Annotated in this window: 39 protein-coding genes (1 of these 39 only partly in view); 26 read left to right on the plus strand and 13 right to left on the minus strand. The window is 61.7% G+C overall.

The features are described 5' to 3' along the window. Together AC3YUO_RS10900 and AC3YUO_RS10905 are read right to left on the minus strand one after the other, a co-directional pair. Positions 1-273, minus strand: the beginning of a protein-coding gene (locus tag AC3YUO_RS10900; protein WP_489963061.1) for an FtsX-like permease family protein. Its footprint begins 3,837 nt before the window's first position; only the first 273 of its 4,110 coding nucleotides appear in the window; its start codon is at positions 271-273; its stop codon lies off the left edge, out of view. A 450-nt stretch (positions 274-723) separates the two neighbouring features. Further along, on the minus strand, positions 724-1,425 hold the full coding sequence (locus AC3YUO_RS10905) for an ABC transporter ATP-binding protein (protein ID WP_489963062.1): 702 nt from the start codon (positions 1,423-1,425) through the stop codon (positions 724-726). Positions 1,426-1,611: 186 nt separating this feature from the next. Here AC3YUO_RS10905 and AC3YUO_RS10910 point away from each other — a divergent pair, with 186 nt between their 5' ends. Further along, entirely contained in the window at positions 1,612-2,214 is a 603-nt protein-coding gene (locus tag AC3YUO_RS10910; RefSeq protein WP_489963063.1) for a TetR/AcrR family transcriptional regulator, read from the plus strand. Positions 2,215-2,445: 231 nt separating this feature from the next. Here the strand turns inward: AC3YUO_RS10910 and AC3YUO_RS10915 are convergent, their stop codons facing one another. Further along, positions 2,446-3,702 carry a dicarboxylate/amino acid:cation symporter gene (locus AC3YUO_RS10915; protein ID WP_489963064.1) on the minus strand — a complete coding sequence of 419 codons (1,257 nt, stop codon included), beginning with the start codon at positions 3,700-3,702 and terminating at the stop codon, positions 2,446-2,448. Between the two features lie 321 nt (positions 3,703-4,023). Between AC3YUO_RS10915 and AC3YUO_RS10920 the strand changes: the two genes are divergently transcribed. The 14 genes from AC3YUO_RS10920 (at position 4,024) to AC3YUO_RS10985 (ending at position 19,091) form a co-directional block, all read left to right on the plus strand. Next, the gene (locus AC3YUO_RS10920; RefSeq protein WP_489963065.1) at positions 4,024-4,830 is read left to right on the plus strand and encodes a ParB/RepB/Spo0J family partition protein; all 807 of its coding nucleotides are present in this window, start codon (positions 4,024-4,026) and stop codon (positions 4,828-4,830) included. Positions 4,831-5,745: 915 nt separating this feature from the next. Then, positions 5,746-6,510 carry a ParA family protein gene (locus tag AC3YUO_RS10925; RefSeq protein ID WP_489963066.1) on the plus strand — a complete coding sequence of 255 codons (765 nt, stop codon included), beginning with the start codon at positions 5,746-5,748 and terminating at the stop codon, positions 6,508-6,510. 220 nt (positions 6,511-6,730) lie between these two features. Beyond that, positions 6,731-7,621: a ParB/RepB/Spo0J family partition protein gene (locus AC3YUO_RS10930; RefSeq protein ID WP_489963067.1), complete on the plus strand. Its 891-nt coding sequence runs from the start codon at positions 6,731-6,733 to the stop codon at positions 7,619-7,621. Beyond that, positions 7,618-8,229 (plus strand): hypothetical protein, encoded by a 612-nt coding sequence (locus AC3YUO_RS10935; RefSeq protein WP_489963068.1) that lies wholly within the window; start codon positions 7,618-7,620, stop codon positions 8,227-8,229. Before AC3YUO_RS10930 ends, AC3YUO_RS10935 begins: the two co-directional genes overlap by 4 nt. A gap of 56 nt (positions 8,230-8,285) precedes the next feature. Continuing rightward, complete coding sequence (gene serS, locus AC3YUO_RS10940; protein WP_489963069.1) at positions 8,286-9,587, plus strand: serine--tRNA ligase; 1,302 nt, start codon at positions 8,286-8,288, stop codon at positions 9,585-9,587. Between the two features lie 253 nt (positions 9,588-9,840). After that, positions 9,841-10,227 (plus strand): large-conductance mechanosensitive channel protein MscL, encoded by a 387-nt coding sequence (gene mscL / locus AC3YUO_RS10945; protein ID WP_489963070.1) that lies wholly within the window; start codon positions 9,841-9,843, stop codon positions 10,225-10,227. Between the two features lie 49 nt (positions 10,228-10,276). Further along, positions 10,277-10,621 (plus strand): hypothetical protein, encoded by a 345-nt coding sequence (locus AC3YUO_RS10950; RefSeq protein ID WP_489963071.1) that lies wholly within the window; start codon positions 10,277-10,279, stop codon positions 10,619-10,621. A 3-nt stretch (positions 10,622-10,624) separates the two neighbouring features. After that, a complete protein-coding gene (gene rsmG / locus AC3YUO_RS10955) occupies positions 10,625-11,338 on the plus strand; it encodes a 16S rRNA (guanine(527)-N(7))-methyltransferase RsmG (RefSeq protein WP_489963072.1) in 714 nt (237 codons plus the stop codon). 236 nt (positions 11,339-11,574) lie between these two features. Beyond that, complete coding sequence (locus AC3YUO_RS10960) at positions 11,575-12,309, plus strand: nucleotide-binding protein (RefSeq protein ID WP_489963073.1); 735 nt, start codon at positions 11,575-11,577, stop codon at positions 12,307-12,309. A 52-nt stretch (positions 12,310-12,361) separates the two neighbouring features. Continuing rightward, positions 12,362-12,778: a methylglyoxal synthase gene (locus AC3YUO_RS10965; protein ID WP_489963074.1), complete on the plus strand. Its 417-nt coding sequence runs from the start codon at positions 12,362-12,364 to the stop codon at positions 12,776-12,778. 836 nt (positions 12,779-13,614) lie between these two features. Then, positions 13,615-14,991, plus strand: a complete 1,377-nt coding sequence (hisS, locus tag AC3YUO_RS10970; RefSeq protein ID WP_489963075.1) for a histidine--tRNA ligase — start codon at positions 13,615-13,617, stop codon at positions 14,989-14,991. 141 nt (positions 14,992-15,132) lie between these two features. After that, the gene (gene aspS / locus AC3YUO_RS10975; RefSeq protein ID WP_489963076.1) at positions 15,133-16,932 is read left to right on the plus strand and encodes an aspartate--tRNA ligase; all 1,800 of its coding nucleotides are present in this window, start codon (positions 15,133-15,135) and stop codon (positions 16,930-16,932) included. 487 nt (positions 16,933-17,419) lie between these two features. Then, positions 17,420-18,196, plus strand: coding sequence for a sulfite exporter TauE/SafE family protein (locus AC3YUO_RS10980; RefSeq protein WP_489963077.1), 777 nt, complete (start codon positions 17,420-17,422; stop codon positions 18,194-18,196). 37 nt (positions 18,197-18,233) lie between these two features. Further along, a complete protein-coding gene (locus tag AC3YUO_RS10985) occupies positions 18,234-19,091 on the plus strand; it encodes a fumarylacetoacetate hydrolase family protein (RefSeq protein WP_489963078.1) in 858 nt (285 codons plus the stop codon). 71 nt (positions 19,092-19,162) lie between these two features. Here AC3YUO_RS10985 and AC3YUO_RS10990 read toward each other — a convergent pair whose 3' ends face one another. From AC3YUO_RS10990 to rpmH, 9 genes are all read right to left on the minus strand, one after another. Beyond that, on the minus strand, positions 19,163-20,134 hold the full coding sequence (locus AC3YUO_RS10990) for an AEC family transporter (RefSeq protein ID WP_489963079.1): 972 nt from the start codon (positions 20,132-20,134) through the stop codon (positions 19,163-19,165). Positions 20,135-20,217: 83 nt separating this feature from the next. Beyond that, entirely contained in the window at positions 20,218-21,525 is a 1,308-nt protein-coding gene (locus tag AC3YUO_RS10995) for a PSP1 domain-containing protein (RefSeq protein WP_489963080.1), read from the minus strand. Positions 21,526-21,564: 39 nt separating this feature from the next. Then, a complete protein-coding gene (locus AC3YUO_RS11000) occupies positions 21,565-22,491 on the minus strand; it encodes a DNA polymerase III subunit (protein ID WP_489963081.1) in 927 nt (308 codons plus the stop codon). Positions 22,492-22,572: 81 nt separating this feature from the next. Then, positions 22,573-23,889 (minus strand): aminotransferase class I/II-fold pyridoxal phosphate-dependent enzyme, encoded by a 1,317-nt coding sequence (locus AC3YUO_RS11005; protein ID WP_489963082.1) that lies wholly within the window; start codon positions 23,887-23,889, stop codon positions 22,573-22,575. A 1,024-nt stretch (positions 23,890-24,913) separates the two neighbouring features. Continuing rightward, entirely contained in the window at positions 24,914-25,921 is a 1,008-nt protein-coding gene (jag, locus tag AC3YUO_RS11010) for an RNA-binding cell elongation regulator Jag/EloR (protein WP_489963083.1), read from the minus strand. Positions 25,922-25,923: 2 nt separating this feature from the next. Beyond that, positions 25,924-27,357 (minus strand): membrane protein insertase YidC, encoded by a 1,434-nt coding sequence (gene yidC / locus AC3YUO_RS11015; protein ID WP_489963084.1) that lies wholly within the window; start codon positions 27,355-27,357, stop codon positions 25,924-25,926. 38 nt (positions 27,358-27,395) lie between these two features. Beyond that, positions 27,396-27,614: a membrane protein insertion efficiency factor YidD gene (yidD, locus tag AC3YUO_RS11020; protein WP_489963085.1), complete on the minus strand. Its 219-nt coding sequence runs from the start codon at positions 27,612-27,614 to the stop codon at positions 27,396-27,398. Continuing rightward, positions 27,611-27,967 carry a ribonuclease P protein component gene (rnpA, locus tag AC3YUO_RS11025; protein ID WP_489963086.1) on the minus strand — a complete coding sequence of 119 codons (357 nt, stop codon included), beginning with the start codon at positions 27,965-27,967 and terminating at the stop codon, positions 27,611-27,613. The genes yidD and rnpA overlap by 4 nt, the downstream gene beginning before the upstream one ends. 187 nt (positions 27,968-28,154) lie before the next feature. Beyond that, the gene (rpmH, locus tag AC3YUO_RS11030) at positions 28,155-28,289 is read right to left on the minus strand and encodes a 50S ribosomal protein L34 (RefSeq protein ID WP_023346672.1); all 135 of its coding nucleotides are present in this window, start codon (positions 28,287-28,289) and stop codon (positions 28,155-28,157) included. Between the two features lie 423 nt (positions 28,290-28,712). On the opposite strand from rpmH, the gene dnaA reads away from it, so the two are divergent. The 4 genes from dnaA (at position 28,713) to recF (ending at position 33,362) form a co-directional block, all read left to right on the plus strand. Further along, the gene (gene dnaA, locus AC3YUO_RS11035) at positions 28,713-30,026 is read left to right on the plus strand and encodes a chromosomal replication initiator protein DnaA (RefSeq protein ID WP_489963087.1); all 1,314 of its coding nucleotides are present in this window, start codon (positions 28,713-28,715) and stop codon (positions 30,024-30,026) included. Between the two features lie 842 nt (positions 30,027-30,868). Beyond that, a complete protein-coding gene (gene dnaN / locus AC3YUO_RS11040; RefSeq protein ID WP_489963088.1) occupies positions 30,869-31,975 on the plus strand; it encodes a DNA polymerase III subunit beta in 1,107 nt (368 codons plus the stop codon). Between the two features lie 71 nt (positions 31,976-32,046). Further along, entirely contained in the window at positions 32,047-32,262 is a 216-nt protein-coding gene (locus tag AC3YUO_RS11045) for an RNA-binding S4 domain-containing protein (RefSeq protein ID WP_118641949.1), read from the plus strand. Beyond that, positions 32,259-33,362: a DNA replication/repair protein RecF gene (recF, locus tag AC3YUO_RS11050; protein WP_489963089.1), complete on the plus strand. Its 1,104-nt coding sequence runs from the start codon at positions 32,259-32,261 to the stop codon at positions 33,360-33,362. Before AC3YUO_RS11045 ends, recF begins: the two co-directional genes overlap by 4 nt. A 1-nt stretch (position 33,363) precedes the next feature. On the opposite strand, the gene AC3YUO_RS11055 is transcribed toward recF, so the two are convergent. After that, positions 33,364-33,621 (minus strand): hypothetical protein, encoded by a 258-nt coding sequence (locus tag AC3YUO_RS11055; RefSeq protein WP_489963090.1) that lies wholly within the window; start codon positions 33,619-33,621, stop codon positions 33,364-33,366. A gap of 86 nt (positions 33,622-33,707) precedes the next feature. Between AC3YUO_RS11055 and AC3YUO_RS11060 the strand changes: the two genes are divergently transcribed. The 7 genes from AC3YUO_RS11060 to AC3YUO_RS11090 all read left to right on the plus strand — a co-directional run bounded on the left by AC3YUO_RS11060 (position 33,708) and on the right by AC3YUO_RS11090 (position 42,182). Continuing rightward, entirely contained in the window at positions 33,708-33,944 is a 237-nt protein-coding gene (locus AC3YUO_RS11060; RefSeq protein ID WP_489963091.1) for a helix-turn-helix domain-containing protein, read from the plus strand. Positions 33,945-34,792: 848 nt separating this feature from the next. Further along, the gene (locus AC3YUO_RS11065; RefSeq protein ID WP_489963092.1) at positions 34,793-35,095 is read left to right on the plus strand and encodes a Tat pathway signal protein; all 303 of its coding nucleotides are present in this window, start codon (positions 34,793-34,795) and stop codon (positions 35,093-35,095) included. A gap of 18 nt (positions 35,096-35,113) precedes the next feature. Further along, entirely contained in the window at positions 35,114-35,377 is a 264-nt protein-coding gene (remB, locus tag AC3YUO_RS11070) for an extracellular matrix regulator RemB (RefSeq protein WP_489963093.1), read from the plus strand. 116 nt (positions 35,378-35,493) lie between these two features. Further along, a complete protein-coding gene (gene gyrB, locus AC3YUO_RS11075; RefSeq protein WP_489963094.1) occupies positions 35,494-37,440 on the plus strand; it encodes a DNA topoisomerase (ATP-hydrolyzing) subunit B in 1,947 nt (648 codons plus the stop codon). Positions 37,441-37,656: 216 nt separating this feature from the next. Then, entirely contained in the window at positions 37,657-40,221 is a 2,565-nt protein-coding gene (gene gyrA, locus AC3YUO_RS11080) for a DNA gyrase subunit A (protein ID WP_489963095.1), read from the plus strand. 57 nt (positions 40,222-40,278) lie between these two features. Continuing rightward, entirely contained in the window at positions 40,279-40,749 is a 471-nt protein-coding gene (locus AC3YUO_RS11085; protein WP_489963096.1) for an SHOCT domain-containing protein, read from the plus strand. Positions 40,750-41,852: 1,103 nt separating this feature from the next. Continuing rightward, positions 41,853-42,182 carry a hypothetical protein gene (locus tag AC3YUO_RS11090; RefSeq protein WP_489963097.1) on the plus strand — a complete coding sequence of 110 codons (330 nt, stop codon included), beginning with the start codon at positions 41,853-41,855 and terminating at the stop codon, positions 42,180-42,182. Positions 42,183-42,227 lie beyond the last annotated feature (45 nt).

Here is a 42,227-nt window from a genome sequence, read left to right on the forward strand (position 1 = left end):
GGTCACCACCCCCGGCTCCTCCGCCAACGCCTCGATGTCCTCCTCGGTGAGACCCAGGGTGGACACGATGCGCAGGTCCATCAGCTTCTGTTGGTCAAAGTACCGGTCCGCCGACAGCTTCATGTCCGGCGCGGTGGCCCGCAGACCCGCCAGGAAACACACCGCCAGCGCGGAGAGGACCATCAGTGAAAGGAAGCGGCTGCGGGTGCGGATAATCTCCCGCACGGCGTCGGTGAGCAGTCGGTTGGGCGCCCGTTTTCCCGTTCGTTTCATCTGCAAATCCCCTCCTTTCCCGGAATTTTTGATTGCTGTTCGTTTTAAAGATAAATTATATTGTTGTTTGTATTCTAATGTGGGGCAGGATTTTCCCGCTTTATCAGGTTGCGTAACCGTATAGTAAGGATTTCGCCTGCGGGCGACCTACTTTGCCCTCGTCGGCAAAGTAGGCAAAACGCCGCCGGGGGAATGCGTCTGGAAAAACACTTCGTGTTTTTATGCCGCATCCGCCCCGGACCCCCCACGTCTTTTACGGGAGAGCCACCAAGAGGCTTTGTATCTCCATCCGGCGCGGGCAAAGGACAGGATACCGCTCTTTACGCCGCCCGCTGCCGCTCTATGTTAATTGAACAAACTTACTCTCCTACAAGAGCTGTCGCGCCTAACGTTCAGCCCTCGCGGGGCGGTTCGGTAGTCGTTCCCCCTCCGGGGTTGGTATCGGATGCGTTACCACTCAATCTGTTCCACAGGGATGGGCGTCTCATTTCGGTCAATTCGGTCCACCCGGCCGTTCTTTACATGGATGACCTTATCAGCCATGGGGGCGATGGCGCTGTTGTGGGTGATGACCACCACCGTCATCCCCTCCTGGCGACAGGTATCCTGGAGCAGCTTCAGAATGGACTTGCCCGTCACATAGTCCAGAGCGCCGGTGGGCTCGTCGCACAGCAGCAGCTTGGGGTTCTTGGCCAGGGCCCGGGCGATGGCCACCCGCTGCTGCTCGCCGCCGGAGAGCTGGGCCGGAAAGTTGTTGAGCCGGTCCCCCAGTCCCACCTTCTCCAGCACCTGCTGGGCAGGCAGCGGATGCTTACAAATCTGGGCGGCCAGCTCCACATTCTCCAGGGCGGTGAGGTTCTGCACTAGGTTATAGAACTGGAACACAAAGCCGATATCATAGCGGCGGTAGGTGGTGAGCTGCCGGCTGTTATAGCCGCTGACCAGCTGGCCGTCCACGGTGATGGTCCCCTCGTCGCAGGAGTCCATCCCCCCCAGGATGTTCAGCACCGTGGTCTTGCCCGCGCCGGAGGGACCCACGATGACCGCAAACTCCCCCTTCTCGATGGTGAAGGTGATGTCGTTTACCGCCGTGATGGTCACCTCGCCCATCTGATAGCGCTTGACCACATGCTCCAGCCCAATGTATGCCATATCCATCCTCCTGTCTGTTACAAAACAGGTGTTGATTATTTCGCCTTTCTTTTATATTATAGTGGGGAACAGGCCAGACTCAAGGGGCAAATTTCCCCGGGTATGTCTGAAATCCAACAACTCGACCGTTTTTGTCCGATATCTCCGGTTAAGTTTCTGTGAATTTTTTGAAGGGAGGTCTCCGCCATGGCACCGTCCCGTCCCCAGTCCGCCCCCGCCGCCCAGGACCGGGACCGCCGGGTCCGCCGCACCAAGGCGCAGCTGCGCCAGGCCCTCACCGAGCTGCTGCGGGAAAAGGACCTGCGCTCCATCACCGTCCGGGAGCTTACCGAACGGGCCGACGTGAACCGGGGCACCTTTTACGCCCACTACAAGGACATCTACGACATGCTGGAGCAGTGCGAGGCCCAGCTCTTTGACTCTTTGGGAGAGCTCCTCTCCGGCTACACCGCCCAGCAGCTCCAGGGGGACCTCTCCCCCGTGCTGGAGGAGGTCTTCCTCTTTGTGGAGGACAACCGGGACCTCATCCCCATCCTCCTCACCGGTCAGGCCAAGGACCCCTTCTTCCAGCGGCTGTACGCCGTCATCCGGGAAAAGTGCGCCGGGGACTGGCGGGGCGCTTACCCCGTGGGCACGGAGGAGGCGGGCTTTGCCTACGCCCTGGAGTTTGTGGTCTCCGGAACGGTGGGCCTCATCCAGACCTGGATGCACAACGGCCTCCAGCCCCCCGCCAGGGAGATGGCCGTCTTTACCGGGCGGCTCATTCAGCAGGGCCTTACCTCCCTGTGATTCCCTTGTTTCCCGCTTTCTTGAAAGAAAGCGGGGCAAAGAACTTCCTGCGAAGCTGCCGCTTCGCCTTGCTCCCCTTTTCCCGGTTGGTTGTTGGGGATATATATAGGGGGCGGCCTCAAGGGCCGCCCCCTGTTTTCAGATTTTGCCGCAGATGGAAGGGACAGTTTCCTCCCTGCAGAGAAAAGCCGGGCGGAGCGCGTTGCGCTCCGCCCGGCTTCTACATACGGATTATTTCAGCACGGCTCTGGACCGGGCTTCCTTCTTGTCCTCCAGCTTGGAGACAATGATGGCACAGGCGGCGTCGCCGGTGATGTTCACCGTGGTACGGCCCATGTCGAAGATGCGGTCGATACCGGCCACCAGGGCGATGCCCTCCACGGGGACGTTGACGCTCTGGAGCACCATGGCCAGCATAACCATGCCCGCGCCGGGCACACCGGCGGTGCCGATGGAGGCCAGGGTGGCGGTGAGCACGATGGTGACCATCTGGCCCACGGTCAGGTCGATGCCGTAGGCGGTGGCGATGAACACGGCGCACACGCCCTGATAGATGGCGGTGCCGTCCATGTTGATGGTGGCGCCCAGAGGCAGCACGAAGGAGGTAATCTCACGCCGGGCGCCCAGCCGCTCGGAGCACTCCATGTTGAAGGGCAGCGTGCCCACGGAGGAGGCCGAGGAGAAGGCCATCATCATGGCCGGAGCCATTCCCTTGAAGAAGGCCAGAGGGGACAGCCCCGCCATGGTCCTTACCGTTGTGGAATAGACAATTACTGCGTGGAGGAAGTAACCCACATAGGCAACCACCAGCACAGCTACCAGGTCCCGCAGGATCTTGGGGCCGTTCTCCGCCACCACCGGGCAGATGAGGCAGGCCACGCCCACAGGGGAGAGCTTGATGATGAGGTCCATAATCTTCATAAAGACCTCGTTGAAGCTGTCGATGACCTGAGCGGCCACCAGGCCCTTGTCCCCGGCCAGCATCACGCCGAAGCCCAGCAGCAGGGAGATGACAATCACCTGCAGCATCACGGCGTCCGCCAGAGGAGTAATGGCGTTGGAGGGGAAGATATTCACAATGGTGGTCATGATGCTCTGGCCCTCGGGAGGGGTGTACTCCAGGCCGCTGGTTTTCAGCGCCGCGAACAGGCCGATGCCCTTGGCCACCGAGGCCAGAATCAGAGCCAGCACCACGGCGAAGGCGGTGGTAGACATGTAGTAGACCACGGTCTTTCCGCCCACCGCACTGACCTTACTGATATCCTGCATGGAGATAACGCCCGACGCGATGGAGAACAGAACGATGGGCACCACCACAAACTTCAGAAGGTTTAGGAAGATGTCGCCCCACGGCTTGATGTAACCCAACGCAAAGTCCTTGCCTGCCATGCCGCCAATATTGGCGTTCATCAGCAGCAGGCCTGCCACGATGCCCACGACCAGACCCACAAAGATCCACAGAGCCAGCGGCAGCTTTTTCTTATTCATAAAATCTCTCCTTCCTCAGCTCCGGACCCCCTCGGGTCCGTGTCACTAGGACGGCGTCCGGCCATCCTCCCCTCCGGGCACCCCCGGGGTTTTTCTCCATTCCATCTCTGCCGCTATTATACTATGCCGCCCCCTCCTTTTACAAGCCAATTTGCAACTTTCTTTTTTTCATCATTCAAAATCCGCCTCCGCTTCCCTTTTTTCAGCCCCCTCCCACTTCCCGGGAAATATTTTTCAGTTCTCCCGCATTTCGACCGTTTATTTTCCATAATATGGTAAACTATGGTTGTCATTACACTGCGGGATAAGGGGGCCGGGACCATGCTGGGTTTGTCCAGAAAGGGTATTTATGAGACGGGAAAGGTGCTGTTTCTGCCGGTGGACGCCATTGTGCCCAACCCGGACCAGCCCCGGAAGCGCTTCTCCCAGGCGGAGCTGGAGGAGCTGGCGGGCTCCATCCAGGCTCTGGGGGTGCTGCAGCCTTTGACGGTGCGCCGCCGCAGCGGCGGCTGGGAGCTGGTGGCCGGGGAGCGGCGGCTGCGGGCCGCCCGGCTGGCGGGACTTTCCCAGGTGCCCTGCCTGTCCATCCAGACCGACAGCCAGTCCTCCTCCCTGCTGGCTCTGGTGGAGAACCTCCAGCGGAAGGATTTGGACTTCTGGGAGGAGGCCAAAGCTCTCCGCCGCCTCATCGACACCTATTCCCTCTCCCAGGAGGAGGTGGCCCGGCGCATCGGCAAGAGCCAGTCCGCCGTGGCCAACAAGCTGCGGCTTCTCAAGCTGCCCGAGGCGGTTCTGGAACAAATGTGCCAGTCCGGCTGCACTGAGCGCCACGCCCGGGCCCTCCTGCGGCTGGAGAATCCCCAGGACCAAACCCAGGCCGCCGCTCAGGTGGTGGAACGACACCTGACCGTGGCACAGACGGAGGCGCTGGTGGAGTCTATGCTGGCCCAGCGGCAGACCGCCCGCAAGAAGCCCACCTTTCTGATTCGGGACGTGCGACTCTTTCTCAACACCATTACCAGGAGCCTGGATTTGATGCGGTCGGCGGGGGTGGATGCCCAGTGCCGCCGCACCGACACCGACCAGGAGATCCTGTTGACCATTCATATTCCCCGACATCCCAGTTGAGCTTACCTCCCCTTCCTGTTCCCCGTCTGCGCTTCGGCGCGGGCGGGGGCTTTTTATGTTTCACGTGAAACGTCGGCGGCGCAGACGTTGGCGGCTTAAACTCTGCCTGCGGGTGGGAAAGGATAATTTCGCCCTGGGGGGCGACCTACTTTGCCCGCGTCGGCAAAGTAGGCAAAACGCCGCCGGGGGTCGACGTCTCGAAAAACACTCCGTGTTTTTATGCCGCCTCCCCCGGACCCCCGTTTATTTACGGGGGAGCCACCAAGGAGCGAGGTTGTATCCATCCGGCGCGGGCAAAGGACAGGATACCGTTCCTCGCGCCGCCCGCTGCCGCTCCGTGTTGGTTGAACAGGTCTATGCTCCTACAAGAGCCATCGCGCCTGGCTTTCCTCCATCGCGCGGTGGTTCGGTGTTTGCTCCGCCTCCGGGGCGGGTAGTTGATATATGAGGGTAGTTGCGGCACTTCAAGCTTCTTGGTTTGCAGCGGCCCTTTGGTCCGTTGACCTCCGCACCTATTCCGGCGCGGAAGTTTTCAGGTCACCACCATCCCTCGGGGGGTACATCCAATAGGGGGGCCGAAGCCCCCCTGATTGGTCGTTTCAAGAGGATGGGGTATCTAGGGGAAGGGGGAAATCGAAATCCCCCTTCCCCTAGACGGTTCTTTGGTGACTTTCTGTCCGCACAGAAAGTTACTCGCCCGGGGGCGAAACATCCCTTTCCCCGTCCCACCCGCAGGTGAAACCACCTTCAAAGGGCCAACCATACCTTATATAAAATAGAATCTTTCCTTTGCCCATGTTAAAAACGTAAAAACCAGGGCAAAACAGTTGAAAAGCCCTCCTGCGATTGTTATAATGAAATTCTGCAAACAGCCCGCGTCAGCGGGCAAACCCCAATTTCCCACAGGAGGCGCCTATGGCCAGAATCATTGCTGTTGTCAACCAAAAAGGCGGCGTTGGTAAAACCACCACCACCGTGAACCTCTCCGCGGCCCTCCATGACGCGGGCAAACGCGTACTGCTGTGTGACTTTGACCCTCAGGCCAACGCCACCTCCGGCATGGGTGTGGACAAAAACACCGCCTCCCCCAACGTCTACGACGTCCTGATCAACGGCGCTGAGCCTGAGCGGGCGGTGCAGCACACCAAATACGGCGATGTGCTCCCCTCCAACAAGGCCCTGGCCGGTGCGGGCATCGAGATGATTGGCATTGACCACCGGGAGATGCTGCTGAAGCAGGCCCTGGGCGCGCTGTCCGACCAGTACGACTACATCTTCATCGACTGCCCCCCCTCCCTGGAGCTGCTCACCGTCAACGCCCTGTGCGCGGCGGATTCCCTGCTGGTGCCCGTCCAGTGTGAGTACTACGCTCTGGAGGGTCTCAGCGACCTGCTGGCCACGGTACGGCTGGTAAAGCGGGGACTTAACCCCCGGCTGGCCCTGGAGGGCGTGCTGCTGACCATGTTTGACAGCCGCACCAACCTGTCCTTACAGGTGGCAGAAGAGGTCAAGCGCCACTTCCCCGGCCAGGTGTACGCCACCGTCATTCCCCGCAACGTCCGCCTCTCTGAGGCGCCCAGCCATGGCAAGCCCATTACCGCCTACGACCCCTACTCCAGGGGCTGCGAGGCCTACACCGCCCTGGCACAGGAGATGATCGCCATCCACGGGAAGGGATAAACGGCTCCGCCGCCGCTCCCATCCCCCGTCCCGCCCGCAGGCGGTACCAAAGTGCAGCCCAGCGCAGCGGGTGCACTTTGGAGAGGAGGCGCAAGGGAGCGGGTGAGGAATGCCCACGCCTGGGCGTTCCGAACAAAGCGGACTTTGCGCCGACGACGTTTCACGTGAAACACCCACCGTTATGCACCCATTGGCATACATTTAAAATAGGAGTACTGCAATGGCAAAACGAAACATGGAACTGGGTCTGGGCCGTGGGCTCAACGCCCTGCTGGGCGACCCGGACCTCCAGCCTCAGGGGGAAGGCTCCGTCCTCCTCCCCATTTCCCAGGTTGAACCGGGGCTGAACCAGCCCCGGAAGCGCTTTGACCCCGAGGCGCTGGCCGATTTGGCCGAGTCCATCCGGGTTCACGGCATCATTCAGCCCCTCACCGTCCGGCGGCTGTCCTCCGGCTACTACCAGATCATCGCCGGGGAGCGGCGCTGGCGGGCCGCCAAGGAGGCCGGACTGGCGGAAGTTCCCGCCGTCATCATCGAGGCGGACGACCGGAAGGTCATGGAGCTGGGCCTCATTGAGAACCTCCAGCGGGAGGACCTGAATCCCGCCGAAGAGGCCCGGGGCTACCAGGTGCTCATGGAGGAGTACGGCCTCACCCAAGAGCAGGTGGCCCAGCAGATGGGCAAGTCCCGCCCCGCCATCGCCAACACCCTCCGTCTTCTGGCCCTGCCCGAGGACATTCTGAAGCTGCTGGAGGAGGAGGTCCTGTCCGCCGGACATGCCCGGGCCATCCTGGCCCTGCCCTCCCCTGCCCTCCAGCGCCAGGCAGCCAAGAAGGTCATCGAGGGCCAGCTGTCCGTGCGGCAGACCGAGGCCCTGGTCAAGGCCCTCCAGAAGCAGAAGGCGGACAAGCCCAAGACCGACGGTCCCGACCTGTCCCTCTATCTGGGCGAACTGGAGAAAGACCTGTCCGGCCGTCTGGGCCGGAAGGTGAAGATTGCCCACCGGGGCAAAAAAGGCAAGATTGAGCTGGAATACTACAACGACCAGGACCTGGAGGCGCTGCTGGCGCTGCTCCAGACCCTGCATGGGGAAGGAGGTGTCCAGTCGTGAGCGAGGAACAGAAGAATCCCTCTCCCCAGGAGAGCCCCTCCCCCACCCAGGACAAGGCGCCCGCCGCCGAGGGTAAAAAGGCGGACAAGCCCCTCACCCCCGGCCAGCAGAAACGGCGGCAGAAGTCGGTGTTTCAGTATATCGCCATCCTCTTCGGCGCCGCCTTTGTGCTGCTGCTGTTCACCTTTGTGATGGAGCGGCGGCAGTACCAGCTGCTCCAGGAGCAGAACGAGGCCCAGATTGACGATTTGCAGCAGTCGGTAAACGCCGTGCAGTCCCTCAACAGCCTCTATGAGGAGAACGCCGCCCTGAAGGAGAAGACCCAGGATCTGGAGGAGGAAAACCAGGACCTGCAGAAGCAGGTGGACCAGCTGGAGCAGCAGGTCTCCGACCTGTCGGTGCAGGCGGAGAAGACCAGCCAGGCCATGGACTGGTTCTGGCAGATTGACGAGGCCTATGTGCGGGGACGTTACTCCCTGTGCCGCCAGCTCATCCAGAGCCTGGAGGAGGCCAACCTGAAGGAGTGGCTGCCCAAGGAGAGCATTACCGATAACGGCCGCTTCTCCCCCTACGACCGCTACCAGGAGATTTACGACGCCCTGTATTGATTGTCCGGGCCAAAGGCCCTGTGATAGAAACCAATAAAAATTAAGGAGATAGTACCATGCTGGATATAAAGTTTATCCGGGAGAATCCCGAGGCCGTTAAGGAGAACATCAAGAAGAAGTTCCAGGACCAGAAGCTGCCCCTGGTGGACCAGGTCATCGCTCTGGACGAGGAGAACCGGGCCGCCATGACCGAGGCCAATGAGCTGCGCGCCAGCCGCAACAGCCTCTCCAAGCAGATCGGCATGCTCATGGGCCAGGCCAAGAAGGACCCCTCCAAGCTGGAGGAGGCTGAGGCCGTCAAGGCCCAGGTGAAGGCCAACGCCGACCGTCTCCAGGAGCTGGAGGAGAAGGAGGCCAAGCTGGCCGAGGAGATCCGCCACATCATGCTCCAGATCCCCAACATCATCGACCCCTCCGTGCCCATCGGCCCCGACGACTCCTGCAACGTGGAGGTCCAGCGCTTCGGCGAGCCCGTCACCCCTGACTTTGAGATTCCCTACCACACCCAGATCATGGAGTCCTTCGACGGCATCGACATGGACTCCGCCGGCCGCGTCTCCGGCAACGGCTTCTACTACCTCATGGGCGACATCGCCCGGCTCCACGAGGCCGTGCTGGCCTACGCCCGTGACTTCATGATCGGCAAGGGCTTCACCTTCTGCGTGCCCCCCTTCATGATCCACGGCAACGTGGTGGAGGGCGTTATGTCCCAGACCGAGATGGACGCCATGATGTATAAGATTGAGGGCGAGGACCTGTACCTCATCGGCACCTCCGAGCACTCCATGATCGGCAAGTTCATCGACCAGATCATCCCCGAGGACAAGCTGCCCCAGACCCTCACCTCCTACTCCCCCTGCTTCCGCAAGGAGAAGGGCGCCCACGGCATCGAGGAGCGCGGCGTCTACCGCATCCACCAGTTCGAGAAGCAGGAGATGGTGGTGGTCTGCAAGCCCGAGGACTCCATGAAGTGGTATGAGCAGATGTGGCGCTACTCCGTGGAGCTGTTCCGCTCCCTGGACATCCCCGTCCGCCAGCTGGAGTGCTGCTCCGGCGACCTGGCCGACCTGAAGGTCAAGTCCTGCGACATCGAGGCCTGGTCCCCCCGCCAGCAGAAGTACTTCGAGGTGTGCTCCTGCTCCAACCTGGGCGACGCTCAGGCCCGCCGCCTGAAGATGCGCGTCAAGGGCGAGAAGGGCATGTACCTGCCCCACACCCTGAACAACACCGTGGTGGCTCCTCCCCGTATGCTCATCGCCTTCCTGGAGAACAACCTCCAGGCCGACGGCACCGTGAACATCCCTGCCGTCCTCCGTCCCTACATGGGCGGCCAGGAGAAGCTGGTGCCCAAGCACTAAGTTTTCCACAGGATGTCCACTTCGGACCATGTGATAACAAATCGTAATATTTTACCAAAATAATACTCCCGTCTCCAGCCGTTTCCGGTCCTCCGGATCGGTCAAAGGGTCATTTTGGCCCCTGAAAACCGCTCCAGAACGGAATTTGCCCGAAACCCTTGGGCCCCAAGGGTTTCGGGACACGGGTTTTCCCTGAAGGAGACGGGAGCCCCTCCGGCGGCCAAAAAACCGCTGCAGGAACAAGGAGAACAACATGCACGCCTTCCTTTCCGAATTCAAGACCTTCATCGCCCGGGGCAACGTGCTGGACATGGCGGTGGGCGTCATCATCGGCGGCGCCTTCAAGGCCATCGCCGACTCCCTCACCAACGACATCCTCATGCCCCTGCTGGGCATTCTGGTGGGACGGGTGTCCTTTGCCGATCTGGCCCTCACCCTGGGCGAGGCCCAGATCGCCTACGGCAATTTTATTGAGGCGGTCCTGAACTTCCTCATTATGGCCTTCGCGGTGTTCTGCATCGTCAAGGCGGTCAACCGCTTCCACCGGAAAAAGGCGGAGGCCCCCAAGGCGCCCCCCGCCCCCTCCAACGAGGAGAAGCTGCTCATGGAGATCCGGGACCTGCTGAAGGAGAAGTCCTGACCTCCCCCCTCCCCTGCCCCACAGGGGAACCACACAAAAAGGAGCGACTATGTCACACCACACCAATCCGCCGGAACATCCGGAGAAGGACAAGGGCTACACCCCTGCCTCCCCCGTCAAACGCACCCTGGCCTGGATCGCCCTGGCCTACGTGCTCATCTTCCTGGCCCTCACCACCTACTACTTCTATAACGGCACCATGCTGGGCAACCTGGGGCCCCTTCTCACCGTACCCGGCCTCATTGGCATGGGGGCGGTGGCCCTGGTGAGCTGGCGCTCCAACGGAACTCCGGGAAAGCTGCCCGCCATCCTGCTGGCCCTGCTGTGCTGGCTGCTGGCCGCCGCCACCCTGCCGGTGGGGCTCGCCGGTCTTATGTCCAATTTCGGAGGCTGAGCCATGGAAGCATTGATTGCCCAGGGGCTGGAGGAGCTGGGCCTCACCGCCCAGGTGCCTGACCAGGCCCCCGCGCAGCTGGCGGAGTACGGCCGGCTGCTGCTGGAAAAAAATCAGGTGATGAACCTCACCGCCATCCGGGAGGAGGACGGAGTAGCACGGCTCCACATGCTGGACTGCGCCGCCCTGCTCCGCTATGCGGATTTTCAGGGGAAAACCCTCATCGACGTGGGCACCGGGGCGGGCTTCCCCGGCCTGGCCCTGAAAATCCTGGTGCCCTCCTTAAAGGTCACTCTGCTGGACTCCCTGGGAAAGCGGGTGGACTGGCTCAATGAGGTGGCCGCCCGGCTGGGCCTCAGCGGCGTGGAGGCCATCCACGCCCGGGCCGAGGAACAGGCCCAGGTGAAGGGCTTCCGGGACAGCTTTGACTTTGTCACCGCCCGGGCGGTGGCCGACCTGCGGCTTTTAAGCGAGCTGTGCCTCCCCTACGCCAAGGTGGGCGGCGTGTTTCTGTCCATGAAGTCGGTGGAGTCCGGCCCCGAGCTGGAGGGCGCTGCCCACGCCATCAAGTTTATGGGCGGCCGGGTGCGGGAGACGGTGGACTACACCATCCCCGGCACCGACGTCACCCACCGGGTCATTCTGGTGGACAAGGTGGCCCCCACTTTAAAGGGCTACCCCCGCCGATGGGCAAAAATCCAAAAAGATCCCCTGTAATCCGGGGACAGCGCTCCGGGCCTTTGCCCTATCTCCCTTTTCCTGCTCTTCCAGTTTTCAACCAGAGCAGGAAAGTCATTCCAGTTACCTGTTTTGGCCGGTTTCTGGTCAAAAAAACGAAACTGTGTTTGATTTTCTACGCACATTTGTTACTTTTTTGGGATTTTTTACAAAAAAACCATTGACGCATATTAAATTTGTGGTACACTTTTAATTGGTAAGTTAGGAGGCTTTTCATGGGTGTCGTAATCACAGTTACCTCCGGAAAGGGAGGCACGGGAAAAACCTCCATTACCGGCGGCGTTGCCGCCTCCCTGGCCCTTATGGGGCGCAGGGTTCTGTGCATCGATATGGACATTGGCCTTCGTAATCTGGACATCTCTCTGGGCCTGAGCGACCGGGCGCTGATGGACTTTACGGACGTGGCCATGGGCTACTGCCCCCTGGCCCGCGCCGCAGTGAACCATCCCGCGCTGCCCGGTCTTTCTCTGCTCACCGCGCCCATGTCCCTGCCCAGCGGGCTCACCGCAAGCAAAATCCGCGCCCTGCTGGACACCGCCCGTTCCCTCTACGACGCCATTCTCATTGACTCCCCCGCCGGTCTGGGTGTGGGGTTCCGCATGGCCGCCTGCGGCGCCGACCGGGCGCTGGTCGTGGCCACCAGCGACACCTCCTCCCTGCGGGACGCACAGCGCACCGTGCTGGCTCTGGCCCACCTGAACCAGGTCCATCTGGTGATGAACCGGATTCAGCCCAAGCTTCTGCACAAGCTGCGCACCACCATTGACGACGCCATGGACACCGCGGGGCTCCCCCTCATGGGCGTGGTCCCCGAGGACCCGCGGGTAATGCTGGCCGCCAACCGGGGCGTGCCTCTGGCCACCCTGGAGCGGAAGGGCGCCACCCTGGCCTGCTGGAACATTGCCCAGCGTCTGGAGGGCCGCCAGGTCCCCATTATGCGCATCCGATGAATTTTCTTGGCCCAACGGCCATAGGTACTTACATGAAGGAGGTAATGCCACCGTGAACATCGCACTGATGAGCCATACCAAAAAGCAGGACCTTATGGTTCAGTTCTGCACCGCCTACTGCGGCGTATTGTCCAAGCATACCGTCTGCGCCACCAACGCCACCGGCCGTATGGTTGCCGAGGCCACCGGGCTGCCCGTCAGCCTGTTTTTGTCCCATGAGCACGGCGGCATTGAGCAGATTGGCCAGCGCATCGTCTACAACGAAATCGACATGGTCCTGTTCTTCAACTCCCCCCTGGATAACGAGATGGACAAGGATATCCTCTACATCTCCCGCCTGTGCGACCAGCACTCCGTCCCCATGGCCACCAACGTGGCTACCGCCGAGCTTCTCATCCACGGCCTGGCGCGGGGCGACCTGGACTGGCGCGAGGTTATGAACCCTAACCGGGTCCCCTTTGCCCTGTAAGACTTGACTTTTTCCCCATTTTGGGGTAGCATTAAGTCCATCCACCGCCGTGACGGCGCATGAGTAGCCCGGTTACCGCCCAACAGAGAGAAACCCCCTCGGCTGAAAGGGTTTTGGGGAAATGGCCCGGAGGAAGACAGCGTCAGCAGCGGGCCCGGAGACGGGTGCGGTCTCCTTCCCGCAACAGAAGGCGAAAGGGGCGCTTTGCAGCGCCTGAAATTGGGTGGCACCACGAAGCGTGTTCGCGCTCTCGTCCCAATTATGGGATGAGAGCGCTCTTTTTTTCCCCAGGATTGGGTACTCTACTCTCGTATGAACCAAACCCAACCCCGCACCCCTGCACAACACAAAGCCGGGTGCAGCCCCGGGCGGGCGGATGAGGACATCCACCCCTACCCCAGATGGCATCACCAAACCCTAACGGGCGGATGATATCCGCCCCTACGGAAAAGCGGAAAGCCGCCCTCTGCGGGCGTATGGGGACATCCCCCCTACCCCAGATGGCATTACCAGACCCTGCCGGGCGGATGATATCCGCCCCTACGAACCTGCGGAACACCCAAAGGCGAGGGGAAGAGCCGTGTCTGCCCACCCCCCTCCTTACGGGCGCAGAGGCGAAGCGAAGCTTCGCATAAAGTTCTTTGCCAAGCTTTCTTTCAAGAAAGCGGGGCGGGGAGAAAGGAGTTTTTCTGATGTTGGTCATTCCTGTGTGTTTCCACAAGCACCACCTTCCCCAAGGGGAAGGATAATGAAAGGAAGCGGCCCTATGCCGCCGCGGAGGTGTTGTGTCCTCCGCCGCACTTCAAAAAACCAATTCAGAAAGGATTGCTTTTCTTATGAGTATTGTTCAGCCTCGTACCCTGTCCGGTTTCATGGAGCTTCTCCCCGCCCGGCAGATTCAGTTTGACCGCATGGCCGCCATCATCCGGGAGTCCTTCTCCCTCTACGGCTTCACTCCCCTGGACACCCCCCTCATCGAGGCCAGCGAGGTGCTGCTGGCCAAGGGCGGCGGCGAGACCGAGAAGCAGATCTACCGCTTCACCAAGGGCGACAGCGACCTGTCCCTCCGCTTTGACCTGACCGTCCCCCTGGCCAAGTACGTGGCCCTCAACTACGCCAACCTGGCCTTTCCCTTCCGCCGCTTCCAGATCGGCAAGGTCTACCGGGGCGAGCGCGCCCAGCGCGGCCGCTTCCGCGAGTTCTACCAGGCCGACATTGACATCATCGGCGACGGCAAGCTGGACATCTCCAACGACGCCGAGATTCCCGCCATCATCTACCGCACCTTCACCTCCCTGGGCCTGAAGCGCTTCCAGATCCGGGTGAACAACCGCAAGGTGCTCAACGGCTTCTACGCCATGCTGGATCTGACCCACAAGTCCGGCCTCATCATGCGCACCGTGGACAAGCTGGAGAAGATCGGCGCCCCCCAGGTGCGGGAGCTCCTCATGGGCGAGGAAATCGGCCTCACCACCCAGCAGGCCGCCGAAATCATGAACTTCATCGCCATCACCGGCTCCAACCAGGAGGTCCTGAAGGCCCTGGAGGCCTACCGCGGCCGTCACCCCCTCTTTGACGAGGGCCTGGACGAGCTGAACACCGTCACCCGCAACCTGGCCGCCTTCGGTGTGCCCGAGGCCAACTTCGCCGTGGACCTGACCATCGCCCGGGGACTGGATTACTACACCGGCACCGTCTATGAGACCACCATGCTGGATCACCCCGAAATCGGCTCCATCTGCTCCGGCGGCCGGTACGACAACCTGGCCGAGTACTACACCGAGAAGCAGCTGCCCGGCGTGGGCATCTCCATCGGCCTCACCCGCCTGTTCTTCGTGCTGGAGGACCAGGGCTACCTGAACGACCAGCTGAACACCGCCCCCGCCGACGCCCTCATCCTGCCCATGACCGACGACATGGCTCCCGCCATCTCCCTGGCCACCACCCTGCGCAACCAGGGCGTCCGGGTGCAGATCTACGGCGAGCAGAAGAAGTTCAAGCAGAAGATGTCCTACGCCGACAAGCTGGGCGTGCCCTACGTCATCTTCCTGGGCGAGGAGGAGATTGCCGCCGGTGTGTGTGCCGTGAAGAACATGCGCTCCGGCGAGCAGGTGAAGCTGTCCCCCGCCGACGCTCTGGCCCACATCCAGGCCGGCCTGGTGGAGCTCAACCAGGGCACCCCCATCCTGGACAAGGGCGACCAGCTTTCTTGAAAGAAAGCTGGGCAAAGAACTTTTTGCGAAGCTGCCGCTTCGCCTCTGCGTCCACCTGATGGTATTGGGGAAAATATTTGAGATAATTCCATTTCTATTTGGAATATTTTAATTCAATAATACAAACTGGAGTTGATTTTTGTGGATAATCTTCAGGGTTTCCACCGCAGCCATTACTGCGGAGACCTTCGACTGAGCGACGCGGGCAAGACCGTGTCCCTGTGCGGCTGGGTGCAGCGGCAGCGGGACCTGGGCGGCCTCATCTTTGTGGACCTGCGGGACCGCACCGGCCTCATCCAGCTGTCCTTCGACGACAGCACCGACAAGGCCATCTTTGAGAAGGCGGCCTCCCTGCGCGCCGAGTTCGTGGTGGCCGCGGTGGGCACCGTCCGGGAGCGCGAGAGCAAGACCAACAAGATCGCCACCGGCGATGTGGAGGTGTACGTGACCGAGCTGCGCCTGCTGGCTAAGTCCGACACCCCGCCCTTTGAGATTGTGGAGCACTCCAAGGCCAACGACATGCTGCGCCTGAAGTACCGCTATCTGGACCTGCGCCGCCCCGAGATGCAGCAGGCCATCGCCACCCGCCACAAGATCACCAAGATTGCCCGGGACTACTTCGACGAGCAGGGCTTCCTGGAGATTGAGACCCCCATCCTCACCAAGTCCACCCCCGAGGGCGCCCGGGACTATCTGGTGCCCTCCCGGGTCCATCCGGGCAAGTTCTATGCCCTGCCCCAGTCCCCCCAGCAGTACAAGCAGCTGCTGATGCTCTCCGGCTTTGACCGCTACTTCCAGATCGCCCGCTGCTTCCGGGACGAGGATCTGCGTGCCGACCGTCAGCCGGAATTCACCCAGATCGACCTGGAGATGTCCTTCGTCAACGAGGACGATATCATGTCCATCCAGGAGGGCTTCCTGAAGCGGGTCTTCAAGGAGGTCCTGGATGTGGACGTGCAGACCCCCTTCCAGCGTATGCCCTGGCAGGAGGCCATGGATCGCTTCGGCTCCGACAAGCCCGACCTGCGCTTCGGCTTTGAGCTGAAGGACATCAGCGACATCGTGAAGGACTGCGGCTTCGGCGTGTTCTCCGGCCCCGTCCAGGCGGGCGGCTCCGTGCGCCTCATCAACGTCAACGGCCACGCCGGTGACTTCCCCCGGAAGAAGATTGACAAGCTGGTGGACTTCGTCAAGACCTACAAGGCCAAGGGTCTGGCCTGGGCCCGCCTGGTGGACGGCCAGATGACCTCCTCCTACGCCAAGTTCCTCACCGAGGAGGAGAACAAAGCCATTCTGGGCCGGGCCGGCGCCAAGGACGGCGACCTGGTGCTCATTGTGGGCGACGAGAAGAACACCGTGGTGTGGGCCGCCCTGGGCGCCCTGCGCTGCGAGGTGGCCCGTCAGCTGGGCATCCTGGACCCCAAGGACTTCAAGTTCCTGTGGGTCACCGAGTTCCCCATGTTCGAGTGGAGCGAGGAGGAGGGCCGCTATCAGGCCATGCACCACCCCTTCACCGCCCCCATGGTGGAGGACGAGGACAAGATTCTCTCCGACAAGGCCAACTGCCGCGCCCGTGCCTACGACATCGTCCTGAACGGCACCGAGCTGGGCGGCGGCTCCATCCGCATTAACACCCCCGAGATGCAGGAGAAGGCCTTCCAGGCCCTGGGCATCTCCGAGGAGGACATTCAGGAGCGCTTCGGCCACCTGGTGGGCGCCTTCAAGTTCGGTGCGCCTCCCCACGGCGGCCTGGCCTACGGCCTGGACCGTCTGTGCATGCTCATGGCCGGCGCCAGCTCCATCCGGGACGTCATCGCCTTCCCCAAGGTGCAGAATGCTTCCGATTTGATGATGGCCTGCCCCGACTTTGTGGATGACAAGCAGCTGGATGATCTGTCCATCGCTGTCACCCGCAAGGAGCAGGATGAACCCGAAGCCTGATTCTTCCCTCTTGTCATCCACAAAGGGGCCCCACGGCACGTGGGGCGCGCCCTTTGGCGCGTAAAATCGAAGCCGAAGGCGGAGATTTGCGCAGGGCGAACAAGGTGAATTGCCCCAAAATGGGGCAAGAGAAGGTGGCCTGGGCCATTCACTTCGCCCGAGCATTTGAAATCCCGAGGGGTCCCCGCAAAATAGAATTTTGCGGGGAGGGATGATAAGCAGCTGGATGATTTGAGCATCGCTGTCACCCGCAAGGAGCAGGACGATCCCCAGGAGTAACCTACTTTTTTCGAGAAAAAAGTAGGCAAAAAAGCTTTGTGCAAAACTTCGTTTTGCCTCTGTCGTTGAAACAGGCAGGAGGAGAACCGCCAAAACGGGGTTCTCCTCCTGTTTTTTTGAACGGAACACCTAGATTCCACCCTCCCCTTTTTCATCAGGGCCCGCCTGTGATGTGGCCGGGGAGATTTTAATTTCGGAGGTAACTGCCATGCCGCCCCAACAGCTGTTGGAAACGTTACTCATTGTCTGTCCCCTGGTCTTTCTCGGCGGCATCGTGGATGCGGTGGCCGGAGGGGGAGGCCTCATCACCCTGCCCGCCTATCTGCTGGCCGGTCTGCCCGCCCACGCGGCCTCCGCCACCAACAAGTGCGGCAACACCTTCGGCACCCTGCTGTCCACCTACCGCTTTTTCAAACAGGGGCGGATTCACCTCCCCAGCGCCCTGTTCGGCGGGGCTGGCGCTCTGGCCGGGGCCTGGCTGGGGGTGCAGCTGAATCTGATTATGCCCGAGCGCTATCTCTACTACCTGATGCTCATTGTGGTCCCCATCATGGCCCTGTTCCTGCTGTTTAAGGGTGAATTCGGCACGGAGAACGGCTCCCACCGGTTTTCCACCCGGCAGCTCATTGTCATGGTGCTGGCCATTGGAATTGCCCTGGGCACCTACGATGGATTTTTTGGCCCCGGCACCGGCACCTTTCTGATGCTGGCCTTCACCGGTATTTGCAAGTTTGACCTGCTCACCGCCTCGGGCAACACCAAGGTGGCCAATGCGGCCTCCAATGTGGCCTCCCTCATCACCTTTGCCCTGGCGGGGGAGGTGGTTTGGGCGGTGGGCATCCCCGCCGCCCTGTGCGGCATTGCGGGCAATTACATCGGCTCCAGCCTGGCCCTGAAAAATGGCGCCCGGGTCATCCGACCCATGTTTTTTGTCGTTCTCACCCTGCTGGTCATCCGCCTGGTCTTTGACCTGGTGACCGGCTGAAGGCATCCCCATTCTATTTTGTCAGGAGGAACACACCATGAAGCTGGTACAATTCTGGAAGGACAACGCCCCGGCCCTGGGGCTTATGACGGAGGGCGGCATTGTGGATGTGGCCGCCGAGGGAGCCCGCCGTGGGCTCGCCGTCCCCACCACCATGGAGGAGGCCATCGCCCAGGGCGCGGAGGGCCTGGAAGCCCTGAACACCCTGTGTGAGGGCGCCCAGTGCTTCACCACCGCCCCCCTGGCCCCGGTGGTCACCAACAGCTCCAAGATCCTGTGCATCGGCCTCAACTACCGCCAGCACGCCAAGGAATGCAACCTCCCCCTCCCCCCTGCCCCGGTGCTGTTCAACAAGTTTTCCACCGCCCTGGCCGCCCACGGGGACTGCATCAAGCTGCCTGATGAATACAAAGAGTATGATTATGAGGCAGAATTGGTAGCTGTAATGGGAAAACCTGCCCGGAACGTCTCCCCGGAGGAGGCGCTAAGCTATGTTTACGGCTATACCTGCGGCAACGACCTGTCCACCCGGGACCTTCAGTTTGCCCGGGGCAACCAGTGGGTGCTGTCCAAGTCCCTGGACGGCTTCGGCCCGGTGGGACCCTGTCTGGTCCCTGCCGGCGAGCTGGACCCCCAGAATCTGGACATCTCCTCCACCGTCAACGGGGAGCTGCGCCAGAATTCCAACACCAGCGACATGATCTTCTCCCTGGCGGAGATCATCGCCGACCTGTCCCGCCACTTCACCCTCCTGCCCGGGGATATTATCTTCACCGGCACTCCCTCCGGGGTGATGCAGGGCTACCCGGCGGACCAGAAACAGTGGCTCCGCCCAGGGGACAAGGTGTCCGTCACCATTGAGGGCATCGGCACCTTGGAAAACACCTTCTGCTGAACCAATAAAACCAAAAAAGCGGTCGGACCGTTCTGTTGAGGACGGTCCGACCGTTTTATGTAACCTTATATTTAACCAATAATGAGCATGAGAACGGGAATGGTGATAAAGCTGGCCAGGGTGGACAGGGTGGATCCCACGGCGGCATAGCGCTCGTCGGCGCCGAAGGCTCCGGCCATCACCGTTACCTGGCTGGGCACCGGCAGGGCGGACTCCACCAGGAACACGCTAAGAGGCAGGCCGGTCATGCCGAACAGGCGGCAGAACCCCAGACAGATCACCGGGGCGACGGCCAGGCGCATCACCAGCATGGTGGGCAGTCCCTTCATAAGCCGTAGGTTCTTTAGCCCCACCTCATAGACAATAAAGCCGCAGTAAATAAGGGCCAGCGGGGAGACGGAATCGGAGATGTACCCGGCAAACTTCATAATCGGCTGGGGCAGGCGCAGGTCCAGCAGCAGGAGCAGGATGGTAAACAGCACCGCCACAATGGGGGGCTTGGAGAAGAGGTCCTTGAGGAAGCCGCCCACCGTGGTTTTGCCTCCCGGCTTGGTGCCTGCGTGCTCCACCAGCATGAAGCCGGCGGACTGGAGGAAGGTGGTGTTGGCCAGGTAGTAGAGCATCAGGTAGGGCATGCAGGCGTCCCCAAAGAGCTGGGTGGACACGGGGATACCGATGAACAGGGTATTGGAAAAGCCCGCCATCACCACAAAGACGCCCCGGCGTTCCCGGGGCAGCCGCAGCAGCCAGCCCAGCACCGCAGAGAGGAGCAGGGTGGTCCCCACCCCCAGCAGGCCGCAGGCCACCATCAGCGCCGCCTGAGCCAGACTGTCGTGGTCCAGGTTGTTCAAAAGCCCCGCCACACAGTTGCAGGGGACGGCAATGTTCACCACATACTTACTGATAAAATTCTTCTCCCGCTGGGTCATCCAGCCCAGCCTGCCCATGAAATAGCCCACCGACATAATCATGAGCAGCACCAGCGAGGCGGACAGGGCGTTGAAAAACCCCTCCATGGCCACACTTCCTCTCTCCCGGAACACTCCCCTTCCTCCCGCCAGAGGGAGGGGGCAAAAGGGGCTCCGGGGCATGCTATGCTGCCGGAGCCCGCAGTTGGTATTTGAATTTATTCCGCCGTGGGCGCTTCGGGCTTGGCCCCTCCTCCACGGGAGCGGCGGCGACGGCGGCGGGGCCGCTTCTCACCGCTGGGCGCACCCTCTCCGCTGCGTTCACCCTGGGGCGCGGGAGCCTTGGGGGCCGCCTGGGCGGGCCGGGAACGGCGGCTCTGGCCGTTTCCCTCCTCCCGGGCGGGACGCACCTCGCTTCCGCCCTCGGCGGGAGCAGCGCCCTCCCCTCTGGGACGGCGGCTGCGGCGACGGCGGCGGCGGGCAGGCTTTTCCTCCTCCCCGGCCTCCTCCTCCCCGGAAACAGGGGCGGGGGCAGGCACAGGCGCGGGCGCAGGGGCGGCGCTGGTCTGAGCACTGCGCTGGAACACCGCCTCCAGAGCGGCGGCCAGGCTGCCCTCCTGGGGCTGAATCACCGGGGTTTCCTCCTCGGTGGGACGGCGCAGCTTGGCCAGCTCCTCCAGGGGGGGCTGCACATAGCCCTCCGGCCGCTTGCCCTTGCCGTTGCGGATGACGCACAGCTCGCAGTTGTGGTAGCACTTGGGGCTCTCCGGATCGGATTCCAGCCGCACCTGCACCGTCTGGCGCAGCAGGTTCACGCTGGACACCGTACCCGCCCCGTCAGGGGTCTCTACAAAGGACTCCTGCTTGGGGGCGCTCTTTACCAGATCCTCATAGGCCTCCTGCTCATACTTCAGGCAGCACATCAGCCGCCCGCAGGTGCCGGAAATCTTGGTGGGGTTCAGGGACAGATTCTGGGTCTTGGCCATCTTGATGGACACGGGCTGGAACTCGTCCAAAAACTGGCTGCAGCAGAAGGGACGGCCGCAGATACCCAGGCCGCCCAGCATTTTGGCCTCGTCCCGCACGCCGATCTGCCGCAGCTCGATGCGGGCGTGAATGGCCCCCGCCAGGTCCTTCACCAGGGCCCGGAAGTCCACACGGCCCTCCGAGGTGAAGAAGAAGAGCACCTTGTTGCCCTCAAAGCTATATTCCACATCCACCAGCTTCATGTCCAGGCCGTGCTGGGCAATCTTCTCCTGGCAGATCTGGAAGGCCTTGGCCTCCTTCTCCTTGTTCTTCTCCAGGGTCTTGTGGTCCTCCTCGGTGGCCGCCCGGATCACCGGGCGGAGAGGAGCGGTGAGCTCCATCTCGTCAATGAGGGTGTTGCCCTGGCTGCAGGTGCCCAGCTCCACTCCCCGGGAGGTCTCCACAATGACCCCGTCCCCCTCCTGGAACTGCCGTCCGTCGGGGTTAAAATAGTATTGCTTGCCGCCGCTTTTAAAGCGGACGCTGATAATCTCAATCATGCGTTCCTTCGCTCCTTACTTCCGGGTCATCCCCGGCCTTCAATCGGGACAGAACATGCCCGCACACAGCCAGCCCGCCAGCTGGCCCGGATTGGCGTTGAGCCGGGCCGCGCCCCGCAGGGTACGCACCAGCTCCACACCCCGGAGCAGCCGCTTCCGGTCGCCGCCCTGGGCGGCACGGGCCCCCAGCTGGGCCTCCAGCTCGTCCAGGAAGCGGGGCAGCTCCTCCTTCCCCAGCTTGTCCAGCACCATGGAGGCCTCAAAGAGAGCCGCCTCGTCCGTCCCCGCCAGGGCGTCGCACAGCCGCGCCGCCAGGGCGCTCCGCTCCCGGCTGGCCTCGCCGCCCCCCTCCAGGGCCTCCACCGCCCGGCCCAGCAGGCCCTGGCAGTCCAGAGCTGCCTTTTGAAGCTCCTCCCGGCTCTTTTCCGGGAAGCGCCCCTCCAGCCAGGCCAGCGCCTCTTTGGGGTTCACGGGGGTGAGGGACAGCTCCTCACACCGGGAGCGCACCGTCTGCAGCACGGCCCCGGCATTTTCCGCCAGCAGCAGGAAGGCGGCGTACTCCGGGCCCTCCTCCAGCAGCTTGAGCATGGCGTTCTGGGCGGCGGCGTTCATCCGGTCCGCCCCCTCCAGCAGATAAATTTTCCGCTCCCCCTCGTTGGGCCGCACGTAGGCGTCCGCCCGCAGGGAACGTACCTGGTCCACACTGATGGGCTTGTCCCCATCCCCGGAGGCCACAATGACATCGGGGTGGATGCCGGCGGCCACCTTTTTGCAGGGCCCGCACTGTCCACAGGGCTTGTGGGCCCCCTGGCACAGCATGGCCTGGGCCAGCAGCCGGGCCAGGGTGTGCCGCCCCGACCCCGCAGGGCCGGAGATGAGATAGGCGTGGGACAGGCCACGCCCTTCCTCCCGCTGGGAGAGCAGCTCCTTCAGGCGGGGGTTGCCCGCCAGGGCTGAAACATCCATGGTTGTATCCTCGCTTTTTGCCCCTGGGGCAGGTGTATCAAAGGGGGCATGTTTTCCACAATCCGCCCCTTGGGTGATGGCTCAGTCCTTCAGGACGGCCACTCTGGAATTATTATAGCCGATCCGGGCCAAATAAGAAAGTTCTTTTTTCCCAATGCGCTCCCCGGGGGCCACCACCGGCACGCCGGGGGGATAGGGCGCCAGGGGGGCGGCGGCGATGCGGCCCTCACAGGCCTCCAGAGGCAGGGTCTCCGTGGGAGCAAAGAGGGCCTCCCGGGGGGTGCGGACCTGCTCCGGCAGGGGCGGGGCGGGCAGGGGCGAACAGTCCCCCAGACCGTCCTTCAGCTCCTCCAAAGCCGCTTGCAGGCGGTGGAAGTTCTCCTCCCGGTGGCAGGCGGTGCAGATGAACACCACATGGCCCCCGTCCTCCATCTCCGGGTAAATCCCCCGTTCCTCCAGGGCCCGGGCAAAGGCGGGGCCGTCCTGCACCTTCAGGGTGAAACGGCAGGGGTCCAGGGCAAAGCCGGGGCCAGGGCGCAGGCTGGGGAATTTCTCCCGCAGCTGGGTTACCCTCTGAGCCGTACGGAGATAGGCCTCTCTCCCCTCCCCTTCCAGCCAATCCCGGGCCAGATCCAGGGAAGCCATCATGGGATAGGAGGGGCTGGAGGTGCCGTACACCGCCGCCATCCGCCGCACCCGGTCGGGGTCCAATCCCTGGGTAAAAAGCAGGGCGGTCTGGCCCATGGCGGGGAGGGTCTTATGGGCGGAGACCACCACGCAGTCTGCCTCCCCAAAGGCGTCCACACCCAGGAAAGGCAGGTGGGCGCCGTGAGCGCCGTCCACCAGCAGCCGCCCGCCGTGGGCGTGGATTTCCCGGGCAATGGCGGGGATATCCGACAACACACCGGAATATGTGGGAGAGGTAATACAGACCGTTTTGATTTCCGGGTGGTTCTCCAGGGCCGTTGCCACCTGCTCCGGGGTAAAGGGACCGGTGAGGTTCTCCCCGGAACGCCAGGGGCGCTCCAGGTACACCGGGTGGAGATCCAGCAGAGCCATGGCGTGGAACACCGAGCGGTGGCAGCCCCGGTCCACCAGCACCGTGGAGCCGGGCTGGGCCAGCAGGGCAAGGCCGGTATGCAGACCCATGGTGGATCCGCCGGTGAGGAACTGGCAGTGGTCAAAGCCAGCGGCCTGGGCCCACAGGGCCTGGGCGGAGTCAAAGGGCTCCCCCGCCTCGTAGAGGTTGCCCGTGCCGGGCACCTCGGTCACGTCCAGAGGGACAAGGGGCTGAAGCTCCGGGGCGGGGAGAAAATTCCCGCTGTGGCCTGGCATGTGGAACCGGGCGTGGGCTTTGGAGACGTAGACCTTCAATGCGTCGTATAGCGGTGTGGGCATGGCGGGGCTCCCTTCGTAAAATTTTTAAATAACTATCTCACCATTTGTGAATTGATAGGAGATATTTCGCCTGCGGGTGAGACGGGGGATTAGGATGTTTCGCCTCCGGGCAAGTAACTTTCTGTGCAGACAGAAAGTTACCAAAGAGCTGCCTAGGGGAAGGGGGATTTCGATTTCCCCCTTCCCCTAGGTACCCCATCCCCTTGAAACGACCAACCTCGTCCTCGCGGACTTCATATCCTTCGCCTCGCCCTAAAGGGCAAGGCTCACTCATTCCGTCGCTCGTCCTCTCCCAATGGAACCCGCTGCGCTGGGCTTCCATTGGGTTCCCACTTCGGCCCCCTATTGGATGTACCCCCTGGGGTTGGCAGTAACCTGGAAACTTCTGCGCCGGAATAGGCCTGCGGTCGCTGAAAACGTCGGCGGGTGTGGACCTAGAACCAGTACATGTTCACGGCAGTCTTGCATATCTGGCACCCGCCACGGAGGCGGAGCGAGCACCGAACCGCCCCGCGAGGGCAGAAGAACAGGCGCGACAACTCTTGTAGGAGTAGGCACCTGTTCAAGGAACATGGAGCGGCAGCGGGCGGCATAAGGAACGGTGTCCTGTCTTTTTCCCGCGCCGGATGGAGATACAAAGTCCCTTGGTGGCTCCCCCGTAAACAAACGGGGGTCCGGGGGAGGCGGCATAAAAACACGGAGTGTTTTTCGAGACGCCATCCCCCGGTGGCGTTTTGCCTACTTTGCCGACACGGGCAAAGTAGGTCGCCCGCAGGCGAAATCTCCACGTCCCTTTCTGAAACCTGCCAAAGCAGGCGGATGATATCCGCCCCTACGAAAATGCGGAAAACCCGAAGGCGAGGGGAAATGCCGTGTCTGCCCCAGTTTTTCCTTACGGGCTCAGAAGCGAAACGAAGTTTCGCATAACGTTCTTTGCCAAGCTTTCTTTCAAGAAAGCGGGAGCGCCTGCCGGGCCGGGACACGGCAACAGCAGGCGCTCACATAAAATCATGGAAAAACAGCCTCAGCGCTTATCGGGGGCGTAGGCCACCACGGTGCGGCGGTTGGGCTCCACACCGGTGGAATAGGTGGTAACACCGGGATAATCCTGGAGGGCGGAGTGAATCACATGGCGCTCATAGGCGTTCATGGGCTCCAGGGTCATGTTCTTGCGGTACTTGACCACCTTGCCCGCCACCTTCACCGCCAGGCGCTGGAGGGACTCCTCCCGCTTGGCCCGGTAGCCCTCGGCGTCCACATGGATGCGGACCCGCTTGGACTGGCCGTGGTTGACGGCGTAGTTGGTCAGCTGCTGGATGGCATCCAGGGTCTCGCCCCGGCGACCGATGATGGCGCCCAGGCCGGTACCCTGGAGAATCACCTTATACCCCGTCTCGGGGCCGCCCAGCACCTGGGGCACAGCCTCCACCTCCAGCCGCTCCAGCAGGCCGGTGAGGAAGGTCACAATCTGCTGGGCCTTCTGGTCGTCCGGGCTGGCCGGGTCCAGAATGGGGGCGGGAGCCGGACGGGGCTCCTGAGCGCCGATGATAACCTCATCCCCCTCCTGCAGCTCGTTCTTGGGGGCGCGGGGCTTCTCCTGCCGCTCCCGGCGGGGCCGGGCCTCACGGCGGGGCTTGGGGGGCTCCCAGCCGGGCTTGGCAGCCAGGATGGTCTCCTCCTCCACAGGGGCCTCCTCCTTCGCCTCCTCCTGGACAGGAGCGGCGGCAATCACCGTCTCCTCCACAGGGGCGGGGGCGGGCTTCTTCTCCACTGCGGGAGCAGGCTTGGCCTCCTCCTTCACGGCGGCGAACAGGTCCTCCTCCAGGGGGTCCTTGATGGGCTTGGGTACCCCGTTCTCCTCCTCATAGCTCACCCGGACCTTGGCCGGGTTGCTGCCGAAGCCCAGAAATCCGGACTTGGCACGCTCCATTACCTCCACCGACACGTCGTCCCGTTCCAGACCCAGCTGGAACAGAGCCGCCGCAATGGCGTCCTCCTCAGAACGCCCGGTGGTCTCAATCCACTTTCTCATGGTCAGACACCCTCCTTGTGGTCATCCTGGTCGTCCACTTCTACCTCGACCTGTTCCACCTCAACCTCGACCTCTTCCATCTCCACAGGAGCGGCAGATTCGGTCTCAGGGGCGGCAGGGGTCTGGGCAGCGGTCTCCTCCACCGGGGCAGCTTCCTCGGCGGGGGCGCTCTCCAGAGCCTGGGTCTCAGCGGTCTCGGGGGCGGTCTGCTCCTGGACCTGCTCGGGGGCGGGGGCGGGAGTCTCCTCCTTGGCCTCCCCCTTCTTCTTCTTCCGCTTCTCCTCAGCGGCCTGAAGCTGGGCCCACATGAGCTCATCGGGGTCCTTGTAGGGGGTCACGCCGCCAAAGCGGTCGGGAATATAGGCACGGCCGCGGGCATAGGCACGGATGCCCTCCCGGCTGTCGTTCTTATTCACGCCCTCCTGCTCGGGCTCGTCGTTCTTCTTCTGACCGGACTTCTTCTTGCCGCGGTTCTTCTTCTCTTCCTCAAGGCGGCGGGCACGCTCCAGACGAGCCTCCTCCTTGCGGCGCTTCTCGTCTTCCTTCTCCTGACGCTCACGCTCCTCGGCAGCCTTACGGGCGGCCTCGTAGTCCTTCTTGAGCATCTTGGAGCAGATAATTTCCTGAACAATGGTAACGAAGTACTGGGCAATCCAGTAGATGGACAGGCCGGCGGGAACAGTGTAGCCGATCCACAGAGAGACCAGAGGCATGGTATACATCATGGTCTTGTTGGTGCGGTCCATCTGGCTGTTCTGGGTCTGCTGGTTGATCTTGTTGGTCTCCATGGACACCTTCATGGACAGGAAGGAGACAGCGGTGGACACCAGGGGCAGCAGGAACAGACCCACGGACGCCCAGCTCAGGCCGCCCTCCCAGAACTTCCAGCTGGGGGTGTTGGCCAGGTTGATGCCCAGGAAGGAGAAATCCATGGCAAAGAGATTGCTTCCAGCCTCGCCCAGGGCAGCCTGAACCTTGGAGAGAACCTCAGGAACACCAAGGGCGCTGGCCATGGCGATCTGGGGGTAGGCACCCTCGTTGGCGATGCCGGTGACCTCCGCCACGGTCTTCACCTGGTCGGCGGTGAGGCCCATGAAGTAGGTCAGAGGCTCACGGATGATGAAGTACAGCACCATCAGCAGAACGATGGGGATGAGGGACCACAGGCAGCCGCCCATGGGGTTGACCTTCTCCCGCTCATAGAGCTTCTGTACCTCCATGTTGTAGCGCTCCCGGTCCTTGCCGTACTGCTTTTGCAGCTGCTGCATCTTGCCGGAGAGCATAGTGGTCTTGATCATGCTCTTCTTGCCCTGCAGAGTGACGGGGAAGAGGATGGTCTTGACGATGATTGCGAAGAGAATCAGGGCCAGGCCGTAGCCGCAGAAGTCGTATAAGCGCAGCAGCAGCCAGGCAAAGGGCGTCAGGATAATACCCACAATGTAACCTCCATAAATTTGATGGCCGGCAGAGGGGGTCAGGGTACGGGGTCGTACTCAATGGATTTCTGCCGGTGGAAGGGCTGACACCGGAGCACCCGGCGCAGCGCCAGCCAGCCCCCCTTCAGGGCGCCGTACTTCTCCACCGCCTCCAGGGCATACTGGGAGCAGGTGGGAATAAACCGGCAGCACGGGGGGCGCAGGGGGGAGATTTGCCGCTGATAGAACCGGATCAGGGCCAGGAGGACCGCTTTCACGCTCCTCCCTCCTTCTTTTGCTGCAGCAGCCCCAGCTTTTTCATCAGCTGGAGAAAGCTGCGCTGGGCCTCGGCATATTGGCCGGTGAGGATACGGTACCGGGCCACCACCACCACGTCATAGCCGGGCAGGAGCTTGTCCTCATTGGTGCGGTAAAGCTCCCGGATGCGGCGGCGGGCGTAGTTGCGCTTCACCGCCTTGCCCAGCTTCACCCCCGTGGTAATTCCCAGGCGGCTGTATGGGCGGCGGGTCTGCCGGCAGTAGATGGCAAAGTAAGGGCTGACCGCGCTTTTCCCCTTGGCGTACAGGCGGCGGAACTCATGATTCTGTTTCAGCGCAACGGTGTGCTTCATTTCGCTCCTCCGGTCTTTGGGACAAAATGGGGCACAAGGCCCCATTTTTCTCCGTATGCAGGTATGGGGCGGGGGAAAACCTCCCACGCCCCTGCGCGATGTATGCCAATTGTGTCCTCACGTCCCATTCCGTGGCCAATCCGGTCCTGTCGGAACTCACCTGCTCAGGGCCTCAGGGCCCCGGGCATCAGTGGGTCAGACGGACGCGGCCCTTGGCGCGGCGGCGGGCCAGAACCTTGCGGCCATTGCGGGTGGCCATGCGCTTACGGAAGCCGTGCTCCTTGGAACGCTGGCGCTTCTTGGGCTGATAGGTACGAAGCATGGGGGACACCTCCTCATCTGAATTAAACCGGCTCTCCCGGTCCAACAACAGCTCCGGAAGGGAGCTGCGGTCTGTGTGGTCTGCTGCGTCTCCGGGTAGGACAAATTCCGCCCCCCAAAAGGACGCGCCACTTATTATAGATGATCCAAGGACCCGCTGTCAACCACCTTTTTTGTTCCTTTTCCCGAAATTTTCTCCCATCTCCCCACCTCTTTCAACATCTTGTGCCCCTTTCCAACGCCCGGCACAACCTGTCACAAAAAGGGGGATACCTTATTATAAAAAAATAGGGCGAAATCCTTGCGATTAGAGCGGGTTTTTGGTATAATAAATTGGATCAATTCTACTCACTTTTTCATGGAGAATTAAGCCGCCTTCTCTCATCAGGGAAGGCGCTTTCCAAGTTTTTAAGGAGGACTGGGCATGAACCCTGCCGCAGACGTGTGGGACAAGGTCTTGGAGCTGATGAAGCCCGACATGACCTCCACCACCATCAACACCTGGTTTGACGACACCAGTGCCGTGGCGCTGGAGGAGGACCGCTTTATTCTCTACTCCCCCACCCGGTTCAAGCGGGACATCATCGCGTCCCGGTATGTCAGCTACATTCAGAAGGCCCTGCATGAGCTCTTTTCCGCCGACTTTGACGTGATTGTGCTCACCGAGGGAGAGCTGGACACCTATCAGAAGCCCCAGAAGGAGGACTTCTTCCCCGGCACCGAGGACTACACCTTTGAGCGCTTCGTGGTGGGCTCCTCCAACAAGTTCGCCCACGCCGCCGCACGGGCCGTGGCCGACGCCCCCGGGCGCAGCTATAACCCCCTCTTCATCTACGGCGAGTCTGGCCTGGGCAAGACCCACCTTCTGTACGCCATCGCCCACACCATCCACGACAACCACCCGGACTACAAGGTGGTCTACATCAAGGGCGACACCTTCACCAACGAGCTCATTCAGGCCATCCGGGAGGGCCGCAACCAGGAGTTCCGTGAGAAGTACCGGGGCGCCGACGTGTTCCTCATGGACGACGTGCAGTTCATCGCCGGCCGTGACTCCACTCAGGAGGAGATGTTCCACACCTTCAACACCCTCTATGAGCTGAAAAAGCAGATTGTCTTTACCTCCGACCGTCCCCCCAAGGAGATGCTCCGGCTGGAGGACCGACTGAAAACCCGTTTCGAATGGGGTCTGCTGGCCGACATTCAGCCCCCGGACTATGAGACCCGTATGGCCATCATCAAGAACAAGGCCATCCGCATGGGGGTGGAGCTGCCGGAGTTCCTGCTCCAGCTCATCGCCGAGAACATCACCGCCAACGTGCGGCAGATTGAGGGCACCGTCAACAAGATTATGGCCTATCAGGACCTGATGGGCGACGCCGTAGACAAGGAGACCGTGGTCCGGGCCGTGAAGGACATGTTCAAGGACAAGTCGGACATCGTGCCCACCGCCGAGGTCATCATTGACGAGGTCTGCAAGTTCTACAACATCGAGCCCGGCGTTCTGAAAGGACAGGGACGTGCCAAGGACATCTCCCTGGCCCGGCAGATCGCCATGTACCTCATCCGCCGAATGACCAACCTGTCTCTGAAGGAGATCGGCAAGGAGTTTGAGGGCCGTGACCATACCACTGTGCTTCACTCTCTGGAGCGTGTGGAGGAGCTGGTCAAGACTGACCCGGAGAAGGCCGAGATCATCAAGGATATTACCGCAAATATCAATATCCGGTACGAATAAGAGCCTATTCCGCTCACGAGTTCTCCGTAGATGCGCACGCTTTCTTGAAAGAAAGCTTGGCAAAGAACTTTATGCGAAGCTGCGCTTCGCCTCTGCGCCCATAAAAAAGGCTGGGACAAACGAAGCCTTTCCCCTCGCCTTCAGGTTTTCCGCATTTCCGTAGGGGCGGATAGCATCCGCCCGCTTTGGTTACAGAAGAGGATGGTTTCGCCCTGTGGGGCGATCACCGAACCACCGCGCGAGATCTGAAAACCAGGCGCGATCGCTCTTGTAGGAGCAAGCACCTATTCAACCAACACGGAGCGGCAGCACCCGCAAGGGGTACGCCGCATCCGTAAGGCGGCAAAGCCGCCGACGGCTGCGCAGCGGGCGGCGTAAGGAGCGGTATCCTGTCTTTTGCCCGCGCCGGATGGACATAACCTTGCCCCTTGGTGGCTCCCCCGTAAAACAAATGGGGGGTCCGGGGGAGGCGGCATAAAAACACGGAGTGTTTTTCCAGACGCCGTCCCCCGGCGGCGCTTTGCCTACTTTGCCGACACGGGCAAAGTAGGTCGCCCGCAGGCGAAACCATCCCCCACCCCCTCAATTTTTCATCCCCATCCTTGTCCAAGTTCTCCACAGTAAAATGTGGAATGTTTGTGGACAAAAGTGGAAAACTCCCTTTCATTTTCTTGCGTGTGGAAAGTGACAAAATTCCTCCACAATGCCTGTGGACGCTCTTTCCCTTGCGGCTCTAAGGCTGGAGACACTTTTCCACATCTTTTTCGCCTACTAAGACTGTTACTAAAAAAGATCCTAATCCTCTCCCCGGAGAGAGAGAAAACCAGACTGGAGGAAGTACCATGAAATTTTCCTGCGAGAAGGCCCTGCTGTCGGCCGCCGTGGCGGCGGCCTCCCGGGCGGTGGCGGCCAAGAGCTCCATCCCCGCCATGGAGGGCATCCTCATCGAGGCCGGCGATCGCCTCCGGCTCACCGGCTATAACCTGGAAACCGGAATTCAGGCCACCGTTCCGGCTGAAATTCTGGAGAAAGGCTCCCTGGTGCTGTCCGCCCGCCTCTTCGGCGAGATCGTCCGGAAGATGCCCGACGACATGGTGGTATTTTCTTCCAGCGGCTATACCGTCAACATCAAGTGCGGTTTGAGTGAATTCAACATTCTGGGTACCGACCCGGAGGAGTTCCCCGAGCTCCCCTCCGTGGATCAGCAGAACGCTCTGGTCCTCTCCCAGCCCACCATGCGCTCCATGATTTCCCAAACCCTCTTCGCCGTCAGCGACAACGAGAGCCGTCCCATCCACACCGGCTCCCTCTTTGATGTGGATGAAAGCGGCCTGACGGTGGTGTCGGTGGACGGCTACCGCCTGGCCCTCCGCCACGAGCCCATTGAGGAGCGTCAGAGCAACGCCTGCTTCTCCTTCGTGGTGCCCGGCTCCGCCCTCAGCGAGGTGGAGAAGATCTGCTCCGGCGAGGGCACCGTCACCATCACCCAGGGCGCCCGCCACGTCATGTTCCGGGCCGGAGACATGGTGCTGGTGGCCCGGCGTCTGGAGGGCGAGTTCCTGCCCTACAAAAACGCCATCCCCCGCAACAACCCCATCCACGTGGAGGTGGACACCCGTTCCCTGCTCCAGTCCATCGACCGCGTGTCCCTTATTATCAGCGAGAAGCTGAAAAGCCCCCTGCGCTGCATCTTTGGAGACGGCATGGTGTCCATCACCACCCGCACCTCCATCGGCGACGCCGCCGACCAGTGCCCGGTCACCGGTGACGGCCAGGGTCTGGAGATTGGCTTCAACAACAAGTACCTGATGGACGCGCTGAAAAACGCCCCCGCCGACCGGCTGCGGCTGGAGTTTACCTCCGGGGTGGCTCCCTGCGTCATCCTGCCCGCCGAGGGGGAGGAGAACTTCATCTATATGGTGCTGCCGGTACGGCTGAAGGCCAACTAAAAAAGCGCCCGGCTCAGCCGGACGCGTGAGAAGTCCGGAGGAACTGTCCCGGACGGAAACGTGGTGTTTGTATGCAGAGAGAAGAAATTAAGATTCACACCGAGTTTATCAAGCTTCAGGACCTTCTGAAGTTTGCCGGCGCGGTGGAGACGGGCGGAGACGCCAAGCTGATCATCCAGGAGGGCCGGGTGTCCGTCAACGGCGAGGTCTGTACCATGCGGGGCAAGAAGATGCGTCCCGGGGACACGGCCGCCATTGACGGGGAGCTGGAGCTGGTGGTCACATGAGGCTCAAGGGCCTGGAGCTGGACTTTTTCCGCAACTACGCCCATCTGGAGGCCTCCTTTGACCCAAGGGTGAACCTCATCTACGGGGACAACGCCCAGGGCAAGACCAACCTGCTGGAGGCCATTGCCTACCTGTCTTCCGCCCGGTCCCACCGGGCCCGGTACGACCGGGAGCTCATCATGATGGGCGTGGACTCCGCCTTTCTCAAGGGGGAGATTGAGAGCCGGGACCGGGACTTTACCCTGGAGGCCAAGCTCTTCCGGGGCAAGGGGCGGCAGCTCCACTCCAACGGAGTGCGGCTCAAGACCGCCGGGGAGCTCAGCGGGATTCTCAATACCGTCCTCTTCTGCCCCGAGGATCTCTACCTCATTCGGGAGGGGGGCGCGGCCAGGCGGAAATTTTTGGACAGCGCCATCTGCCAGCTGCGGCCCAGGTATGCCGCCGCGTTGGCGGAATATAACCGCCTCTACGAGCACAAGACCCGGATTCTGCGGGACTGGCCGGAAAATCCATCCCTGCTCCAGACTTTGGACGACTTTAACCTGCGCATGGCTCAGACCGGGGCCATCCTCATCCACTACCGGGCCCACTTTGTGAAGCGGCTGCGGGAGCACGCCCCCGCCATCCACGCCGACTTCTCCGGTGGGCGGGAGGAGCTGGGGCTGAGCTATCAGACGGTGTCCACGGTGGACGACCCGCTGAAGGCCCCCCGGGAGCTGCTGCCCATGCTGCTGGACCATCAGGAGCGCCACCGACAGGCGGAGCTGGATGCCCGGCAGTGTCTGTCCGGGCCCCACAAGGACGATGTGGTGGTGGACATTGGCGGGCTGTCCGCCAAGACCTACGGCTCCCAGGGGCAGACCCGGACGGCGGCACTGTCTCTGAAACTGGCCCAGCGGGAGATTTTTCAGGAGGAGACCGGCCAGTGGCCGGTGCTGCTGCTGGATGATGTGCTCAGTGAGCTGGATACCCGGCGGCAGGCCTTTGTTTTGAACCGTATCCGAGGCGGTCAGGTGTTTATCACCTGCTGTGAAGAGGAAAAATTAGAGGGGCTGGAGGGTGGAAGAGCCTTCCATATCCAGGGCGGGAAGCTGATATAAGTCAAATGCGAGCCAGCTCCTGCCCTAGAGAGAGACCAGCCAAAAAGGCTGCCTCCTTCTCAATGGCCTCCGCTACTGCCAGGCCATATTCTACCCGCTGAGCCAAGTCGGACCAGGGGTCCCCCGCCTGTTCCAACTGGTCTAGGGCACGCTGGGCCATGGCCAGATTTTCCTCGTATTCTTTTTGGTTTTCTGCGAGGTATTGGTCTGCCCGCTGCTGAAGGCAGAAATTATAGAGGGTCTGTTGAAGCGGCGTCATAGAAAGACCTCCGAATAGAGCACAAATGTGCTTATGATAATATTATAATAGCAGCACAAACGTGCTCTGTCAAGGGGTGCTGTACCATGTCGCTCTTTTCTCAGCGGCTTTGTGAATTGCGTAAGAAACAAGGAATATCTCAGGCGGCATTGGCCCAAGAATTGGGAATTGCCCTTCGGGCGTACCAGTACTATGAACGAGGTCAACGAGACCCACAGTTATCTGTGGCAGTCAGTATTGCCGACTTTTATGGGATTTCGCTGGATTATTTGGTGGGACGAAGTGATCTGCCCGATCTGGTATCTGAGAGGAATGCTCCGTAGGGCGGCCTGTGGCCGCCCGTCGGATCCTGTTGCTAAACTGAACGTAAAAAGGATATTTCGCCCCCGGGCGAGTAACTTTCTGTGCAGACAGAAAGTTACCAAAGAGCTGCCTAGGGGAAGAGGGATTTCGATTTCCCCCTTCCCCTAGGTACCCCATCCCCTTGAAACGACCAATCAGGGGGGACTGCGGTCCCCCCTATTGGATGTACCCCCCGGGGGAACGGTAACCTGGAAGGTCCAGCGGCGGAATGGGTCCGTGGTCTACGAAACCGCTGGCGGGTGCGGGCCTGGAGCAGGTGCGTGTTCACGGCAGTCTTGCGTATCTGGCACCAGCCACGGAGGCGGAGCAATCACTGAACCGCCACGCGATGGATGGAAACTAGGCGCGACTGTTCTTGTAGGAGTAAGTACCTATTCAAGCAACACGGAGCGGCAGCGGGCGGCGCAGTAGGACGGTGTCCTGTCCTTTGCCCGCGCCGGATGGATATAACCTCGCCCCTTGGTGGCTCCCCCGTAAATAAATGGGGGTCCGGGGCCGACTCCCCCTGCCAGGGGGAGATGTCCCGAAGGGACAGAGGGGGTAGGGACAGGCGGGATAGGGCATTGAAAATGCCCGTGAGCCGCCCCCGGCGGTCTTTTGGTTTCTTTTGCACCGCTGCAAAAGAAACTCGCCCGCAGGCGAAATCCCTACGTCCCCTTCTGCAACCTTCCAGAGCAGAGCGGGCGGATGATATCCGCCCCTACGAAAATGCGGAAAACCCGAAGGCGAGGGGAAGGCTGGAGCAGGCGGCCAAAGGCCGCCCCTACGGAAAACCACGTTTACATCAGAAATTAGGAGGGACAGGCGGGTGCCCATTATCATTGGAATTTTCTTTCTCATCCCCATGGGCCTGGCCCTGGTGGGCGAATACCTGTGCTGCCGGCTGCCCCGGCGGCGCATCTGGCGCCTCCTTCCTCCCCTGCTGACGGTCCTCTTCGTTTTGGCGGCCCTCTGGGTCCGCCTCCAGAACTGGCAGAGCGATGACGTCTCCCCCCTCACCCAGCTGGTCATCTTCCCCGGCGTGCCGGGGGTGGCTCTGGCGCTGGGGTGCTGGCTGGGCTGGCGGCTGTGGAAGCGGCTCTGGACCCCGAGGGTCATTGACGACAGGTGAAGCAAGGAGGGACAAGCCATGTATCTGCATCTGGGCCAGTCGGTGGTGGTGCCCTACCGGGACATCCTGGGCATTTTTGACCTGGACAACGCCAGCTGGGCCTACAAGACCCGGGAATTTCTGGAGCAGGCGGAGGCCGAGGGCCGGGCCGTCTGGCTGGGCGAGGACCTGCCCCGTTCCTTCGTGCTGGTGGGGGACAAGGACAGCCCCCCAAAGGTCTACATTTCCCAGCTCTCCTCCTCCGCCCTGCTGAGCCGGGCGGAACGGAAGGGCTTTGAATAGAACAAACACCGGGCAAGGCAAGGAGAACCGGGCCGGAACCACGGCTCCGACCCGACTCCCTTTGCCCTGCCAGCCGGGGGCGACCCCCGGGTTACGCAACGATTTGGAGGTAAATTATGTCGGAAGAATTGAACGAGCTGAACTCCACCCAGGTGGACCACGAGTACGGCGGCAGCGAAATTCAGGTGCTGGAGGGCCTGGAGGCGGTACGCAAGCGCCCGGGCATGTATATCGGCTCCACCAGTGAGTCGGGCCTTCACCACCTGGTGTACGAGATCGTGGACAACTCCATCGACGAGGCCCTGGCCGGCTACTGCACGGACATCACGGTGACCATCAACCCCGGCAACACCATCACCGTCACCGACAACGGCCGCGGCATCCCCGTGGACATTCAGCCCCAGACCGGGCGGCCCGCCCTGGAGGTGGTCTTCACCGTCCTCCACGCCGGCGGCAAGTTCGGCGGCGGCGGCTACAAGGTGTCCGGCGGCCTGCACGGCGTGGGCGCCAGCGTAGTGAACGCCCTCTCCGAGTGGCTGGAGGTCCAGGTCCACAAAAACGGGGAAATTTACGAGATGAAATTTGCCCGGGGCAAGATTACCCAGGAAATGAAGGTGGTGGGCAAGACCGACCACACCGGCACCACCGTCACCTTCAAGCCCGACCCGGAGATGTTCGACACCCTGGAATATAACTACGAGACCCTGCACACCCGCATGCGGGAGGAGGCCTTCCTCAACGCCGGCCTGCGCATCCAGACCGTGGACCTGCGCCCCGGCCAGGAGCAGGAGGACGACATGTGCTACGAGGGCGGCATCCGGGAGTTTGTCTCCTACATCAACCGGAACAAGGACGCCCTCCACCCCGACGTCATCTACATGTCCGGCGCCAAGGAGGACTCCATGGCCGAGGTAGCCATGCAGTATAACGACGGCTACAACGAGATCATGGTCTCCTTTGCCAACAACGTCCACACCCCCGAGGGCGGCATGCACGAGGAGGGCTTCAAGCGGGCGCTGACCAACGTACTGAACAACTACGGCCGCAAGATTAAGCTCCTCAAGGACGACGAGAAGGTGTCCGGCGAGGACTGCCGGGAGGGCCTCACCGTGGTCATCTCGGTGAAGCTCACCGAGGCCCAGTTCGAGGGCCAGACCAAGGCCAAGCTGGGCAACAGCGAGATGCGTACCCTGGTCAACTCCATCGTCTCCGAGAAGCTGGAGACCTACCTGGAGGAGAACCCCGCCGTGGGCCGGGCCATTCTGGACAAGGCCCTCACCGCCAACCGGGCCCGGGAGGCCGCCCGCAAGGCCCGTGAGTCCATCCGCCGCAAAACCGCTCTGGGCGGCGCCGCCATGCCGGACAAGCTCCGGGACTGCAACGAGGCAAACCCCGAGCTCACCGAGCTCTACATCGTCGAGGGCGATTCCGCAGGCGGCTCGGCCACCCAGGGCCGTGACAGCCGCTTCCAGGCCATCCTCCCCCTGTGGGGCAAGATGCTCAACGTGGAGAAGGCCCGGGCGGACAAGGTGTACGGCAACGACAAGCTCCAGCCCGTCATCACCGCCCTGGGCGCCGGCATCGGGGACGAGTTTGACATCAACAAGCTGCGCTATCACAAGGTCATCATTATGGCCGATGCCGACGTGGACGGCGCCCACATCCGCACCCTGCTTCTGACCTTCTTCTTCCGCTTCATGCGGCCCCTCATCGAAAACGGCTACGTCTACTCCGCCGTGCCCCCCCTCTACAAGCTGACCCGGGGCAAGACCACCCGGGTGGCCTTCGACGACATCGAGCGGGAACAGATTGCCGCCGAGCTCCGGGGCGATAACCCCAACGCCAAGGTGGACATCAGCCGCTTTAAGGGTCTGGGCGAGATGAACCCCCACGAGCTGTGGGAGACCACCATGGACCCGGAGAAGCGCACCCTGCGCCGCATCGAGCTGGACGACGCCGTGGCCGCCGACGCCACCTTCAACATCCTCATGGGCGAGAAGGTGGAGCCCCGGAAGGAGTTCATTGAGAAGAACGCCAAGTACGCCGTCAACCTGGATTATTAAAGAGTGGAGAGTGAAGAGTGGAGCGTGAAGATATGGTGTCCGGCGGGGCCGGACCATTGAAAATCTTCGCTCCACGCTTCCCGCGGCAGATACGTTTTAACTGGACGGCTGACAGAAACGCGGGCAGGGGCGGATGTCCCCATCCGCCCGTTTGAAACAGGAAAGCCTTAGCGGGCCGGCGGGGACGCCGGCCCCTACGAGGAGGAGATACAACTCATGAGCAAGAAGCCCCAATACGATCCCGAGGAGATCCGCTACCCGGAGCAGCACATTGTGAACTCGCCCCTGGTGCCGGAGATGGAGAAATCCTATATTGAATACGCCATGTCCGTCATCGTGGGCCGGGCCCTGCCCGACGTGCGGGACGGTCTGAAGCCGGTGCACCGGCGCATCCTCTACGCCATGTACGAGGACAACCTGACCTCGGACAAGCCCTTCAAAAAGTCAGCCACCTGCGTGGGCGACGTGCTGGGCCGCTACCACCCCCACGGCGACGCCTCCGTGTATGACGCCCTGGTCCGTCTGGCCCAGGACTTCTCCATGCGCTACATGCTGGTGGACGGCCACGGCAACTTCGGTTCCATCGATGGCGACCCCCCGGCCGCCTACCGTTACACCGAGGCACGTCTGAGCAAAATCTCCGACGAGATGCTCCGGGACATCGAGAAGGACACCGTGGACTGGGACCCCAACTTCGACGAGACCCGGAAGGAGCCCAAGGTGCTCCCCTCCCGGTTCCCCAACCTGCTGGTGAACGGCTCCTCCGGTATCGCCGTAGGTATGGCCACCAACATCCCGCCCCACAACCTCACCGAGGTCATCAACGCCACCATCTGCGTGCTGGATAACCCGGAGGCCACCCTCCCTGACCTCATGGAGCACATCAAGGGCCCCGACTTCCCCACCAAGGGCATTATCATGGGCCGCAGCGGCATCCGGGCGGCCTACGCCACCGGCCGGGGCCGGATTATGGTCCGGGCCCGCCACGAGTTTGAGGAGTTCGGCAAGGACCGCACCCGCATCATCATCACCGAGATCCCCTACCAGGTCAATAAGCGCATGCTCATCAAGAACATGGCCGACCAGGTGGAGGACAAGCGGCTGGAGGGCATCAGCGACATCCGGGACGAGTCCGACCGCAACGGCATGCGCATTGTCATCGAGCTCAAGCGGGACGCCAACCCCCAGGTGGTGCTGAACCGCCTCTTTGCCCAGACCCAGCTCCAGACCACCTTCGCCATCAACATGCTGGCCCTGGTGGAGGTAAACGGCAAGCTGCAGCCGAGAATTTTGTCCCTTCGTCACATCCTGGACGAGTACATCGCCTACCAGGAGCAGGTCATCATCCGCCGCACCCGCTACGACCTCCGCAAGGCTCAGGAGCGCGCCCACCTGCTGGAGGGCCTGCTCATCGCCCAGGACAACATTGATGAGGTCATCCGCATCATCCGCCAGGCCTATGACAACGCCAAGGAGCGGCTGATGGAGCGCTTCGGGCTGGACGATGTCCAGGCCCAGGCCATTCTGGACATGCGCCTGAAGGCCCTCCAGGGTCTCGATCGGGAGAAGCTCCAGGCCGAGTACAAGGAGCTGGAGGAGCGCATCGCCTACTTCCAGCGCCTGCTGTCCGACGAGGCCATGCTCCGGGGCGTCCTCAAGGACGAGCTCACCGCCATCCGGGACAAGTACGGTGACGACCGTGTCACCGAAATCCAGGATGTGGAGGACGAGCTGGACATTGAGGACCTCATCGAGGAGGAGCAGTGCGTCTTTACCCTCACCCAGGCGGGCTACATCAAGCGTACCCCGGTGAGCGAGTATACCGCCCAAAGTAAGGGCGGCATGGGCAAGAAGGGCATCACCACCCGGGAGGAGGACTGCGTGGCCGACGTGTTCACCGCCTCCACCCACGACTACCTGCTCTTCTTCACCGATACCGGCAAGGTCTACCGCAAGAAGGGCTACCAGATCCCCGAAAGCGGAAAGGCCGCCAAGGGCACCAACATCGTGAATATCCTCCAGGTGGAGCCCGGGGAGAAGGTCCAGACCATGATCCACTTCCGGGACTTCTCCAACGAGGAGCTCTATCTGGTCATGGTCACCAAGAACGGCACCGTCAAGCGTATCCCCGTCACCGCCCTGAAGAACATCCGCGCCAGCGGCATCCGGGCCATCACCCTGGAGGAGGGCGACCAGCTCATCTCCGTGCGGGAGACCGACGGCACCCGGAAGATTATCATCGCCACCCACGACGGCATGGCCATCTGCTTTGACGAGAACGACGTCCGGCCCATGGGCCGCACCGCCGTGGGCGTCCGGGGCATCCGCCTGCGGGAGGGCGACTACGTGGTGGGCGCCGCCCGGGCCCGGGCGGGCAAGTGCGTGCTGTCCATCACCGAGAATGGCTACGGCAAGCGCACTCCCGTGGAGGAGTACCGCATCACCAACCGGGGCGGCGTGGGCATCAAGAACTACGCCGTCACCGATAAGACCGGCCCCGTGGTGGGCATCAAGGTGGTGGACGGCAGCGAGGACCTGCTGGTGGTCACCCAGGCGGGTATTCTCATCCGCACCCATGTGGAGAACGTGAAGATCACCTCCAACCGTGCCACTCAGGGCGTCATCGTCATGCGCTTCAAGGAGGCGGGCGACCGGGTCATCGCCCTGGCTCTGGCCGACCGGGAGGAGGACGCCCAGAGCGGCGACGCCACCCAGGAGAACCAGGTTCAGGCCGCTGAGACGGCACCTGAGACCCAGGAAACCCAGTCCGGAGAGGAATAATTTACAGGAATAAAACAAAACAGACTTGAATTTACAGCAACGGAAAGGAGAAATCCTATGGCGCGGCACAGACGGGGGCGGTTTACCGTCCAGTATCAACCCACCGGACCTGCCCGGGCCGTGCGCCGGGCGGTGGGGGTTGTTCAGGCGATCTTCGGATCGGTGTTTGTCATCATTGCTCTGACCCAGATTATCCCCACGGCGGGGCTGTTCGGCCTGCCCTTCCTGGCGGTGGGCGGCCTGTTCGTGGTGGTGGGTATCATCACCGCCGTAAGCAAAAACGGCATGGCCCAGCGGGTGGGCTACGACCTGGAGACCGGCGTGGAAGAGGAGACCATTGTGGGCATGATGGAGGAGGTGGCCGGTGAGGAGACCTACTCCCCTACCCCGGAGACCCACGACCACATCCCCTCCACCTCGCTGGACGCCAAGGACCGCCTGGAGCAGCTCAAGAGCCTGAAGGAGGCCGGGCTGCTCACCCAGGAGGAGTATGACCGGAAGCGGAAGCAAATTGTGGACCAGCTGTAAACAAAGGAGACGCGGCCCCGCATCTGCGGGGCCGCGGTTTTCTGTTTTTTAAGGTATGTTCTAAAGTAGGGGCCGGTCCCAGACCGGCCCGACGATTCATGTTATTGAATGAACCGTAAAAGGATGTTTCGCCCCCGGGCGAGTAACTTTCTGTGCAGACAGAAAGTTACCAAAGAGCTGTCTAGAGGAAGGGGGATTTCAATTTCCCCCTTCCCCTAGATACCCCATCCCCTTGAAACGACCAATCAGGGGGGCTCCGGGTCCCTACCCCCTCTGTCTCGCTTCGCTCGACATCTCCCCCTGACAGGGGGAGTCGGCCCCCTATTGGATGTACCCCCCGGGGGACGGTAACCTGAAAGATCCAGCGCCGGGATAGGCCTGCGGTCGATGAAAACGCCAAAGGGTGCAGACTTGGAGCAAGTGTGTGTTCAAGACAGTCTTGCATATCTGGTACCGACCGCGGAGGCGGAGCGACCACCGAACCACCCCGCGATGGCTGAAAACCAGGCGCGACAGCTCTTGTAGGAGCATAAGCCTGTTCGACCAACACGAAGCGGCAGCGGGCGGCGCGAGGAACGGTATCCTGTCCTTTGCCCGCGCCGGCTGGGGATACACAGGCCCTTGATGGCTCCACCGTAGAAAAAACGGGGGCCCGGGGCGCGGCGGGATAGGGCATTGTTAAATGCCCGTGAGCCGCCCCCGGCGGTCTTTTGGTTCCTTTTGCACCGCTGCAAAAGGAACTCGCCTACAGGCGAAACCATCCCCCACCCCGTTCCATTCGAAAACGAACATCCCCTCCCCTGCCTCACCCGAAGGCAACTATTTTTGCATCCTTCTCACAAAATAATCCGCAAACCTGTGGAAAAAACCCAGAAAACCAGGAACATCCCTCTCTTTCCTGCGTCTAACCAGGTAAAGACCCATTAAACGCCCTGATGTCAAAAAGATTCGAAAAAATGTTCGACATTTTTCTTGACAAATTCGAACGTATGTTGTATTTTATGATTGAAACATCTGTTCGGATTGACACGGAAGAAAAGTCCGTATTTTTGGACCGGAACCGGCATAGAATGGAGCCATCACAAAGGATGGAGGGACTCAGGATGCAGACGATTTATACCACCACCACTCATTTTGTTCGCCGCAGCGGCAATGTTGTGGACTTTCAGGACTACCGCCGCCGCCTGGCCTTGACCCAGGAGGGCAGTCTGGCCCCCAACCCCCGGGAGGAGGCCGGCCGCTGGACCGAGGACTGGACGGAAGAGCCCCAGGAAGAGGAACGCCCCCAGCTTTATGTCCTGGAACCCGTTCAGGAGGCCCGCCCCAGCCGCCGGGAGCGGCAGGAGCACCGGGCTTTGGTGCTGGACGTGTGCGCCAGTCTGGGTGTTGTGCTCATGACCCTGGTTTTCAGCCTTCAGCTGGTTCTGGGCTGAAAATTCCCCCTTGTTATTTCGCTGAACTTCCCGCCCCACCGGAGT

The organism is Pseudoflavonifractor sp. HNCC25GI2, from assembly GCF_058136395.1.

Bases quoted from the DNA above. Each gene is read 5' to 3' on its own strand.
- AC3YUO_RS10905 (WP_489963062.1), bottom strand. From the start codon at position 1,425: ATGGCATACATTGGGCTGGAGCATGTGGTCAAGCGCTATCAGATGGGC.
- AC3YUO_RS10910 (WP_489963063.1), top strand. From the start codon at position 1,612: ATGGCACCGTCCCGTCCCCAGTCCGCCCCCGCCGCCCAGGACCGGGAC.
- AC3YUO_RS10915 (WP_489963064.1), bottom strand. From the start codon at position 3,702: ATGAATAAGAAAAAGCTGCCGCTGGCTCTGTGGATCTTTGTGGGTCTG.
- AC3YUO_RS10920 (WP_489963065.1), top strand. From the start codon at position 4,024: ATGCTGGGTTTGTCCAGAAAGGGTATTTATGAGACGGGAAAGGTGCTG.
- AC3YUO_RS10925 (WP_489963066.1), top strand. From the start codon at position 5,746: ATGGCCAGAATCATTGCTGTTGTCAACCAAAAAGGCGGCGTTGGTAAA.
- AC3YUO_RS10930 (WP_489963067.1), top strand. From the start codon at position 6,731: ATGGCAAAACGAAACATGGAACTGGGTCTGGGCCGTGGGCTCAACGCC.
- serS (WP_489963069.1), top strand. From the start codon at position 8,286: ATGCTGGATATAAAGTTTATCCGGGAGAATCCCGAGGCCGTTAAGGAG.
- mscL (WP_489963070.1), top strand. From the start codon at position 9,841: ATGCACGCCTTCCTTTCCGAATTCAAGACCTTCATCGCCCGGGGCAAC.
- AC3YUO_RS10950 (WP_489963071.1), top strand. From the start codon at position 10,277: ATGTCACACCACACCAATCCGCCGGAACATCCGGAGAAGGACAAGGGC.
- rsmG (WP_489963072.1), top strand. From the start codon at position 10,625: ATGGAAGCATTGATTGCCCAGGGGCTGGAGGAGCTGGGCCTCACCGCC.
- AC3YUO_RS10960 (WP_489963073.1), top strand. From the start codon at position 11,575: ATGGGTGTCGTAATCACAGTTACCTCCGGAAAGGGAGGCACGGGAAAA.
- hisS (WP_489963075.1), top strand. From the start codon at position 13,615: ATGAGTATTGTTCAGCCTCGTACCCTGTCCGGTTTCATGGAGCTTCTC.
- AC3YUO_RS10980 (WP_489963077.1), top strand. From the start codon at position 17,420: ATGCCGCCCCAACAGCTGTTGGAAACGTTACTCATTGTCTGTCCCCTG.
- AC3YUO_RS10985 (WP_489963078.1), top strand. From the start codon at position 18,234: ATGAAGCTGGTACAATTCTGGAAGGACAACGCCCCGGCCCTGGGGCTT.
- AC3YUO_RS10995 (WP_489963080.1), bottom strand. From the start codon at position 21,525: ATGATTGAGATTATCAGCGTCCGCTTTAAAAGCGGCGGCAAGCAATAC.
- AC3YUO_RS11000 (WP_489963081.1), bottom strand. From the start codon at position 22,491: ATGGATGTTTCAGCCCTGGCGGGCAACCCCCGCCTGAAGGAGCTGCTC.
- AC3YUO_RS11005 (WP_489963082.1), bottom strand. From the start codon at position 23,889: ATGCCCACACCGCTATACGACGCATTGAAGGTCTACGTCTCCAAAGCC.
- jag (WP_489963083.1), bottom strand. From the start codon at position 25,921: ATGAGAAAGTGGATTGAGACCACCGGGCGTTCTGAGGAGGACGCCATT.
- rnpA (WP_489963086.1), bottom strand. From the start codon at position 27,967: ATGAAGCACACCGTTGCGCTGAAACAGAATCATGAGTTCCGCCGCCTG.
- rpmH (WP_023346672.1), bottom strand. From the start codon at position 28,289: ATGCTTCGTACCTATCAGCCCAAGAAGCGCCAGCGTTCCAAGGAGCAC.
- dnaA (WP_489963087.1), top strand. From the start codon at position 28,713: ATGAACCCTGCCGCAGACGTGTGGGACAAGGTCTTGGAGCTGATGAAG.
- dnaN (WP_489963088.1), top strand. From the start codon at position 30,869: ATGAAATTTTCCTGCGAGAAGGCCCTGCTGTCGGCCGCCGTGGCGGCG.
- AC3YUO_RS11045 (WP_118641949.1), top strand. From the start codon at position 32,047: ATGCAGAGAGAAGAAATTAAGATTCACACCGAGTTTATCAAGCTTCAG.
- recF (WP_489963089.1), top strand. From the start codon at position 32,259: ATGAGGCTCAAGGGCCTGGAGCTGGACTTTTTCCGCAACTACGCCCAT.
- AC3YUO_RS11055 (WP_489963090.1), bottom strand. From the start codon at position 33,621: ATGACGCCGCTTCAACAGACCCTCTATAATTTCTGCCTTCAGCAGCGG.
- AC3YUO_RS11060 (WP_489963091.1), top strand. From the start codon at position 33,708: ATGTCGCTCTTTTCTCAGCGGCTTTGTGAATTGCGTAAGAAACAAGGA.
- remB (WP_489963093.1), top strand. From the start codon at position 35,114: ATGTATCTGCATCTGGGCCAGTCGGTGGTGGTGCCCTACCGGGACATC.
- gyrB (WP_489963094.1), top strand. From the start codon at position 35,494: ATGTCGGAAGAATTGAACGAGCTGAACTCCACCCAGGTGGACCACGAG.
- gyrA (WP_489963095.1), top strand. From the start codon at position 37,657: ATGAGCAAGAAGCCCCAATACGATCCCGAGGAGATCCGCTACCCGGAG.
- AC3YUO_RS11085 (WP_489963096.1), top strand. From the start codon at position 40,279: ATGGCGCGGCACAGACGGGGGCGGTTTACCGTCCAGTATCAACCCACC.
- AC3YUO_RS11090 (WP_489963097.1), top strand. From the start codon at position 41,853: ATGCAGACGATTTATACCACCACCACTCATTTTGTTCGCCGCAGCGGC.